General features: G+C 63.2%; 56 protein-coding genes and 1 tRNA gene (1 of these 57 only partly in view). 28 read left to right on the top strand and 29 right to left on the bottom strand.

Features of this window, described 5'->3' with window-relative positions; translation table 11 throughout:
- Positions 1–751, top strand: partial view of a recombinase family protein gene (locus NEZ08_RS20745; protein WP_367278442.1) — the end only. It extends 920 nt beyond the left edge of the window; 751 of the gene's 1,671 nt are visible here — the last part of the coding sequence; its start codon lies off the left edge, out of view; the stop codon is at positions 749–751.
- On the opposite strand, the gene NEZ08_RS20740 is transcribed toward NEZ08_RS20745, so the two are convergent.
- The 5 genes from NEZ08_RS20740 to NEZ08_RS20720 form a co-directional block, all read right to left on the bottom strand.
- Positions 708–784 (bottom strand) — tRNA-Met (locus tag NEZ08_RS20740). The genes NEZ08_RS20745 and NEZ08_RS20740 overlap by 44 nt on opposite strands.
- 120 nt (positions 785–904) lie before the next feature.
- Positions 905–1,261, bottom strand: coding sequence for a hypothetical protein (locus NEZ08_RS20735; protein WP_298111111.1), 357 nt, complete (start codon positions 1,259–1,261; stop codon positions 905–907).
- Between the two features lie 54 nt (positions 1,262–1,315).
- Positions 1,316–1,954: a class I SAM-dependent methyltransferase gene (locus NEZ08_RS20730; RefSeq protein ID WP_298111109.1), complete on the bottom strand. Its 639-nt coding sequence runs from the start codon at positions 1,952–1,954 to the stop codon at positions 1,316–1,318.
- A gap of 17 nt (positions 1,955–1,971) precedes the next feature.
- Entirely contained in the window at positions 1,972–3,171 is a 1,200-nt protein-coding gene (mnmA, locus tag NEZ08_RS20725; protein WP_298111106.1) for a tRNA 2-thiouridine(34) synthase MnmA, read from the bottom strand.
- 411 nt (positions 3,172–3,582) lie between these two features.
- Positions 3,583–4,317, bottom strand: a complete 735-nt coding sequence (locus tag NEZ08_RS20720) for a hypothetical protein (protein ID WP_298111104.1) — start codon at positions 4,315–4,317, stop codon at positions 3,583–3,585.
- A gap of 181 nt (positions 4,318–4,498) precedes the next feature.
- Between NEZ08_RS20720 and NEZ08_RS20715 the strand changes: the two genes are divergently transcribed.
- From NEZ08_RS20715 to NEZ08_RS20680, 8 genes are all read left to right on the top strand, one after another.
- Positions 4,499–5,164: a flagellar hook-length control protein FliK gene (locus NEZ08_RS20715; RefSeq protein ID WP_298111102.1), complete on the top strand. Its 666-nt coding sequence runs from the start codon at positions 4,499–4,501 to the stop codon at positions 5,162–5,164.
- A 20-nt stretch (positions 5,165–5,184) separates the two neighbouring features.
- Positions 5,185–5,892 (top strand): flagellar hook capping FlgD N-terminal domain-containing protein, encoded by a 708-nt coding sequence (locus NEZ08_RS20710; protein WP_298111100.1) that lies wholly within the window; start codon positions 5,185–5,187, stop codon positions 5,890–5,892.
- A 195-nt stretch (positions 5,893–6,087) separates the two neighbouring features.
- A complete protein-coding gene (locus NEZ08_RS20705) occupies positions 6,088–6,363 on the top strand; it encodes a DUF1153 domain-containing protein (protein ID WP_002714638.1) in 276 nt (91 codons plus the stop codon).
- A 177-nt stretch (positions 6,364–6,540) separates the two neighbouring features.
- A complete protein-coding gene (fliF, locus tag NEZ08_RS20700) occupies positions 6,541–8,172 on the top strand; it encodes a flagellar basal-body MS-ring/collar protein FliF (protein ID WP_298111098.1) in 1,632 nt (543 codons plus the stop codon).
- A gap of 7 nt (positions 8,173–8,179) precedes the next feature.
- Positions 8,180–9,262 carry a flagellar motor switch protein FliG gene (gene fliG, locus NEZ08_RS20695; protein ID WP_298111096.1) on the top strand — a complete coding sequence of 361 codons (1,083 nt, stop codon included), beginning with the start codon at positions 8,180–8,182 and terminating at the stop codon, positions 9,260–9,262.
- Positions 9,262–9,876: a FliH/SctL family protein gene (locus NEZ08_RS20690; protein WP_298111094.1), complete on the top strand. Its 615-nt coding sequence runs from the start codon at positions 9,262–9,264 to the stop codon at positions 9,874–9,876. The genes fliG and NEZ08_RS20690 overlap by 1 nt, the downstream gene beginning before the upstream one ends.
- Before the next feature lie 23 nt (positions 9,877–9,899).
- Positions 9,900–10,250, top strand: coding sequence for a flagellar motor switch protein FliN (fliN, locus tag NEZ08_RS20685; protein ID WP_298111091.1), 351 nt, complete (start codon positions 9,900–9,902; stop codon positions 10,248–10,250).
- Between the two features lie 56 nt (positions 10,251–10,306).
- On the top strand, positions 10,307–11,689 hold the full coding sequence (locus NEZ08_RS20680) for a sigma-54-dependent Fis family transcriptional regulator (RefSeq protein WP_298111089.1): 1,383 nt from the start codon (positions 10,307–10,309) through the stop codon (positions 11,687–11,689).
- 3 nt (positions 11,690–11,692) lie between these two features.
- Here the strand turns inward: NEZ08_RS20680 and NEZ08_RS20675 are convergent, their stop codons facing one another.
- Both NEZ08_RS20675 and NEZ08_RS20670 read right to left on the bottom strand, forming a co-directional pair.
- Positions 11,693–11,905, bottom strand: coding sequence for a hypothetical protein (locus NEZ08_RS20675; RefSeq protein WP_298111124.1), 213 nt, complete (start codon positions 11,903–11,905; stop codon positions 11,693–11,695).
- Between the two features lie 209 nt (positions 11,906–12,114).
- Positions 12,115–13,329 (bottom strand): LLM class flavin-dependent oxidoreductase, encoded by a 1,215-nt coding sequence (locus NEZ08_RS20670; protein ID WP_298111087.1) that lies wholly within the window; start codon positions 13,327–13,329, stop codon positions 12,115–12,117.
- Positions 13,330–13,489: 160 nt separating this feature from the next.
- Between NEZ08_RS20670 and NEZ08_RS20665 the strand changes: the two genes are divergently transcribed.
- From NEZ08_RS20665 to NEZ08_RS20645, 5 genes are all read left to right on the top strand, one after another.
- Positions 13,490–14,605 carry an ATP-dependent RecD-like DNA helicase gene (locus NEZ08_RS20665; protein ID WP_298111085.1) on the top strand — a complete coding sequence of 372 codons (1,116 nt, stop codon included), beginning with the start codon at positions 13,490–13,492 and terminating at the stop codon, positions 14,603–14,605.
- Between the two features lie 181 nt (positions 14,606–14,786).
- A complete protein-coding gene (gene msrA, locus NEZ08_RS20660; RefSeq protein ID WP_298111083.1) occupies positions 14,787–15,506 on the top strand; it encodes a peptide-methionine (S)-S-oxide reductase MsrA in 720 nt (239 codons plus the stop codon).
- Positions 15,507–15,532: 26 nt separating this feature from the next.
- Complete coding sequence (gene msrB / locus NEZ08_RS20655) at positions 15,533–15,943, top strand: peptide-methionine (R)-S-oxide reductase MsrB (protein WP_298111081.1); 411 nt, start codon at positions 15,533–15,535, stop codon at positions 15,941–15,943.
- A gap of 112 nt (positions 15,944–16,055) precedes the next feature.
- Entirely contained in the window at positions 16,056–16,220 is a 165-nt protein-coding gene (locus NEZ08_RS20650; protein ID WP_298111078.1) for a DUF3309 family protein, read from the top strand.
- A gap of 225 nt (positions 16,221–16,445) precedes the next feature.
- Positions 16,446–16,739, top strand: a complete 294-nt coding sequence (locus NEZ08_RS20645; RefSeq protein ID WP_298111075.1) for a hypothetical protein — start codon at positions 16,446–16,448, stop codon at positions 16,737–16,739.
- A 63-nt stretch (positions 16,740–16,802) separates the two neighbouring features.
- Here NEZ08_RS20645 and NEZ08_RS20640 read toward each other — a convergent pair whose 3' ends face one another.
- From NEZ08_RS20640 to NEZ08_RS20625, 4 genes are all read right to left on the bottom strand, one after another.
- Positions 16,803–17,336 (bottom strand): DUF4112 domain-containing protein, encoded by a 534-nt coding sequence (locus tag NEZ08_RS20640; RefSeq protein WP_298111071.1) that lies wholly within the window; start codon positions 17,334–17,336, stop codon positions 16,803–16,805.
- 64 nt (positions 17,337–17,400) lie between these two features.
- Complete coding sequence (locus NEZ08_RS20635; RefSeq protein WP_298111068.1) at positions 17,401–17,817, bottom strand: DUF5413 family protein; 417 nt, start codon at positions 17,815–17,817, stop codon at positions 17,401–17,403.
- Between the two features lie 166 nt (positions 17,818–17,983).
- A complete protein-coding gene (locus tag NEZ08_RS20630; RefSeq protein ID WP_298111065.1) occupies positions 17,984–19,564 on the bottom strand; it encodes a hypothetical protein in 1,581 nt (526 codons plus the stop codon).
- Between the two features lie 35 nt (positions 19,565–19,599).
- The gene (locus tag NEZ08_RS20625) at positions 19,600–20,895 is read right to left on the bottom strand and encodes an adenylosuccinate synthase (RefSeq protein ID WP_298111062.1); all 1,296 of its coding nucleotides are present in this window, start codon (positions 20,893–20,895) and stop codon (positions 19,600–19,602) included.
- 426 nt (positions 20,896–21,321) lie between these two features.
- Between NEZ08_RS20625 and NEZ08_RS20620 the strand changes: the two genes are divergently transcribed.
- Positions 21,322–22,260, top strand: a complete 939-nt coding sequence (locus tag NEZ08_RS20620; protein WP_298111059.1) for a DMT family transporter — start codon at positions 21,322–21,324, stop codon at positions 22,258–22,260.
- 106 nt (positions 22,261–22,366) lie between these two features.
- Here the strand turns inward: NEZ08_RS20620 and serA are convergent, their stop codons facing one another.
- The 8 genes from serA to NEZ08_RS20580 all read right to left on the bottom strand — a co-directional run bounded on the left by serA (position 22,367) and on the right by NEZ08_RS20580 (position 31,173).
- Positions 22,367–23,956, bottom strand: a complete 1,590-nt coding sequence (gene serA, locus NEZ08_RS20615; protein ID WP_298111057.1) for a phosphoglycerate dehydrogenase — start codon at positions 23,954–23,956, stop codon at positions 22,367–22,369.
- Between the two features lie 149 nt (positions 23,957–24,105).
- Positions 24,106–25,278: a phosphoserine transaminase gene (locus tag NEZ08_RS20610; protein ID WP_298111053.1), complete on the bottom strand. Its 1,173-nt coding sequence runs from the start codon at positions 25,276–25,278 to the stop codon at positions 24,106–24,108.
- Positions 25,279–25,357: 79 nt separating this feature from the next.
- Positions 25,358–25,549, bottom strand: a complete 192-nt coding sequence (locus NEZ08_RS20605) for a hypothetical protein (protein WP_298111051.1) — start codon at positions 25,547–25,549, stop codon at positions 25,358–25,360.
- A gap of 305 nt (positions 25,550–25,854) precedes the next feature.
- Positions 25,855–26,679 (bottom strand): outer membrane beta-barrel protein, encoded by an 825-nt coding sequence (locus tag NEZ08_RS20600; protein ID WP_298111048.1) that lies wholly within the window; start codon positions 26,677–26,679, stop codon positions 25,855–25,857.
- Between the two features lie 137 nt (positions 26,680–26,816).
- Positions 26,817–27,662, bottom strand: coding sequence for an outer membrane beta-barrel protein (locus NEZ08_RS20595; protein WP_298111046.1), 846 nt, complete (start codon positions 27,660–27,662; stop codon positions 26,817–26,819).
- Between the two features lie 257 nt (positions 27,663–27,919).
- Positions 27,920–29,173 carry an MFS transporter gene (locus NEZ08_RS20590; RefSeq protein ID WP_298111043.1) on the bottom strand — a complete coding sequence of 418 codons (1,254 nt, stop codon included), beginning with the start codon at positions 29,171–29,173 and terminating at the stop codon, positions 27,920–27,922.
- Positions 29,174–29,438: 265 nt separating this feature from the next.
- Positions 29,439–30,782, bottom strand: coding sequence for a phosphoglucosamine mutase (glmM, locus tag NEZ08_RS20585; protein WP_298111041.1), 1,344 nt, complete (start codon positions 30,780–30,782; stop codon positions 29,439–29,441).
- A 211-nt stretch (positions 30,783–30,993) separates the two neighbouring features.
- Positions 30,994–31,173, bottom strand: a complete 180-nt coding sequence (locus tag NEZ08_RS20580; protein WP_298111038.1) for a hypothetical protein — start codon at positions 31,171–31,173, stop codon at positions 30,994–30,996.
- A gap of 163 nt (positions 31,174–31,336) precedes the next feature.
- Here NEZ08_RS20580 and NEZ08_RS20575 point away from each other — a divergent pair, with 163 nt between their 5' ends.
- A complete protein-coding gene (locus NEZ08_RS20575) occupies positions 31,337–32,473 on the top strand; it encodes an alpha-hydroxy acid oxidase (RefSeq protein WP_298111036.1) in 1,137 nt (378 codons plus the stop codon).
- A 93-nt stretch (positions 32,474–32,566) separates the two neighbouring features.
- On the opposite strand, the gene NEZ08_RS20570 is transcribed toward NEZ08_RS20575, so the two are convergent.
- The 6 genes from NEZ08_RS20570 to NEZ08_RS20545 all read right to left on the bottom strand — a co-directional run bounded on the left by NEZ08_RS20570 (position 32,567) and on the right by NEZ08_RS20545 (position 39,186).
- Positions 32,567–33,199: a hypothetical protein gene (locus NEZ08_RS20570; RefSeq protein WP_298111033.1), complete on the bottom strand. Its 633-nt coding sequence runs from the start codon at positions 33,197–33,199 to the stop codon at positions 32,567–32,569.
- 126 nt (positions 33,200–33,325) lie between these two features.
- Positions 33,326–34,171 carry a shikimate dehydrogenase gene (locus NEZ08_RS20565; RefSeq protein ID WP_298111028.1) on the bottom strand — a complete coding sequence of 282 codons (846 nt, stop codon included), beginning with the start codon at positions 34,169–34,171 and terminating at the stop codon, positions 33,326–33,328.
- 99 nt (positions 34,172–34,270) lie between these two features.
- Complete coding sequence (locus NEZ08_RS20560) at positions 34,271–34,906, bottom strand: YoaK family protein (protein WP_298111025.1); 636 nt, start codon at positions 34,904–34,906, stop codon at positions 34,271–34,273.
- Between the two features lie 140 nt (positions 34,907–35,046).
- The gene (locus NEZ08_RS20555; RefSeq protein WP_298111022.1) at positions 35,047–37,095 is read right to left on the bottom strand and encodes an elongation factor G; all 2,049 of its coding nucleotides are present in this window, start codon (positions 37,093–37,095) and stop codon (positions 35,047–35,049) included.
- 154 nt (positions 37,096–37,249) lie between these two features.
- On the bottom strand, positions 37,250–37,732 hold the full coding sequence (locus tag NEZ08_RS20550) for a DUF992 domain-containing protein (protein WP_298111019.1): 483 nt from the start codon (positions 37,730–37,732) through the stop codon (positions 37,250–37,252).
- Between the two features lie 251 nt (positions 37,733–37,983).
- Positions 37,984–39,186 carry a pyridoxal phosphate-dependent aminotransferase gene (locus NEZ08_RS20545; RefSeq protein WP_298111017.1) on the bottom strand — a complete coding sequence of 401 codons (1,203 nt, stop codon included), beginning with the start codon at positions 39,184–39,186 and terminating at the stop codon, positions 37,984–37,986.
- Positions 39,187–39,369: 183 nt separating this feature from the next.
- On the opposite strand from NEZ08_RS20545, the gene NEZ08_RS20540 reads away from it, so the two are divergent.
- The 7 genes from NEZ08_RS20540 (at position 39,370) to NEZ08_RS20510 (ending at position 45,550) form a co-directional block, all read left to right on the top strand.
- Positions 39,370–40,596 (top strand): glycosyltransferase family 87 protein, encoded by a 1,227-nt coding sequence (locus NEZ08_RS20540; RefSeq protein ID WP_298111014.1) that lies wholly within the window; start codon positions 39,370–39,372, stop codon positions 40,594–40,596.
- Between the two features lie 142 nt (positions 40,597–40,738).
- Positions 40,739–41,275 carry a DapH/DapD/GlmU-related protein gene (locus NEZ08_RS20535; protein WP_298111012.1) on the top strand — a complete coding sequence of 179 codons (537 nt, stop codon included), beginning with the start codon at positions 40,739–40,741 and terminating at the stop codon, positions 41,273–41,275.
- Positions 41,276–41,490: 215 nt separating this feature from the next.
- Positions 41,491–42,147, top strand: a complete 657-nt coding sequence (locus tag NEZ08_RS20530) for a glutathione S-transferase family protein (RefSeq protein ID WP_298111009.1) — start codon at positions 41,491–41,493, stop codon at positions 42,145–42,147.
- 168 nt (positions 42,148–42,315) lie between these two features.
- Complete coding sequence (locus NEZ08_RS20525; protein WP_298111006.1) at positions 42,316–42,492, top strand: hypothetical protein; 177 nt, start codon at positions 42,316–42,318, stop codon at positions 42,490–42,492.
- Between the two features lie 401 nt (positions 42,493–42,893).
- On the top strand, positions 42,894–43,745 hold the full coding sequence (locus tag NEZ08_RS20520; protein WP_298111004.1) for a PAS-domain containing protein: 852 nt from the start codon (positions 42,894–42,896) through the stop codon (positions 43,743–43,745).
- Positions 43,746–43,825: 80 nt separating this feature from the next.
- Entirely contained in the window at positions 43,826–44,287 is a 462-nt protein-coding gene (locus tag NEZ08_RS20515; protein ID WP_298111001.1) for a GNAT family N-acetyltransferase, read from the top strand.
- Between the two features lie 324 nt (positions 44,288–44,611).
- Complete coding sequence (locus NEZ08_RS20510) at positions 44,612–45,550, top strand: aldo/keto reductase (protein ID WP_298110999.1); 939 nt, start codon at positions 44,612–44,614, stop codon at positions 45,548–45,550.
- On the opposite strand, the gene NEZ08_RS20505 is transcribed toward NEZ08_RS20510, so the two are convergent.
- Both NEZ08_RS20505 and NEZ08_RS20500 read right to left on the bottom strand, forming a co-directional pair.
- Positions 45,551–46,780 (bottom strand): DUF1501 domain-containing protein, encoded by a 1,230-nt coding sequence (locus NEZ08_RS20505; RefSeq protein ID WP_298110997.1) that lies wholly within the window; start codon positions 46,778–46,780, stop codon positions 45,551–45,553.
- A gap of 5 nt (positions 46,781–46,785) precedes the next feature.
- A complete protein-coding gene (locus tag NEZ08_RS20500) occupies positions 46,786–48,321 on the bottom strand; it encodes a DUF1800 domain-containing protein (protein WP_298110994.1) in 1,536 nt (511 codons plus the stop codon).
- Positions 48,322–48,716: 395 nt separating this feature from the next.
- On the opposite strand from NEZ08_RS20500, the gene NEZ08_RS20490 reads away from it, so the two are divergent.
- Positions 48,717–49,229, top strand: coding sequence for a hypothetical protein (locus NEZ08_RS20490; protein ID WP_298110989.1), 513 nt, complete (start codon positions 48,717–48,719; stop codon positions 49,227–49,229).
- A gap of 63 nt (positions 49,230–49,292) precedes the next feature.
- Complete coding sequence (locus tag NEZ08_RS20485) at positions 49,293–49,703, top strand: PAS domain S-box protein (RefSeq protein WP_298110986.1); 411 nt, start codon at positions 49,293–49,295, stop codon at positions 49,701–49,703.
- 165 nt (positions 49,704–49,868) lie between these two features.
- Here NEZ08_RS20485 and NEZ08_RS20480 read toward each other — a convergent pair whose 3' ends face one another.
- Positions 49,869–50,576: a glutathione S-transferase N-terminal domain-containing protein gene (locus NEZ08_RS20480; protein ID WP_298110983.1), complete on the bottom strand. Its 708-nt coding sequence runs from the start codon at positions 50,574–50,576 to the stop codon at positions 49,869–49,871.
- Positions 50,577–50,804: 228 nt separating this feature from the next.
- Between NEZ08_RS20480 and NEZ08_RS20475 the strand changes: the two genes are divergently transcribed.
- Together NEZ08_RS20475 and NEZ08_RS20470 are read left to right on the top strand one after the other, a co-directional pair.
- Complete coding sequence (locus tag NEZ08_RS20475; RefSeq protein ID WP_298110981.1) at positions 50,805–51,044, top strand: hypothetical protein; 240 nt, start codon at positions 50,805–50,807, stop codon at positions 51,042–51,044.
- Positions 51,037–51,225 carry a hypothetical protein gene (locus tag NEZ08_RS20470; RefSeq protein WP_298110978.1) on the top strand — a complete coding sequence of 63 codons (189 nt, stop codon included), beginning with the start codon at positions 51,037–51,039 and terminating at the stop codon, positions 51,223–51,225. Before NEZ08_RS20475 ends, NEZ08_RS20470 begins: the two co-directional genes overlap by 8 nt.
- An 8-nt stretch (positions 51,226–51,233) precedes the next feature.
- Here the strand turns inward: NEZ08_RS20470 and pgm are convergent, their stop codons facing one another.
- Complete coding sequence (pgm, locus tag NEZ08_RS20465) at positions 51,234–52,880, bottom strand: phosphoglucomutase (alpha-D-glucose-1,6-bisphosphate-dependent) (RefSeq protein WP_298110976.1); 1,647 nt, start codon at positions 52,878–52,880, stop codon at positions 51,234–51,236.
- A 353-nt stretch (positions 52,881–53,233) separates the two neighbouring features.
- On the opposite strand from pgm, the gene uvrB reads away from it, so the two are divergent.
- On the top strand, positions 53,234–56,185 hold the full coding sequence (uvrB, locus tag NEZ08_RS20460) for an excinuclease ABC subunit UvrB (RefSeq protein ID WP_298110973.1): 2,952 nt from the start codon (positions 53,234–53,236) through the stop codon (positions 56,183–56,185).
- Positions 56,186–56,259: the final 74 nt, after the last annotated feature.

Here is a 56,259-nt window from a genome sequence, read left to right as displayed (position 1 = left end):
GACACCGCATCTCCTGTCTGGTCTCCTTCGATGCGGTTGTTGCGGATCCGGGATGTCAGTTCACGACCGTGACAAGACCGGAAAGACGAGGATTCGTTGCTCGGCTGTACGCGAGAGCGGCAGTTGTTCGAATCGCAGGATCGTCTATTTGCGCGACGTCGAACGGCTTGTGCTTAGCGGGATGGTCGAGGAGTTGAAGGACCCGCGGCTGATCGAGACCTACGTGCGCAACTACAACCGTGAGCGAGAGCGGCTTGCGGGGAACGCGTCCGTGGAGCGCATGCGGCTAGAGGCTAAACGTGACCGATTCGAAGGCGAGCGTCAGCGCAATATTGATCTCGTGATCAAGTACGTGATCTCCGAGGAGGATGCCAAGCAACGGATCGCCGAGTTGAAGGAACAGCGGTTGCGCGTCGAGGCGGAGCTGGCTGCCCTCGAAGAGGCCCCTACCCCCATCTCACTGCATCCAGCAACGCTGGACCGCTACATCGAGACCGTCAATGCACTTGCCGACACGATAGCTGGCCACGCCAGCGCGGAGGACGACCGCGGCCCGTTGGTCGCGGACTTCAGGGCGCTTGTGCACAGTGTCATTGTTCACCCGAACGGCCCTTGGCAAGGCTTCGAGGTCGAAGTGAAGGGAAAGTTGGCCGCACTGGTCGGCGGCGGGTTCTTTCCGGAGGCCCGCTATAATAGTGGGTCACACGTGGTAGCGGGGGAGGGACTCGAACCCCCGACCCCAGGATTATGATTCCCGTGCTCTAACCAGCTGAGCTACCCCGCCACGGCGCATGCAAACGCGGGCTCGGTCATCCGCGCCTCGCGAACGCGCGGCATATAAGAAGCAGGCCTCGGGCGTGTCAAGCAAAGCCGGCGCGCTTGCCGAAACCCTGTAATCGTAAAGCTATTTCGGCTGCACGCTGGGATTGCCGCCCGGGCTGCCCGGTGGGGGAATTACCGGCGTGTTGCCGGAATCCGGCGGCGTCGGCGCGCGCATCTCCGGGTCCACCCCGGAAGGGGGACACAGCACGCCGTTCGATTTCGCCAGTTTATCGGCAAGCGGCTCACCGGCCTGCCCGGTCGTGGTCCCCGGTTCGGTGTTGAGCCGCGGATAGGCAGACTGTGCCGCAGGCGCGCAGTTGCTGGCCACAGCGGTCGCGGTCGGCGCCGGCGGCGTCGTTACGGTGGGCGGCGCCTGCGCGACGGCGCCCGACACCGGCAGGATCAATCCGAAGGCAAGGAAAAGCGCATGTTTTGTCATCCCAAGAAAACGGGGACCGGACGCGCTGGTTCCGTGTGCTCCCGGTAAGGATTTTCAGGCCTTCCGATAGCGGATCAGCGAGAAATGTCCCATCGGCGGCATCGGACGGCGCTCGGTCAGGCTCACGCCGCCGTGCCGGGCCGCCCAGTTCACCAGCCGCGCCCAGGGAAATTCTGGGCGCCACCCGAGCCGTCGGGCAAGCGGCGCAAAGGCGAGTTCGAAAGCACGCCGCAGGCCACCCTCGGCGCCGATGTGATTGACGAGAATGAGTTCGCCGCCCGGTTTCAACACACGGATAAAGTCGTCAAGCGTGGCCTCGGGATCCGGAACCGCGGTGATGACATATTGCGCGACCACGGCATCGAAGGAGGAATCCGCGAATGCGAGGTTCCTGGCATCCATCACCGCCAGCATCTCGACGTTGTTCAGCTCCAGCGCGCGAACCCTTTGTTGCGCCTTGCGCAGCATCGGCTCGGAGATATCGACGCCGCACACTTTCGTGGTCGCAGCATAATCCGACAGTGACAAGCCGGTGCCGACGCCGACATCGAGCACCCGTCCGCCGATCCGATCGGCCTCCGCAATCGTGGACCGGCGTCCCTGATCGAAGACTTTGCCGAAGACGAGATCATAGATCGGCGCCCAGCGCCCATAGGCCCTGGCGACCCTCTCGCGGTCGATATCTGTCGCCATGCCCCCGCCTTGGATCGCTATCCGCGCATAGCCTCGACAAGCGGTGGCGTCACGGCTCCCCTCGCCGCCTTGCCGGCCATTCCCTTTGAACTGGCGCTCTGGATAAAGCCGCCGCCGAGTACCCGCGCGCGGCCCGAGGGCGCGTCGTAGAATACGCAGGCCTGACCGGGTGAAACGCCCTCTTCACCGGCGACCAGATCCACCGCATAGCCCTCACCGGTTGCGCGCAGCCATGCCGGCTGCGGGGCGCGGGTCGAGCGGACGCGCACGAAAATCTCCAATCCGGCGCCGACCGCGCGGTCGAGCGGGCCATCACCGATCCAGTTCACATCGCGCAGTTCGACATGATCCATCCGCAGCGCATCGCGCGGACCTACCACGACGCGGCGCTGTGCGGCATCCAGCTTCACCACGTAGAGAGGCGCGCCGGAGGCGATGCCCAATCCACGGCGCTGCCCGACGGTGAAGTGAACGATCCCCTGGTGGGTACCGATGACTCGGCCATCGAGATCGACGATGTCGCCGGGTTCGATCGCATTCGGCCGCAGCCGGCCGATCACGTCGGTGTAGCGGCCGGTCGGCACGAAGCAAATGTCCTGGCTGTCGTGCTTGTCAGCGACTTCAAGGCCAAAACGGCGCGCCAACTCGCGCGCCTCGGGCTTGGTCATGTCGCCCAGCGGAAAGCGCAGATACTGAAGCTGCTCGCGCGTCGTCGCGAACAGGAAGTAGCTCTGGTCACGATCGGCATCCGCTGCGCAGACAAGCGCGCGCTGACCATCCGCCAAAGCACGCGAGGCGACATAATGCCCGGTCGCCAACACCGATGCGCCGAGTTCCCGTGCCGTTTCCATCAAATCGCGAAACTTGATCGAACGGTTGCATTCGATGCAGGGCACCGGGGTTTCGCCGGAGGCGTAGCTCTCGGCGAAATTGTCGATCACCGACTCGCGGAAGCGGCTCTCGTAATCCAGCACATAGTGCGGAATGCCGATACGCTCGGCGACTTTGCGCGCGTCGTGAATGTCCTGGCCCGCGCAGCAGGCCCCCTTGCGATGGGTCGCCGCGCCATGGTCGTAAAGCTGCAAGGTGATGCCGACAACGTCGTAGCCTTGCGACTTCAACAGCGCCGCCGTCACGGAGGAATCCACGCCGCCCGACATGGCAACAACCACGCGGGTGTCCTGGGGACGGCCTTCGAGATCGAGACTGTTACGCATGGTTTTCAAATCGCCGGTGTCACGCACTTTCCGGCCACAAGGGTCATCTTGCTGCGGTCTGGAGGGCTCAGGGCGTTTCTTTGACACCTAAACCCTCGCTCGGGACGGCCGGGAAGCTGCACTCTAATATAGGCCGTATTCGCACGAAGCAATCATCGGCCGGACGAGTTCTCAGCCGACGGCAAATCTTGCCGCCGGGCAGAAAAGACGGGGCTGATAACGGCGGGCAGGAAGCTGCTCAGGCAAATAAGATATTGCAAACGTTAGATATTTTCACGATCCGGAAGTGGCCCGGTCTTTGCTGATTGCTTTCGCGAGTTCCCTCGCCGGAGTCCGTCCTGTGCTCAGTGCTACCCAAGATGCTACAGCCAACGCCGCATTCCAGGCCGCGCCCTCCTGGCTGACTCGCAATCATTCGTCTCCGGCGAACGATCTTTTCGGCAACCTGGTCAGCCAGAATGCACCGAACGAGTCCCCGTCGGCGCCGCCTCCCCCGCCGCCGGTGCAGAACCAAGCGGATGCATCGCCGCCAGCCGACACTGCCGCGCCCGCAAACGACGCCAATAGCGGCGCAAGCGGTACCAACAGCAATCCACCTTCGGCTCCGGCGAACAGCCAGTCCGATGGTGCCGTCAATGACGGGCCGTCGTCCAATTCCAACTCCGACCCGTCTGCCTCTGCAAATGCCAGCAGCGATGGCGCGTCGGCCAACGGGACCAGCCAATCCACAACGGGCACGACGATCCCGGCAAACCCGGGCACATCGAAATCGGCTGGCGATAAATCCAAGAGCAAGGATGCCGGTGGCAAAGCGACCGCAGTGGACGCAACGATCCTCGTCCAGCAGGTCGGCAGTGCTCCGACCACGCCGACGCCGGTTGCGGCTGCGATTTCCGCATCGGCGCCGGCGGCCAATGTGCCGACGACCACGCCCGCCCCCAGTGGCCCCACCGCGCCGCTGGCGATTGCCGCGGCCGCGATTGCCGCCAGTTCGCAGCCGCTTTCACCGCCGCCCGGACCCTCCGTCCAGGGCAAGACTGATCCGGCAACAGCATCTGCGATCGCACCCCACCCAGCAAAAGCCGACATCTCTGCACCTGCCGTGACCGCGATTGCGACCGCGGGCACGCAGGTGCCGACAGACACTTCCGCTCTAACGTCGGCCGTCGCCGCCACCGCCCTCGTCACACCGAAGGCGGCACAAGGAAAAGCGCAAGCAGCGGCTGGGGCAAGCCAGGACTCCTCAACCGCCTCAACATCGACAGATGCGGCGACAACCGACGCTGCGGCGAACCCGGCTCAGAGTGCGGCAGCGGCGCAGGCGCCGATGACGGGCAAGCAGGAGACGTCGAACCCGGCTGTCCAGGGTATGATGGCGGATGCAGCCTCGGCAGGGCCCGCGCCCTCAAATCATGACCATGCTGCGCCAGCATCAGCGACGACCACGCATGCTGTAGCCGACCTGGCCGATCCGTCTGCGCAAGCGTTCGGGCCGGCTCAAGCGCAACTCAACTCGCCATCAAACCTCGCGTCCACCAGCAACCTGACGGCAACGGCCGCGACCAACGCCGCCGTACCCTTGGGCGGGGTCGCCGTGGAGATTGCCGCTAACGTGAAGAGCGGCAAGAGCAGCTTTGAAATCAGGCTCGATCCTGCCGATCTCGGGCGCATCGACGTTCGTGTCCAGATCGACCAGAACGGCCAGGTTACCTCGCACCTGACGGTCGAGAAGCCGGAGACGCTGTCGATGCTGCGGCAGGATGCGCCGCAATTGCAGCAGGCGCTCAACGATGCGGGCCTGAAGACCGACAGCGGCGGCCTGCAATTCAGCCTGCGCGACCAGTCGTCCTCCGGCCAGAACAGCGGCAACGGGAGCAACCCCCATGCCCATCGCCTGATCGTCAGCGATGAGGACGCCGTTCCCGCCGCGGTCGCCGGCCGCAGTTATGGTCGTTCGCTCGCATCGAGCGGCGGCGTCGATATCCGAGTGTGAAGAGTCAAGAGGAGAAGAACATGACGACGACATCAGGAGTAAACACCTCGAGCCCTGTCGTTTCGGGCACGACGCCCGCGTCGAGTTCATCGAACTCCAATTCCGCCGCTGCCGCCAATGCGCTGGCCAACCAGCAGATCGCGGGCAACTTCCAAAGCTTTCTGCAACTGCTGACCACGCAATTGCAGAACCAGAATCCGCTCAGCCCGCTAGACACCAACCAGTTCACTCAGCAGCTGGTCGAGTTCGCCGGCGTCCAGCAGCAGATCAATACCAACGATTCGCTGGCCTCTCTCGTCTCGCTCCAGCAGACCGCGCAATCGAGCCAGGCCTTGCAGTTCGTCGGCAAGACGGCCATCGTCAAGGGCAGCACCGCGGAAATGACGAACAGCCAGGCGACCTGGGAACTCAACATACCCAGCGCCTCAACGGTCAACGTCTCGATCGCCAACAGCTCGGGCCAGACCGTCTACAGCAGCAATTTTGCTGCCAGCGCCGGCAACAACCAGGTGTTCAACTGGAACGGCCTCGGCACCGACGGCACGCAGTACCCTGCCGGCAATTACACGCTCACGGCGACCGCCAAGGACGCCAGCGGCAACACGGTCGGTGTTTCGACCTCTGTCGCCGGCGTCGTCAATTCGGTCGATCTCACCCAGTCGCCGCCCCTTCTGTCGATCGGCGGCCAGACGTTCACGGTCAATCAGGTCGAAAGCATCGTCAATTAGTCATGCGACGCGGCCGCCATGCCGGCCAGGACTTAAGATCAGATTAAGAACGCGCGCCGTATCGCGGTGGCGGGCTGCACATGCGCGGTCATTTTCAAGGAGATTCGTATTGGACCATTGGGTTTAGGTAAATTTTAAGCCGCCGGGCGTAGTTTAATGGCGTCAGTTCAGTGGTTGAGAGTTTGTGAGTACGCCATGACAGAACCCCATCGCCCGAGGGTAAAATACGTCATCGGGCCCGATGGCAGTCCGCTGACCATCGCGGACCTGCCCGCACCCGGAACCAAGCGATGGGTCATCCGTCGCAAGGCGGAAGTCGTTGCCGCGGTTCGCGGTGGCCTGCTGTCCCTCGAAGAGGCTTGCAGCCGTTATACGCTGACCGTCGACGAATTCCTCTCCTGGCAGTTTTCCATTGATCAGCACGGTCTTGCAGGGCTTCGAACCACCCGAATCCAGCAATATCGTCAATAAATCCACCTACGATGGCAATTGAGGAAAATCGGCTTCGCCTCGCGAGGCCGATTTTTTCAATTTTGGCACTTTCACGCCAGGCCTTAACCATCGTTAACCATATCGAAACCATACCGTAGGCAATAATTGCCCAGTGGTCCGATCCCGGGTTGGGACCGAATCTAAGGGGCGGTTGGTTTGCAGGGTCTCGTAAGCTTTCTGAGGGGCTTGGGCGCTTCGCGGCTGATGGCGATGGTGGCGGTGACGGCCGCACTGATCGGCTTCTTCGCATTCGTCATCATGCGCGTCACCACGCCGCAGATGACTACCCTCTTCACCGATCTCAGCCTCGACGACTCTTCCGCCATCATCAAGGAGCTGGACCGTCAGGCCGTTCCTTATGAACTGCGCAACGACGGCGCCATCATCATGGTGCCGAAGGACAAGGTCACGCGGCTGCGCATGAAACTCGCCGAAAGCGCCCTGCCCAAGGGCGGCGGCGTCGGCTACGAGATTTTCGACAAATCCGACGCGCTCGGCACCACCAGTTTCGTCCAGAACATCAATCATTTGCGCGCGCTTGAAGGCGAACTGGCGCGCACGATTCGCGCTATCGATCGCATCCAGGCCGCCCGCGTCCATCTGGTTCTCCCCGAACGTCCGTTGTTTGCACGTGAGACCCCCGAACCGTCCGCCTCGATCGTCGTGCGGGTACGCGGCAGCCTTGAGCCGCAACAGATCCGGGCGATCCGCCATCTGGTTGCTTCCGCCGTCAACGGGTTGAAGCCGCAGCGGGTGTCGATCGTCGACGAAGCGGGCCAGTTGCTGGCCGACGGCGCGGCCGGGCCTAACGACAACAGCATCGGCGACGAGCGGCGGGTGGCGTTCGAGAAGCGGCTGCGCAGCGAGGTCGAGGCGATCGTGTCGTCGGTGGTCGGCGCCGGCCGCGCCCGCGTCCAGCTCTCGGCCGACTTCGACTACAACAAGATCACCGAGACTTCCGACAAGTTCGACCCCGAAGGCCGGGTACTGCGGTCAAGCCAGACCCGCGAGGAATCCAGCGCCACGTCCGAAAACAACGGACAGGTCTCCGTCGGCAACGAGTTGCCGGGCGCGCAGCAGACCAACAACACGCCGGTCGCTCGCGACCAGAGCAAGAAGACCGAAGAAACCAACAATTACGAGATCTCGCGCACGACCAAGACCGAGGTGACCGAGGCTGGACGGGTCAACCGCATCTCGGTCGCCGTGCTGGTCGACGGCATCTATACCAAGAACGACAAGGGCGAGATGGTCTATCAGGAGCGCAGCAAGGAACAGCTCGACCGGATTTCGGCCCTGGTGCGTTCGGCCATCGGCTTCGACCAGAAGCGCGGCGACCAGGTCGAGGTCGTCAATCTGCGATTTGCCGAAGCACCCGCGGTCGCACCGCTGGAGCCGCCGGCGGGGCTGCTCGGCATGCTGCAATTCACCAAGGATGACGTCATGTACGTCATCGAGCTCGGCGTCATGATGCTACTCGGCATCGTGGTGCTGTTCATGGTGGTCCGCCCGCTGGTCAAGCGCATCATTGCCGACGAGCCCGCAGCGCCGGCCGCTGAAGCAAAACTGCCGGCCATCGTCGATGGCAGCGGCGCGCAGGCCGCCGCCCCGGCCGGCGGTCCAAACCTCGCTCCCGGCGCCAACAACACCGCTACGCTCATCGACGTGGCCCAGGTCCAGGGACAGGTCCACGCCCAATCCGTCCATCGCGTCGGCGAGCTCGCCGAACGCAACCCCAACGAAACCGTAGCCATTATCCGTCAATGGCTCTCCGAACCCGCTGCGTGATTCCGACATGGCCCTGCCGCAAACCAACAACGCCAACGACATTGCCAGCGTGATTTCCTCGCTGGCAGCGCGCCAGGGCAACAAGGCCAAGGGGCCGCCAATCGCGGGACCCAAGCGCGCGGCCATTCTGATGCTGGCGCTCGGGGAGCAATATGGCGGAAAGGTCTGGTCGCTGCTCGACGACGACGAGGTGCGCGAACTGTCGGTGCACATGTCGACGCTCGGCACCGTGGAGGCCGATACGGTCGAGGACATGCTGCTTGAATTCGTATCGCGGATGTCGGCATCGGGCGCCTTGATGGGCAACTTCGACGCCACCGAACGCCTGTTGCAGCAGTATCTGCCGCCCGAGCGGGTCATCGGCATCATGGATGAAATTCGCGGACCTGCCGGGCGCAACATGTGGGAGAAGCTTTCCAACGTCCAGGAAGAGGTGCTCGCGAACTACCTCAAGAACGAGTACCCGCAGACGATTGCGGTCGTGCTCTCGAAGCTCAAGCCCGAGCATTCCGCGCGGGTGCTTGCGATCCTGCCTGAAGATATGGCGCTCGACGTCATTAACCGCATGCTGAAGATGGAAGCGGTTCAGAAAGAAGTCATCGAGCGCGTCGAGCAGACGCTGCGGGTCGAATTCATGTCGAACCTGTCGCAGACCAGGCGGCGCGATGCCCATGAGGTGATGGCTGAAATCTTCAACAATTTCGACCGTCAGACCGAAACGCGCTTCATCACCTCTCTGGAGGAGGAAAACCGCGAATCGGCCGAGCGCATCAAGGCACTGATGTTCACCTTCGACGACCTGATCAAGCTGGACTCGGGATCGGCGCAGACTCTGATGCGCAACGTCGACAAGGACAAGCTTGCCGTTGCGCTGAAGAGCGCCAACGAGGAGGTCCGCGCGTTCTTCCTCGGCAACATGTCGTCGCGCGCCGGCAAGATGCTGCTGGACGACATGGCGGCGATGGGCCCGGTGCGGCTGAGAGACGTCGACGAGGCGCAGGCGCTATTGGTGAATCTGGCCAAGGATCTCGCGGCAAAAGGCGAGATCACGCTCACCAAGAACCGCGCTGACGACGAGCTGGTGTACTGATGGCTTCCCCGGCGAAATTCCTGTTCGACACCGACTTTGCGGCTCCCGTCCGCGAGCGTTCCGCAACGCCGGCCGAGGTCGCCCAGAAGGTCGCCGAAGCCGAAGCCCGCGCCTATCGTAACGGCTACGATAGCGCGTTGCGCGAAGCCAAGGTGGAAAGCGATCGCCGTTCGGCAGCCGCGCTTCAGGAGATCGGCAACGCCATCAACGCCATTGCAGCCCGGTTCGCCGGTATCGAAAGCCGGATGGAGACCGAAGCGGTCGACGTCGCGGTTGCGGTCGCGCGCAAACTCGCCGACGAGCTGATTGCGCGAGAGCCGCTCGGCGAAGTCACGGCGCTGATCGCCGACTGTTTTGCCCAGCTCGTTTCGACACCGCATATCGTGATCAGAATAAACGAAACTCTTTACGAAGCGGCCCACTCCCACATCGAGGCGCTTGCGAAGCAGAGCGGCTTTGCCGGCCGGCTGATCATCCTGGCCGAGCCGAACATTGCGGCAGGCGATTGCCGGATCGAGTGGGCGGACGGCGGCGTCGTTCGGGAGCGCGCCGCGATCGAAGCCAAGATCAACGAACTTGTCGGGAGCTATATCGCATCCCGGAACCAGGTCTGAACGGACCTTGAGAGGAATGAGCCATGAGTGACACGGAGGGACAGGTACCGCTCCCGGATCTGAACGCGGCCGACGCGCCGGCGATGACCGATGTCGCCTACAGCGAGGACGAGAACGCGGCCCGCGTCGCCGCCGACCTCGAAGCGGTGTTCGACGTGCCGGTTCAGGTCTCGGCGGTTCTCGGCCGCTCCAAGATGGAAGTCGGCGACTTGCTCAAGCTGGGGCCCGGCACCGTTCTCGAACTCGATCGACGCGTCGGCGAGGCAATCGATATTTACGTCAACAACCGCCTTGTCGCGCGCGGCGAAGTGGTTCTGGTCGAGGACAAGCTCGGCGTGACGATGACGGAAATCATCAAGGCTGAACGCAACTAGGCTCATATCAATCAAGGCGCGCCGGAACGGCACGGACAGACCAACAGGAGATTACCATGCGGCTTCTTATCGTTGGCACCCTGAAGGGGCAGCTCACAACGGCGACCAAGATCGCGATGGACAACGGCGCTTCGGTCACGCACGCGGAGGACAACGAACAGGCGATGCGTGTGCTGCGCGGCGGCAAGGGCGCCGACCTGTTGCTGGTCGACGTATCGCTCGACATTCGCGATCTCGTCATGCGGCTTGAGGCCGAGCACATTCATGTGCCGATCGTCGCCTGCGGCATCTCCAACGACGCGCGGGCGGCGGTGGCAGCCATCCATGCCGGCGCCAAGGAATACATTCCGCTGCCGCCCGACCCGGAGCTGATCGCCGCCGTCCTCGCGGCTGTGGCCAACGACTCGCGCGAACTGGTCTACCGCGACGACGCCATGGCCAAGGTCATCAAGCTCGCCCAGCAGATTGCAGGCTCGGACGCCTCCGTCATGATCACGGGCGAGTCCGGCACCGGCAAGGAAGTGCTGGCGCGTTATGTCCACACCCGCTCCAACCGTGCCAAACGGCCGTTCATCTCGATCAATTGCGCGGCGATCCCCGAGCACCTGCTGGAATCCGAACTGTTCGGACACGAGAAGGGCGCCTTCACCGGCGCCGTTGCACGTCGCATCGGGAAGTTCGAGGAAGCCACCGGCGGCACGCTGTTGCTCGACGAAATTTCGGAAATGGACGTGCGGCTGCAGTCCAAGCTGCTTCGTGCGATCCAGGAGCGCGTAATCGATCGCGTCGGCGGCACGCGGCCGGTTCCGGTCGACATTCGCATCATCGCGACCTCCAACCGCAACCTCGCCGACGCGGTGCGCGAAGGCACCTTCCGCGAAGACCTGCTGTTCCGCCTCAACGTCGTCAACCTGAAGATTCCGCCGCTGCGCGAGCGGCCGGCGGACATCCTCGAGCTTGCGCAGCACTTCGCCAAGAAATACTCCGACGCCAACGGCGTTCCCTTAAGGCCGCTTTCGTCCGAGGCGCGCCGCGTGCTCACCGCCAACCGCTGGCCGGGCAACGTCCGCGAGCTCGAAAACACCATTCATCGCTCGGTGCTGATGGCGCAGGGCGACGAGATCGGCGTCGAGGCGATCATCACGCCGGACGGCGACCGCCTCGATACGCCCAAAATCGCTCCGGCGGTAGCGCATGCAACTTTCGCTGCCGAACAGGTGACCCGTGCGCTGGTCGGACGCACCGTGGCGGACGTCGAGCGCGACCTGATCCTGGAGACGCTGAAGCATTGCCTCGGCAATCGCACCCATGCCGCCAATATCCTCGGCATCTCGATCCGGACGCTGCGCAACAAGCTCAACGAATATGCCGACGGCGGACTCCCGATCACGCCGCCCAACACGAGCGGCGAATATCCCCGCATGCCGGCGATCGGATAAGACTCAGACAGACTGAGGCAAATGGCCGGCCATTTGCCTTGTGCGTGGGACCGGCTCAATACTGCCCAGCTCTGGGCTCCCGGGCTTGCGGAAGATATGGATGGGATCGCCGGGCACAAACGTGCGTCCGGTGAGCGTCACATAGGCGTAAAGCGCGAGGTAGGCCATGGCGAGCGCGCCGACCGCGTAGAACAGCCAGGTGGCGGCGCGCTTCATCGGCCGAGGCCGCCGACGGACCGGCCGGAGCGTACCAGCACGGCAGCCTCGCACCCTCGAATTTCGTCGGAACGAATTCGCGCACTCCCGGCTAGTGTTGCCTCTGCATTAACGTCTCTGGCCATGGCTTGTCCTGTTTGCACTTCGGACCGAAGAGAGGCCGAAGGTGATTTCTACCCCCGCGCGACCGAGATCGGCTGAAGATGCCGTTACCGCACGGCCATGGATATGCCTCTCACCGGGGCGACGTTCAACGCGAGCTTGCCATAGCGATCGGTGAACGCAGCCGTATCGATCTCCTCCAGCTGGATGGCACCGCTCATGACCCCCTCCTTCCAGGCGTCTTGTTCCGCGTCCTGCTGGAACTCCGGCATCACTTCGCGGCCGAACAGTTCGAGTGACTCGCAGATGTGCTCGTGGCTGTTCTTGCCGGCCTGGTTGAGCAGGATGACCTGATCGATGTGAGAGCTGCGGAAGCGCCGCAGCTTGTTGCGGATCGTTTCCGGCGATCCGATCAAGCCACTGCGCAAGGCCGCCTCCTGCGCTTGCGGATTCTCGCGCTTCCACTTGTTGTATTCGTCCCACATGTTGACCGCGCCGGGAGGCGGACGCTGGCGGTCCTGCGAGGCGCCGTAAAAGCGCAGCGCGAACTGGAAAAACGTGGCGCCGTCGGCCCGTAGCCGCGCCTCTTCATCCGTCTTCGCGCACATGAAGAACGACACCAGCGCCATGTTCGGATTGATCTCGTAATCGGCGAGTTTCTTCAAGCGTTTCGTGATCGCGTTGTAGTAGGCATGCACCCAGGCGTGCGCGGCATCCGCACTGACGAACTGAAAGCCGAGCGCACCGAAGCCGCATCGGCCGGCCCGTTCGATGGTCGGCAACTGCGAGCAGGCCATCCACAGCGGCGGGTGCGGCTTCTGCACCGGCTTCGGCACCACGTTGCGCAAGGGAATGTCGAAATACTTGCCGTGGTGCTCGCAGCCGCCATCGCGAAACATCGGGAAGATCGCTGCGACAGCCTCCTCGAACACCTCCTTCTTGGTCTCCATGTCACGCCCGAACGGTTCGAGCTCGGTGATCGAAGCGCTCTCGCCCATGCCGAATTCGCAGCGCCCGCGGCTCAAGAGATCCAGCACGGCAACGCGTTCGGCCACGCGCGCCGGGTGATTGGTGGTGAGCTGGAAAATGCCGTGGCCGAGCCGGATCTTGCGGGTGCGCTGGCTGGCGGCAGCCAGAAATGCTTCCGGCGCGGGCGAGTGCGAATATTCCTCGAGGAAATGATGCTCCACGACCCAGGCGTGATCGTAGCCGAGCCGGTCGGCGGTCTCGAGCTGGCTCAGCGCGTCCTGATAAAGCCTGAGTTCGTCGCCGTCCCGCCACGGGCGCGGCAATTGCAGCTCATAGAAAATGCCGAACTTCATGACGCCTCCCGCCGCAGTTTTGTCTTTTAACTCAGTGTAGTGCAGGCGGAATCTTAGTCCAGCCGAAGGACCCTCCCTGGCACCGAAGCTCCTTGCGTTGGGAGCATGAATGGTTAGCTTTGGGTCTGGCCCTTGAGTCGGCCCTCCCCAACGAGATCCAATGACCAACTTCACCCCGCATCAGGATGCCGCGCTCAATGCCGTGGCCGAATGGCTGAAAGCCAAGCCGGGCAGGAACGGCACGCCGCAGGTGTTCCGCCTGTTCGGCTATGCCGGCACCGGCAAGACCACGCTGGCCCGGCACGTCGCGGAAGGCGTCGATGGCGAGGTGAAATTCGCCGCCTTCACCGGCAAGGCGGCGCTGGTGATGCGCAACAAGGGTTGCGACAACGCTTCCACCATCCACTCACTGATCTACCGCGCCCGCGAATCCGGCGTCGAGCAGCCAAGCTTCGAATTGTGGGACGATGCACCGGCCTCCAAGGCAAAGCTGATCATCATCGACGAGTGCTCGATGGTGGATGCGGAGATGGGCCGCGATCTGATGTCTTTCGATTGTCCGCTGCTCGTGCTCGGCGATCCCGCACAGTTGCCGCCGATCCAGGGCGGCGGCTTTTTTACCGGCAGTGCGCCGGACGCAATGCTGACCGAAGTGCACCGCCAGGCGCAGGACGATCCCATCGTGCGAATGTCGATGGATATCCGCGAAGGGAGAGAGCTCGAGCCCGGACGTTACGGCGAAAGCGAAATCGTCTCGCGCGCCGACCTCGATCCGGAACGGGTAATGCGGGCCGACCAGGTGCTGGTGGGACGCAACAACACCCGCCGCGCCTATAATATGCGGATGCGGCAGAAGCAGAATATCGAGGATCCGCTGCCGGTTGCCGGCGACAAGCTCGTTTGCCTTCGCAACAACCGCAAGAAGGGCCTGTTCAACGGCGGACTGTGGCGCGTCAAGTCGCGCAACGCCTCACGATCCAAGTCGCGCATCACCTCCTTGCGGATCGCCCCGGACGAAGAGTTCAGCCACAAGGTGACGAAGGTGTCCGTGCGCTGCGACTGTTTCGAGGGCGGCATCGAGGCGATTCCCTGGGAACAGCGCAAGCCCTATGACGAATTCGATTTCGGCTACGTGCTCACGGTGCACAAATCGCAAGGTTCGCAATGGGATGACGTGGTGTTGTTCGACGAAAGCTTTGCCTTCCAGGATAGCCGCGCCCGCTGGCTCTATACCGGCGTGACCCGCGCGGCCAAGCGGCTTTCCGTGGTGGTGTGATCCCGGGTCATTTCCGACGGCTTGCCTGGAACGCCGGCTGTTTCACGGACTCGTGTGGTTTTCCCGGTAACGGAACGAGTTTTGCCCCGTATCTTAGCAAGACAAGGCAGAGGCTATTTGCGAGCAACCGCTGCCGCCCTAACATCCGCTGCAACGATATCGAAATCAGGAGCCAGCTCCCATGACCCGCCGCTCTCTCAACCGCCTTCCAGCGTATGCCGCCGCGATCGGTTTGCTGGCGATCTCCGCTGTCAGCGCCGTGCCTTCATTTGCTGCCGAAGATGCTGTCGTCATTCCGCCGCCGGCGATGGACGTTCAGCATGCAAGCGGCATCCAGACCGCGGTTCTGGCCGGCGGCTGCTTCTGGGGCGTGCAGGGTGTGTTCCAGCACACCAAAGGCGTTGTCAGCGCGGTGTCGGGTTACGCCGGCGGCAACAAGACAACCGCGGACTACCACATGGTGTCCACCGGCACGACCGGGCATGCGGAATCCGTCGAGATCAAGTTCGATCCCAACAAGATCAGTTATGGCAAGATCTTGCAGATCTTCTTTTCGGTGGTGCACGACCCGACGCAATTGAACCGGCAGGGACCGGACACCGGCACGCAGTATCGTTCGGCGATCTTCACCACCTCGGACGATCAGAAGAAGGTTGCGGATGCCTACATCGCGCAACTCAATACGGCCGGCGTCTACAGGAAGCCGATCGTGACCAAGGTCGGTCCGCTGCAAGGATTCTTTGCTGCGGAAGCCTATCATCAGGACTACCTGACGTTGCACCCGACGCAGCCCTATATTGCCTATAACGACATTCCCAAGGTCGAAAATCTGAAAAGGCTTTTCGCCGACAACTATATCGAGAAACCAACTTTGGTGAGCGATATCAAGGCCACCAACTAAAAGGCTGTAACTGCACAGGAGGTTTCATGTCCGAAGCCAAGACAATGCCAAAGGTCGAAAAGAGCGAGGCCGAGTGGCGGAAGGAACTAACGCCGATGCAGTACGCGGTGCTGCGCGAAAAGGCCACCGAGCGGCCCTTCTCCGGCGAGTATGAGCATGAGAAGCGGCCGGGCACCTATGTTTGCGCCGGCTGCGGCCAGACGCTGTTTGAATCCGATGCCAAGTTCGACTCCGGCTGCGGGTGGCCGAGTTTCACCCAGCCCTCGGCCGGAAATCATATCAATGAGGAACGCGACATCAGCCACGGCATGATCCGGACGGAGGTGCTGTGTTCGCGCTGCAACGGCCATCTCGGCCACGTCTTCGAGGACGGCCCGACCCCGACCGGACTGCGCTACTGCATCAATTCGGCGGCGCTAAAGCTTCAGCCGAAATAGTTGACTTCCGACTGCCAACAATTTGGTTCCGACAGCGGAACCGACCGACCGATGGGCCGTTGTCTCGAGGCTTGGCGGATTCCGTCCGCCAGGCCGTGTCGGGGCAAGCGCCATGTCGCTCGGAACGATCCTCATCATTATCGTGATCATTTATCTGATCGGCGGCTGGAGCGGCCGGATCGGCGGGTATGGTTACGGCTACGGCCACTCCGGAATGGGACTCGGCGCGGTGGTTTTGGTTGTATTGCTGGTCCTGCTTCTGGTCGGCAAGCTATAGTTCCCCTATAAATCGCTGAAAATAAACAGTTTTTCAAATGGTTGCGGGATGGGTGGCGGATTCATCATCCACTCCGACAGGATTCGCAATTCCTGCGGAGACGCCTATATTAGGGGCTGTCCACAAGGAAAGTGACGTGTACCGGCGCCGCCTGATTTTTGCGCCCGTGCGATCCGTTCGCGATGTTGATCGCGTTCTCACTAAAAAGAACAGAGGTCCCCGATCATGGCTTTCAGCTTCAACACTGCTGCCGAACTATTTCCTGCCGCCATCCGCAAGAAGAAGCGGGCGGGCTTCGCCTACCGGCGATTTGGCACTGCGGCTGAGGCGGTTCGTTTTGCGATCGAGGAATTGCCGGCGGATTCCCTGAACGGCGCTTATCTTCAGGTCGACGAGGCCCGCTTCGATCAGATGGGCATTCGCACGCTTTATGAAAGCAAGGATTTCCCGCTGCCGCGCCGCCCGCGCGCAGCCCAGACGGATGCTGCCGCCGCCAAGGCAGACGACAGGGCCGCCTGACTATTCCGCGTTGCGTTATCGCTGCGGACCATCCGCAGCCGCAATCGACCATGCCAGCCGTGATCAGCGCGGCTGCTTGTCGAGCCAGCGCCTGAGCAGGCGGACGTTGCGCATGTTGGCGCGAAACAGCACGTCAAATGCATCACCCGCAACCGGGACCATGCCGACGACACCATCGACGGCGACGTTGCCGAGCATTCGCGCGGTGACGTGCCACGGCGCGCCCAAGGCGCGTGCTTCGCGCACCAGCCAGAGCGAGAAGGCGGTCGCCAGAAGGTCGCCGACGACCGGGATCAATCTGATGATGCCATCGACCCCGTAACGAATGCTGGTGCCGGGCAAGATGAACGCGACGTCGAGCAGCTTTGCCAGCATTTCGAACCGCGCCAGCCGCTGATCGCGCGTGAGATCGGCGAACGGATTGGCGCTCGACTGACCGAAATCGAATTGAAATTGCCGAAAGCCGCCCAGCGAACTTTCCGGAATTTCCCGTCCCTGCTGATCGATCACCGGACCCTGCGGACGCGCGCGGAACGGCCCGCGCGAGGAACCCGCGAAACGCGTATCGCCGGGAGAGATGATTTCTTCGTTTGCCATTCCGCTCAGATGGGTGTGCCCGCCACCGGCGCAAGTGCCGTCATGTAGACTGCTGCGTCACGTTTTACGCGGCCACGGGACGAGTGGCGACGGAATTGACAACGCCGGACGACACTGCAGCGGGAACAAAGCCTACGAGGCCGTAGAGCACGAACTGCAGCATGCCGCTATCCTGTCCCCGCGAACCATACAGCAATTCTGATGCCGCAAAAGCAATCGCGCCAACGAGCAGCAGCCGCGCCAGCGGACCAACTTGTTTGACGTGAAACACGATGTCGTCCACCGCCCCGAGCATCAGCGCCGGCAGGAGGCCGAACAGGTAGGAATATTGCAAGGTCTTCAGGAAGACTGCCAACAACTTGCCGGCTTCCGATAAACTCGGCTGATGACTCCAGTAACCGGACATCACCGTGGTCGCCAGAAGAAGCAAAAAGCCGCCGAGCAGCGGCACCAGCGCGGCAAAAATCACATATCGCTTCATAACCGTGATCCCAACATTCGCATCCATTCGCGAGCCGGCGCTCGTCGCGAATGTTAAGGTCAACGGGCTCCCCGGCAAATTCAACTTTCCAGTGAAGTTCGAATTTGACATTCGCATCGCGCGCCGCCGCGAGCGGTGGCGATGTCAATACGGCCGCGCGAATTCGCTATTCGCCCCAGGCGGCGAAGGCATCGTTGAAAGCGCGCTCGCCGGGAGCACCCTTCTCGATGGCGATGATGGCGCGGCGCTGATTGGCGTAAACCAGCGGCACGTCGAACCAGGAACGCTCCTTCAACAGTTGCAGATTGCGCGAGCGGTCGGCGTCGACGTTCGACAGGCCAACCAGGAAGAAGCCGTCGGTGACCTTCACCGCAAGGCCGGCGAGCGGGGTTCCGCGGGCCTGCTCGTTGGACTTCATCAGGATGCCCGGCACGTTGCTGACGCCGCCGCCCGAAAAATCCGGCGGCAGGACGAAAGTCAGTTCGGCGGTATGACTCGCCGGCAGCGACGGATCGGTGTTGCGGCGGAACGACATCGTCATCTTGAACTTGCGATCGGGGATCTCGATGTCGGCGCGCACTGCAATATCGGCCTTCTGGTTACCCGACGCCTTGATCGGCTCGGTCCGCCAGATCACGGAGCCGACATACTGCTTGCCCTTGGGATCGGACGGGTCCTCGTCATAAAGAACGACCCGCTGTGCCACCGGGGCCACTTGATCGCTTGAAGATGGTTGCCCGACGCGATCGGGAATCTTCGGCTTCATGCCGGGCGCAGCGGAATCCTTCGGGGCTTCGACCACGGCGGTCGGAGAGGACTTGAACAATCCACTCACGGTGCTCACGACGGACTTGCCCCACAGGATCGCGGCGCCGACGAGGATCAGAACGATGCCGACGGCGATCGCACTCTTGAACGGAAAAACCGTGCCCCGCTTCAGCTCGCGGCCGTGTTCGGGCGCCGCGCGCGGACGCGGCGGCGCAGCGTAGCGCTCCGTTTCCGCGACCGATTCATCATAGGAATAGGGCGCCTCGCCATCGAAGCCGTGTTCTTCCATGCTCGGTTCGAGACGGTCGAACTCGGGTGACGGCGAAGGGACGTTGGCGTAGGTCTTGCGCGCGGCGCGGCTCGCTTGCGCGGCGGCGCGGCCAAGATCGTCGGCATCGGCCGTGATGTCGCGAAATCCGCGGATGCCGGGCGCCTCGGAGCCGTTGTTGTTCTCCGCTCCGCGACGGGCCGCGGCCCCCCGCTCGCGCCCCGGCGACATGTCCGCATCCTGCATCGGAATCGGCGGCTGACGCTCCTGCCGGGCGCCACGCGCCTCCTGGCGATCTTCCGGGCCAAGCGGTGGCCGATCGTTGCGCGGCAGGGGCGGCGGTCCGGGCTGCCGTGAGCGCGGCGCCTGCTGCGGCTGTGCGCCGGCCGCGCTCTCCGATGCCCGGGCGCCAGTGCGGGCATTGGCACGCAAGACGTTGGAAGGGCGCGAATTGTTGTTGCGCGTCGGATCGGCCGGGCGCGAGGCGTCGCGCGCGCGTTGGGCCGCTTCCGATTCCACCTTCCGCACCGCTTCTTCCAGCGACAAACGTTCGCGCGTGATTTCGGACTCGCTCAGTGGCGGCTCGACGCCGCGAAGCTGCGCGATCAATGCCGTGCGCGCCCGCTCATAAAGCGCACGACGGCTTTCGCCGGGAGCGTTGGGGTCCAGTCCGGCGATGGCGCGGGCGATCAGCGGGTAGTAATCAGCCATTTCCTACTCAACAATCCAGGCCCTGCGGTAACATCTCATAAAGCCTCGAACGGATTCTGTACCAGGATAGTATCCTCGCGTTCGGGACTTGTGGAAAGCAGGGCTATCGGACAACCCACCAGTTCCTCAACGCGGCGGACATATTTGATCGCCTGCGCCGGCAAGTCTGCCCAGGAGCGCGCGTTCGCAGTTGGTTGCTTCCAGCCCTCGATCGTCTCATACACCGGCTTAACCCGAGCCTGGGCACCCTCACCAGCCGGTAAATGGTCGATCTCCTTGCCGTCCAGCAGATAGCCCGTACAAACCTCGATAGTTTCAAAGCCGTCGAGGATATCAAGCTTGGTCAGCGCCAGACCATGAATGCCGCAGGTCCGCACCGTCTGGCGCACCAGCACGGCGTCGAACCAGCCGCAGCGGCGCTTGCGTCCCGTGTTGACGCCGAACTCCCTGCCGCGGCGACCGATCTCCTCGCCAATCTCGTTGTTCAGCTCGGTTGGGAAAGGACCCTGACCGACCCGCGTCGTATAGGCCTTGCAGATTCCAAGCACGTAGCCGACCGCGCCGGGACCAAGGCCTGCGCCAGTCGCAGCCTGCGCGGCGACAGTATTCGAAGAGGTAACGTAAGGATAGGTGCCGTGATCGACGTCGAGCAGCGCGCCCTGCGCGCCCTCAAACAGCATGCGCTTGCCCTCACGCCGCTTGATATCGAGCAGCCGCCACACGGTTTCGGCATAAGGCAACAGCTGCGGCGCGAGCGTCGCCAGCTCGCGCAGGATCTGCTTGCCGTCGATCTCCTCGAGATTGAGTCCGCGTCGCAGCGCGTTGTGATGCGCCAGCAGGCGGTCGATCTTGTGCGGCAAGGTGTCGAGATCGGCAAGGTCCATCAGGCGAATCGCGCGCCGCCCGACCTTATCCTCATAGGCCGGGCCGATGCCGCGCCGCGTGGTGCCGATCGCCGTGGCCGCGTTGGAAGATTCCCTCAGCGCATCGAGTTCGCGGTGCAGCGGCAGGATCAGCGTGACGTTTTCAGCCACACGCAGGTTTTCCGGGCCGACGGAAACGCCCTGCCCCTTCAGCTTGGTCACCTCGTCAAGAAACGCCTGCGGATCGAATACCACGCCGTTGCCGACCACCGAAAGCTTGGAGGGCCGGAGCACTCCGGAGGGCAGAAGCGCCAGCTTGTAGGTCTCACCATTGATGACAAGCGTGTGGCCGGCATTGTGGCCGCCCTGAAAACGCACGACAATATCGGCCTGCTCCGACAGCCAGTCGACGATCTTGCCCTTCCCTTCGTCGCCCCATTGGGCGCCGACGACGACGACATTCCCCATCCGCAGCTATTCCCTCTGCAACTCTCTAAAGTTCAGGCGTGATCTGTTCGAAAAACCGGTCTTGGCTCCTGCGGAGCGTTCCGGAGCCGGCCGCATGCGAGGCACACCACCGGATAAAGGATGCGGGCTACCGACGCAAGCAAGAAGGCACTCCGGAGCCGGCTGGAGGGCCCATCAACCCCTTGATATCCCCCAAAAATCCGACCCCGCCCGCTGGCGGCCACCATTCCGCCAGACGAGCGCCGCGAATGCGCCTCCAGCCCCGTGTTTTCCTTTGACCGGGCGCGCATGGAGGCGATGCGCCCGCCACCATTGAAGCGCGCCCAAAATCCGTGTCTGTGAAATAGCCGGGCTCCACCTCCGGCCGGACGCTTCGGTTCCGGCCGGGCCGCGGCACCGCGACCCGCCTGCCGAGGCCCAAACTGCATGTCCGCTTCCGACCGGATTACCGACGCAATACCCGCACGCGGCTGGCTTGCCAACCAGCCTTACGTTCTCCTGTCGATCACGGCTTTGTGCTGGGCCGGCAATGCCATTGTCGGCCGGCTCGCCGCAGGTCACATCCCGCCAGTGACGCTGGCGTTCCTGCGCTGGTGGCTCGCCTTCCTGATCATCCTGCCCATCGCATGGAAGCATCTGAAGCGGGACTGGACCGCGATCCGCGCCAATCTCGGCACGATGATCTTCATCTCGCTCACCGGCGTTTCCGCCTTCACCAGCCTGCAATACTGGTCGCTGGAGCACACCACCGCGCTCAATACCCTGCTTCTGCAATCGGCGGGGCCTCTCTTCGTGGCGGCCTGGTCACTGGTCCTGCTCGGGGTTCGGCTGACGCCAGCGCAGGCAATCGGCGTATTGGTATCGCTGACCGGCGTGCTGGTGATCCTGCTGCACGGCGACCTGACGGCGATCGCCGCGATCGATTTCAACGAGGGCGACCTCATCTTTACCGCAGCCCTCGTGATCTTCGGACTTTATACCGTGATGTCGTCGCGACGGCCGCCGATCCATGATCTGTCGTTCGTCGCGTTTACATTCGGATGCGGTTCGGCCGTTCTCGTCCCGGCGCTGATCGCCGAGTTGCTGTGGCGCCCGGTCATGGAACTGAACGCAAGCAACCTCCTGTCCGTGATGTATGTCGCTTTCTTTCCCTCGACCATCGCCTATCTCTGCTACAACAGAGGCGTGCACCTGATCGGCGCCAACCGCGCCGCGCCGTTCTTCCACGTCGTCCCGGTTTTCGGATCGGTCATGGCGATCGCCTTTCTCGGCGAGACGCCGCGGCCCTTCCATTTCATCGGCTTTGCGCTGGTACTGACCGGCGTTTTCGCGGCGTCGAGAAAAGCATCGGCACGACCAGGCTAGCCACCGCCGTCCGAACCCAGGATGGCTCTGTCTCCAATTTGGATCAGTTCGTGGAACCTGTCATCGGGCGCGCGTTGGCGCGCCGACGAACAACTGGCCAACCCTCCTAAAACGTCAGCGCCTTGGCCTGCTTCACCTGCGGCAGGGCCTGCACCTTCGCCAGCACGTCGTCCGGAATGGCGCCATCGACCTCCACCAGTGCGATCGCATCCCCGCCCGGCCGGGTGCGGCCGAGATGGAAGGTTGCGATGTTGAGGCTGGCGTCGCCGAGCAGGCCGGCAAAATGGCCGATGAAACCCGGCTTGTCCTCGTTGGTGATGTAAATCATCGACTTGCCGAATTCCGCATCGACGCGGATGCCCTTGATATCGACCAGGCGCGGCTTGCCGTCGGCATAGACGGTGCCCGACACCGAGCGCTCCTGCCGCTCGGTGATCACCGTGATCGTGATCAGGCTTTCGTAATCGCTCTGCGCGCTGCGGACGATTTCGTCGACCGCCATGCCGCGCTCCTTGGCGATGACGGGCGCCGAGACCACGTTGACGGTGCCGAGCATCGGCCGCAGCAGGCCGGCGAGCACCGCCGAAGTCAGCGCCTTGATCTTCATCTCGGCGACGTGTCCCTCATAGGTGATCTGTACCTTGGTGATGCCGGTCTCGGTGAGCTGGCCGGCGAACGAGCCGAGCTTTTCGGCAAGCTCGATGAACGGCCTGAGCCTGGGGGCTTCTTCCGCCGTGATCGACGGGAAATTGATCGCGTTGGATATGGCGCCGTGCAACAGATAGTCGGACATCTGCTCGGCAACCTGCAGCGCGACATTCTCCTGCGCTTCGGTCGTTGCGGCGCCGAGATGCGGGGTGCAGATCACGTTGGGATGGCCGAACAGCACGTTTGACGTCGCCGGCTCCTCGACGAAGACGTCGAATGCCGCACCAGCAACCTGCTTGGAGTTCAGCGCATCCACCAGCGCCTGCTCGTCGACGAGACCGCCGCGCGCGCAATTGATGATGCGCACGCCCTTCTTCGTCTTCGCCAGCGCCGCGGCATCGATGATGTTGCGCGTCTTGTCGGTCAAGGGCGTATGCAGGGTGATGAAATCGGCGCGCCTCAGCAACTCCTCGAGTTCGACCTTCTCGACGCCGATATCCCTGGCGCGCTCGGGCGACAGGAACGGATCGAAGGCAATCACCTTCATGCGAAGGCCCTGCGCGCGGTCGGCCACGATCGCGCCGATGTTGCCGCAGCCGATCACGCCCAGCGTCTTGCCGGTAATCTCGACGCCCATGAAACGGTTCTTCTCCCACTTGCCGGCCTGGGTTGAGGCATCGGCCTGCGGAATTTCGCGCGCGAGCGCCAGCATCAGCGTGATCGCGTGCTCGGCGGTCGTGATCGAATTGCCGAACGGCGTATTCATCACGATGATGCCCTTGGCGGTCGCGGCAGGTATCTCGACGTTGTCGACGCCGATGCCGGCGCGCCCGATCACCTTCAACCTGGACGCTTTCTCGATGATCTTTGCGGTTGCCTTGGTGGCCGAGCGAATGGCAAGGCCGTCATAATCGCCGATGATCGCGGCGAGCTTTTCCTTGTCCTTGCCGAGGCTGGGCTGGAAATCGACCTCGATACCGCGGTCCCTGAAGATCTGAACGGCGGCCGGCGAGAGCGCGTCGGAAATGAGCACTTTGGGTTTCGTCATGAGTGTGATCCGTGATGATCGGTGTATTTTGAACTTGTCACCCGCGGAAAAAAGGCGCGAATGCATCTTTGAGCAAAAGTTCTTGAGGGGGCGACCATTAGGGGTGGGCGGCCGGGTCAAGCCCGGCCACGACAATCGTGTCGAATGACTTACGCCGCCTTCGGCAGCTGCGCCTTGGTCTCGGCAAACGCCCAGTCGATCCACTGCGTGAGCAGCGCCACATCGCTCGCCTCGATCGTCGCGCCGCACCAGATACGCAAACCTGCCGGCGCGTCGCGGTGGCCGGCGAAGTCGTAACCGGCTCCTTCCTTCTCGACGAGACCGACCATCTTCTTGATGAAGTCGATCTGCGCATCCGACGTGAGCGAGGAAACCGCGGGATCCGTGATCTTCATGCACACGGATGTGTTGGAGCGGATGGAAGGCGTCCTGGCGAGAAAATCGATCCAGGGCGTCTTGGCCTGCCAGTCCGCCAGCACCTTGAGGTTGGCGTCGGCGCGCGCCATCAACGCTTTCAGGCCGCCGATCGATTTGGCCCAGTTCAGCGCATCGAGATAATCCTCGACGCACAGCATCGACGGCGTGTTGATCGTCTCGCCGACGAAGATGCCTTCGTTGAGCTTGCCGCCCTTGGTCATTCGGAAGATTTTCGGCAGCGGCCATGCCGGCTTGTAGCTCTCGAGCCGCTCGACTGCGCGCGGCGAAAGCACCAGCATTCCGTGACCGGCCTCGCCGCCCAGCGCCTTCTGCCACGAGAAGGTCACGACGTCGAGCTTGGGCCAATCGAGCGGCTGGGCATACGCCGCCGAGGTGGCGTCGCAGATCGCAAGGCCTTCGCGTTTGGCGCTGATCCAGTCGGCATTGGGCACGCGCACGCCCGAGGTCGTTCCGTTCCAGGTGAAGACGATGTCGGACGCTGGATCGACTTTCGAGAGATCGGGAATGTCGCCGTAGGGCGCGGCGAGCCTGGTCGCGTCCTTGAGCTTCAATTGATTGACGATGTCGCTGGTCCAGCCTTCGCCGAACGATTCCCACGACAGGGTCGTCACCGGCCGCGCGCCGAGCAGCGACCACAGCGCCATTTCGACCGCGCCGGTATCGGATGCCGGAACGATGCCGATGCGATAATCGGCGGGCACTTCAAGGACTTCGCGCGTCAGATCGATAGCGCGTTTCAGCTTTTCCTTGCCGATCTTCGCACGGTGCGAGCGGCCGAGGGCTGCGTCCTTGAGATTTTGCGGGGTCCAGCCGGGCCGCTTGGCGCAGGGTCCGGAAGAAAAATGCGGCACGTGAGGCCGCGAAGCGGGCTTCGCTACAGTCATGATCTACCCTTCCAGATAGCAAGCCTCCCGTTGGGGGGAGGTGTCCCGCCATCGTGAATAGGGCAATCATTCCGGACCGTCAAGGAACTTCATTTTGCTCGATGGCGGTAGTCTCGGCATCGCTCGCAGGCTGGCTCTGCGCGTTCAACAGCTCGGCCGCGTCGCTCACAAGCTGCGCCGCGCGTCGGCGGCTTGCGATCCTCAAGATGCTTTTCTCTTCCGCCTGCACGACATAGTCGTCGCCGACCCGGACGATGGAATAGCTCTTCATCTGACGTCCCCAAATTACGCGCGCCGGACAGACGCCAATTGCCACGGATCGTTCCTAAGCAAAATTCCTGATGACCCTGTTAGTTTATCGCGCGTTAAAGCAGACGAACGTCGAAACGCGTTCTGCAGCATTCGCAAGGCGCAGCTTCATGCTGCGGGCAAAACTGCGGCAATAACGGCGCGATTGCGGCGCTCGGAAGCACGACGTGTCGCCGCAAATCTTCATGTCCCGCAGCCAAGGTCGGGAAAACAGAGAATAGTCGCGACCGATAATGTCAGGAATGGCCGATCCGCAAGGGACGCCGATCAGAACTTGTAGCCGAGGCCGAGACGCAAGGTGTTGACGTTGGTATCGACTTGCTGAGTGAAACGGACATATTCCCACTCCGCGCGCATGAACAAGCCTGCGATCAATCTGACGTCGACGCCGAGGCCGCCGGTGTAGCCGTAGACCAGGTGGTTTTCACCGGTATGGGTTGCGGCCAGCGGCGGAGCCGCGATGAACGGACCGCCAGCGCTGGCGCTGTAGAAGTCATTGATTGTCGCCGACGTCGAGACGTTGGCGTAGCCGAGAGCAAATCCCCCGAAAGCATAGGGCAGGAAACAATCGTAGGCATAGCCGGCGCGGGCCCGAAATGTCGCGTAATCCGAAATCGCCATCGTCGATGTCGACGTCACGCTGCCGAGATGAAACAGCCCGTCGGACAACGCCCCGCCGCTGCTGTATTGCCGGGTCGCGCTGACGCTGCCTCCGAGGTTACCATGCAGGTAGGATGCCTCGATGCCGGCAACCACATCATCCCACTGCCAATTATATCCCCCAAAGGCTCCATATGCGACGGAGCCCTTCCCTGACGTGCCGAAGGGAACTGGCGCCCCGAAACCCCGGATCTCGCCCAGCCTGGTGATCGAGGTCAAATCGTTAATGGCGGTGTAATCCATCGTCGAACCGGAAAAGGTCTGACTCGACGAGGCCCAGGCGCCTTGCCCGCCGACATAAGCTCCGCGCCAGTTGACCGGCGGCGAATAATAATTGTCCGACAGCGAGCCACGAAGGTAATCGGGCATATCGGCGGCCTGTGCGCTCGCGGACATCGCGAACATCGCCGCCGCCAGCAGGACTCTACGCATCGATCACTCCCATCCACACTTGCGAACATGATGTGATCATCGCCCGTTAACCCTAATCATTCGTTATCGCGCGACGCTTCGACAAAACAAAACGGCGCGGGAAACATCCCGCGCCGTCAAGAAGCGTTAAGTCAGGTTCAGCCCTTGGTGATAAGCGGCGGCGCATAGGCCGGCGGGCTCCAGAAATTCCAGCGCACGCCGAGCATCACGTCCTGGGATGTGATGTTGTTGAACTGGAACACGTGACCACCAACCGAACCGTCGAACGCGCCGTCGATGCCGGTCGTGCCGTTACCGAGATTGACGTAACTGTAGCTGAGATCGATCGCCATGTTCGGAGTGACCTGGTAGGCGAGGCCCGCGTGGACCGCCCACGCGAAATTCCATTGCGAGCCTGTCGCAGCCGAGACCAGGCTTGGACCCGCGCCGGCACCGTTGTTAACCACGCCCGAGTCGGTGAAATTCGCGACCTGCACCCGGGCGGTGCCGATACCGGCGCCGATGTAGGGCGTGATGCACCACCAGGTACCGAGGTCAACATAGGCATTGGCGAGGAATAGCCACTCGGACTTGCTGGCGTTGTAGACGTCAGCTCCGTATCCGGTCACTCCGCCGCCAGCGGGGTAGCTGATCAGATCAAGTCCATGGAAATTCGCGGCGCCGCGATATTGGCCGGTCACGTCGACGCGAAACCAATGATTGAACTGGTAACCGGCACCGAGCTGATAAATGCCGCCGGTGTCGAAGCCGGTCGTCTCCTGGAACGAGTTCAGGTTGGAATAGAGCGCGGCATTGGTGTTGCGGATGCTGCCGACGCTTTGATTGCTGAATCCAACATCGCCGCGCAGATACCAGCCGCCGAAGTCGGCGACCGGAGGCGCATAGGGCATCGGTGGGGGTGCAATCGCCATATCGGCGGCGGACGCCATCGATGACAACAGGGATGCCGCTCCGGCAATAACGAAAAATTTCACACTACGCATAGGCTTCGTCCTTTTGGCCGGTGAGGCAGACGGCCCCACATCTAGAACTCACGGCCCGGACGATGGCACCAAATACTTAAACGCCGCTTAACCCTAATTTTTAAGGTTGATATTTTCCTGAAGCGGACGGGACGTCAGTCCACAATTGCGGTGGCAAACGTCACAGGAGCTAACGATGTATGAACGAGAAGTTGGCGAATGCTGAACGGCGAGGAGCGAATAGAGAGGACATCAATTTCTTCGCCGTTCGCTGCCCGCTAATGCGCCCCTTGCCGCATCTTCGGCAGAAATACCGCGAGCAATCCGATCGCCGGCAGGAACGAGCAGACCTGGTAGACGAAGGCGATGCTGGTGTGATCGGCGAGCTTGCCGAGCAGCGCTGCGCCAAGGCCGCCGATGCCGAAGGCCACGCCGAAGAACACGCCGGAGATCATGCCGAAGCGGTGCGGCACCAGTTCCTGCGCGAACACGATGATCGAGGACGTGGTTGAGGAAATGATCAGGCCGATGAAGACGGTCAGCACCGCACTCGCCGCCAGCCCCGCGTAAGGCAACGCCAGCGTGAACGGCAGCGCGCCGACGATCGAGAACCAGATCACGATCTTGCGGCCGAAGCGATCGCCAAGCGGGCCGCCGAAGAAGGCGCCGACCGCATTCGCAGCCAGGAAGACGAAAAGATAGAGTTGCGCAGCCTGGGTCGAAACGCCGAAGCGATCGATCAGATAGAAGATGTAGTAGCTCGACAGGCTCGAGACATAAAGCTGCTTCGAGAACAACAGCACCACCAGCACCGCCAGCGCGAGAAGAACCCGCCGCCGCGACGGCGCGTCCGGATGCGGCGCAAACGTCGTCGTATTTTTGGCCCTGATCTGAGGCTGGTACCACCGGCCGATCTTCCACAGCACGACGATTGCCAGAAACGCGATCGACGAAAACCAGGCGATTGAGGGCTGGCCAAACGGCACGACGATCAGCGCTGCCAGCACCGGTCCCATCGAGGTACCGAAGCTGCCGCCGAGCTGAAACACCGATTGCGCAAAACCATACCGGCCGCCGGAGGCCAGGCGCGCGATGCGCGCCGATTCCGGGTGGAAGACCGCGGAGCCGAGCCCGATCAGCGCGGCCGCGATCAGGATGACGAGATACTGATGGGCGACGCTGAGCAGTAGCAGGCCGAAGAAGGTCGACGACATGCCGATCGCCAGCGAAAACGGCTGCGCCTTCTTGTCGGTGAAATGACCGACGAGCGGCTGGAGCAGCGACGCCGTGAACTGGAACGCCAGCGTGATCAATCCGATCTGCGCGAAATCGAGCGCGTAGCTGTCCTTCAGGATCGGATATACCGACGCGATCAGCGACTGCATGGTGTCGTTGAGGAAATGCGAGAAGCTGATGCCGGCGAGCACGATATAGGCAGGCCCGGCGGCGCTCGCCTTCAGCGCAGGCGAAGCGTCGTCGACGATGACCGGCTCGTTCAGTGTTCCCTCGGAAACGACGACAGGCTTGTTCAAGAAATCATTCCCGGCGCGGTGAGTGCATGCAGCGCGCATTTCCTAAGCCGATTGGTTTCGCCCGACCACTACCAATACAAAATGGCTGCGATGCGAAGAATTGAGACAGTAGCGAGCGGCGATCGTGACCTCATCCTTCGAAACGCGCGCGCGCTCCTCAGGATGAGGAAAAAGCAGAGACCCTACTGGCGAGGAGACCGAAGCGCCGTCTCGAACCATAAGGGACCCGCTGCGCTGGAAAAGCCCGCCGGCTGTGCACGAAATCTCAGGCGGCGGCCTGACCGAGTGCCGAAACGATCTGGTCGACCACTTCCTCGATCAGCAGACGATCATCGCCCTCCCCCATCACGCGGATGACCGGCTCTGTTCCGGAGGAGCGCACCAGAAGCCGGCCATGCCCGTTGAGGCGCCTCTCGCCGTCATCGATCGCCGACTTCACGTCCGCATTGTCGAGCGGCTTGCCCGAGCGATAACGGACGTTCTTGAGGATCTGCGGCAGCGGATCGAAGCGCCGGCAGACCTCGGAGACGGGGCGGCGCAGCTTTTGCACGACCGCCAGCACCTGCAGCGCGGCGACGAAGCCGTCGCCCGTGGTGGCATAGTCCGACAGGATGATGTGGCCGGACGGCTCCCCGCCGAGATTGTAGCCGCCGGCCAGCATCCGCTCGAGCACGTAGCGATCGCCGACAGGCGTGCGAATGAGTTCGATGTCCTGGCTCTTGAGGAAGCGTTCGAGGCCGAGATTGGACATAACGGTTGCGACGATGCCCGGCTTGGCGAGGCGGCCATCTTCCTTCCAGCTCTGCGCGATCACGGCCAGAAGCTGGTCGCCGTCGACCAGATGGCCGCGCTCGTCGACCAGGATCACGCGATCGGCGTCGCCATCGAGCGCAATGCCAATATCGGCGCGCAGTTCACGCACCTTGCGGCTGAGCGCCTCCGGCGCCGTCGAGCCGCATTCCTTGTTGATGTTGAATCCGTCGGGTTCGACCCCGATCGAAATGACGTCGGCGCCCAGTTCCCACAGCGCTTCCGGCACGACCTTGTAGGCGGCGCCGTTGGCGCAATCGACCACCACGCGCAGGCCGTCAAGGCTGAGGTCGCGCGGCAGCGTACGCTTGGCGAATTCGATGTAGCGGTCGTGAACGCCATCGATACGGCGGGCGCGGCCCAGGCTCGCGCTCTGCGCCAGCCGACGGTCGAGCGATTCATCGAGCAACTGCTCGATCTGCTTTTCGACGTCGTCGGACAGTTTGAAGCCTTGCGGGCCGAACAGCTTGATGCCGTTGTCCTCGAACAGGTTGTGCGAGGCCGATATCATCACGCCAAGATCGGCGCGCATCGACTTGGTCAGCATCGCAACCGCGGGCGTCGGCATTGGTCCGACCAGCAGCACATCCATGCCGACCGACGTAAATCCCGCCACCATGGCGTATTCGATCATGTAGCCGGAAAGGCGGGTGTCCTTGCCGATGACGACGCGATGGCGATGCTCGCCGCGCTGAAACACCAGACCGGCCGCCTGCCCGACTTTCAGCGCGAGTTCCGGCGTGATCAGGCCATTGGCAAGGCCCCGAATCCCGTCCGTTCCGAAATATTTGCGGCTCATAAAACCCCCAGCACCGCCCGAACTCCTCGCGCCGGTGGCCGAGAAGCCGGGTTGTCAGCCCCAATGCTAACGTCGGACGGGGTTATAATGCCGCTGCGGCTAAAATGGCTTCAAAAAATATGATGAATCATTTCCGCGCCGGCACCCCGCCGAAGATAACCCATTGAAAATGGGAGAATTTTGTCCGGCCGCGCTGGCGGCATGGGGAACCTCAGCCCTTGCGTTTGACGTGGCCGTCTTCTTTGGACGGGGCCGGCTGGGTGACATTGACTGGATCGGACCCCGGAAACGTCTCCTCGAGCCCCTCCTCCAGGGCCTCTTCAAGAGCTTCGTCGCGCGGCTTCTGTGCCGGCTTGTTGGCGGAGGAGGTCTTCGAATGCGATCCAGCCATGGGATGTCCTGAGGCTTTATCCTGGCGCCCACTTTCTTCGAAGTTCGTGCCGCCGGTCGCGCAGAAACTTCAGATTGGCCGCGCCAGGGCGATGTTGCGCCGACGCCTGCCATGGTAGATGACACCCAAAGCTACAGTTGCAAGATGGGGCCGGAAAACGTCCATGAAACATATCACCTGCATCGAGGATCTGCGCGAGCGCCACCGCCGAAATGTGCCCAAGGCTTTTTTCGATTATTGCGACCGCGGTTCCTATGCCGAAGAAACGTTGCGCGCCAACCGCGAGGACCTTCAAGCAATCAAGTTGCGCCAGCGCATCCTGGTCGATGTCTCAAAGCGCGATCCCTCGACCACCATCTTGGGCGAACCGGCGTCGCTCCCGCTGATCCTGGCGCCCGTCGGCCTGACCGGTATGCAGTATGGCGACGGCGAAATTCATGCCTGCCGCGCCGCGCAGGCCGCGGGCATTCCCTACACGCTGAGCACGATGTCGATCTGCTCGATCGAGGACGTCGCCGCCAACGTCGACAAGCCGTTCTGGTTTCAGCTCTACGTCATGAAGGACCGCGGCTTCATCAAGGCGCTGATCGAACGCGCCATGGCGGCCAAGTGCAGCGCGCTGGTTCTGACCGTCGACCTGCAGGTGATCGGGCAGCGCCATGCCGACATCAAGAACGGCATGACCGTGCCGCCGGAATGGTCGCTGTCGAAACTGGTGGACTTCGCCAGCAAGCCCGCCTGGGTCACCGGCGTGCTGCGCGGCAAGCGCCGCACGTTTGGCAACCTCGTCGGTCATCTGAAAGGCACCGATGACATCACATCGCTCGGCACCTGGATCGGAACGCAGTTCGACACCACGCTGAACTGGAAGGATGTCGAGTGGGTCCGCAGCATCTGGCCGGGCAAGCTGGTTCTCAAGGGCATTCTCGATTCCGAGGACGCCAACGAGGCCGCCAAGACCGGCGCGCAGGCGCTTGTCGTCTCCAACCATGGCGGACGCCAGCTCGACGGCGCGCCGTCCTCGATCGCCGCCTTACCGGAAATCGTCGACGCGGTCGGCGACAAGATGGAAGTGATGTTCGACGGCGGCATTCGCTCGGGCCAGGACGTGATGCGTGCGCTCGCACAGGGCGCCAAGTCCTGCATGATCGGCCGCGCCTATGTGCACGGGCTGGGCGCCTATGGCGGTCCCGGCGTGACCAAGGCAATCGACATCATCCGCAACGAGCTTCTCACCACGATGGGTCTGTGCGGCGTCAACACCATCGCCGAAATCGACGACAACGTGCTGGCGGTTTGAAGGAACAGTACGCGGCCTCCCCTCTCCATGGGGAGAGGTGAGGCAGCCGTCCTTGGCGGCCGCTTCATACGCCCCGCGATGATTGCTTCGCGGTCACATCGGCGGGGTAATGCCGTCGAGACCGACGCCGATGCGGTTGGTTTCCAGCGAGCCGTCGTCGTTCTTCTTCGCCCCGAAGATGATGATCTTCGCGCCCGGCTTGATCTCGGATTTGTCGCCGCTGACGAAAGCGACGATCGGCGTACCCGGCGGCACCACCACCTTTTTCTCGCCGCCCTTGTACTTGACATCGATGGCCTGGCCGTCGACGCCGGCAACGGTCTCGGCGACCGTCGCGTTGGTCATTGTCGAGTTCGGACGCAGATCCCACGGCTTGAAGCCTTCCGACGCGCCGCGCATGGCTTCCGGGAAAATGTGGACCGCAAGCGCCTTCTGGCTGCCGTCGGGCTGCGGCATCGCCGAGACGCCGATGTAGCTGCCTTGCTTGATGTCCGAAAGCGAGGTCTTGGCAATGCCGATGACGCCGATATCGTCGGTCATGTTCACCTTCACGTCATTGCCTTCGCGGGTCTTGATGTTCAGCGTCTTGCCATCGATGCTTTCGATGGTGCCCCGGATGCGCGTCGGCGTCGGCGACTTTTGGGCCCAGGCGCTTGATGCGAGCACGGAGACGATGGCCAGCGAGGCGAACAGCGAACGTGGCAGCCAGGGAGAAATTTTCGGCATGATCTTTCCTTCAAGTTTCGGCGGCGAACGACAAAGGAGAATACCCCGGCAAAGCGGGGTTATTCCGGGCGAGTGGCTTGCCCCCTATGTACGCAGTGCGCTGCACTATCGTTACATCCGCGCCGGTCAAGCGCTCCTGAGATCGGCCTCCACCAAAGCGCGCAATTCGGCCGTCACCCGCGGCCGCTGCCCGAACCACAGTTCAAAGCCGCGTACGGCCTGATGCAGCAGCATGCCGAGGCCGTCGGCCACCTGCAGTCCGCGCGAACGTGAAGCCTTCAACAAGGCCGTTTCCAAAGGAACATAGACCAGGTCGGCAACGATCGCCTGCGGCGGAAGCAGACCGACGTCAAGCTCAAGCGCCGGCTGACCGTGCATGCCGAGCGATGTCGTGTTGACCAGAAGACCCGCGTGCGGCAGCGCCTGATCGATTTCGTTCCACGCAATCGGCCGTACCGCCGGACCGAACTGATCTGCCAGCGCCTGTGACCGCTCGACGGTCCGGTTTGCCAGATGGATGAGCCTGATGCCGCGCTCGAGCAGGCCGAATACAACCGCACGCGACGAGCCGCCGGCACCCAGCACCAGCGCCTCGCCGGCTGCATCCCAGCCTCGGGCGGCGGCGTCGAGGTTGCCGACGAAGCCTTCGATATCAGTATTGGTCGAGCGCAGCTCGCCTCCCTCGTACCACAACGTGTTCGCCGCACCGACCGCGCGCGCCCGCTCGTCGGGCCTCGTCAGCGCCAGCGCGCGTTCCTTGTGCGGGATGGTGACGTTGGCGCCGACAAAGCCGTGCGCGGACAGATGCTGGACGAATTCCGCAAAGCCCTCCGGCGGTATCGCCTCGACGCTGTAGCCGCCCTCGATTCCAAGTTGGCGCAGCCAGTAGTGATGAATCAGCGGCGAGCGCGAATGCGCCGCCGGCCAGCCGATCAGACACGCCGCTCGCGATTTGGTAAGGGAGGACATCATCGATCCCGTTGCGGCGCTCCGGCTGATCGGAGGCCTGTTGCAGTTCCCGTCGGGCAAGCCGACTTCTTAGTCAATGCTCGGCGGTTGCGGAAGGTGCCACTAGAGGTGAATCGTCACGGCAAGCGCCGCGCTCAACAGCAGCGCGACGGCCGCGGCAAACCAGATGGCGGCAAGGTTGATCCAGTGATAGGCCTCCGCGCCGCAGACCGATCCCGCAACCAACGCGGCCCATAGCAGCAGGTTGGGCACCCACCCCCAGCGGTCACCACCCTTCAACGCGGCGGCAAGAAACTGGCCGACCTTGATCAGCGCACCGGTCACGTAAGTGAGCCCAAGCCCTGCGCCGCCCTCGATCTGGAACACCGCATTCTCGAGACCCATCGCCAGCACGATCAGGCCAACCGCTGTATGCGGCCAACCGGAAAGATGGGATAGCGCGGCACCCCCAAGCAGCAATGCTTCGGCCAGCAGCAGCCAGGGCTGGCGATGCGCGCCGCGGCCGAGCACGATCAGGCTGCCGGCCGCCGCGCCGGCGACGAAGAGTACGATCAAGCCGAACGCCTCGGCCGCACTCGGCCAGTTCGCTTGCGCAAGGCTGACGCCCAATCGCGTCGAGTTGCCGCTCATGAAGGAAACGAACAGGCCGCCGAGATGGATGAAGCCGATGCCGTCGACATAGCCGGCGACCGCGCTCAACGCGCAGGCCAGCACAATATTGCGGGTTGAATCGAGCATTGTGGTGCGGGCGCATTTCCAGCGGTCGCGACAATGTCGATGAAAGCGGCCGGCTTGAAAAGATGTAAAGCGCGAAATTGCCCGTGGAAAATCCGCCGTCCCAACGGGGCGGCGGACCGATGCCGGTCCGAAAAGGGCGGTCAGGCCGCGACGCGGTGGGCGGCGATGATCTGGTCGGCGGCGCGCCCCGTCACCTCCGCCATGTGGTCGAACTGCCGCGTGAAGCTGCCGGCCCCCGCCGTCGCCGATCGCAGTTCGACGATCAACTCGCCGATTTCGGCCTCCGGCATCATCGCACGCACGCAATCCCATCCCACCCAGCCCCCACGGGTGTCAAAACCGAGAATCTGTCCGCGCCGGCCCGAAAGGATGGCGTTGATCTTCGCGGTTGCCTCCGTCGGGCAGACGATCTCGACGATATGGATCGGCTCCAGCAGCACCGGCTGGCACTGCGGCAGCGCTTCGCTGACCCCGACCCGCGCCGCGGTGCGGAACGCAAGGTCGGACGAGTCCACGCTGTGGTAGGAGCCGTCAGTGAGCGTCACCGCAATGTCGATAACGGGAAAACCGAGCGGCCCTCGCGACAAGCCGTCGACGACGCCTTCCTCGACCGCCGGAATGTAATTCCGCGGCACAGCACCGCCGACCACCTTCTCATGGAACTCGAAGCCGGTGCCGCGCGGAAGCGGCTTGATCTCGAGCACGACATCGCCGAACTGGCCATGGCCGCCGGATTGCTTCTTGTGCCGACCGCGCTGGGTAATCGGCTTGCGGATGGTTTCCTGATAGCCGATTGCGGGCGGATGCGATTTGACGTTGACGCCGAACCGGTCACGCAAGCGCTCCAGCGCGACGCGCAGATGCATCTCGCCCTGCCCCCACAAGACGCTGTCGTGGGTGCGCGGGTTCTGCACCATGGTCAGGGACGGGTCTTCCTCGTTGAGCCGCAGCAAGGCCTGGCCGAGCTTGACATCGTCCTTGCGGTCGGCGGCCGCGACCGCCATTGCCAGCACCGGAGCCAATGGTTCGACATGCACCAGCGCCTCCGGCGTGGTCTTGCCGCTCGACAGCGTATCGCCGGTCTTCACCATCTCAAGCTTGCCGAGCGCGACGGTTTCGCCGGCTTCAGCAAACGAGCGCTTGTTGTCCTGGCCGACGTGAAGCACCGAGACGCCGGACACGCGCCCCGCTTCACCCGACGAAGCATGCAGCGTGGCGCCGTCGTCGAGCCGTCCCGTGAGCACGCGCGCATAGGACAGCTTGCCGCCGTGTTGCAGATGCACGGTCTTGAAGACATAAGCGAGCATATCCTTCGACGAAGCCGCGCCAAGCCGCTTCGCGGTCTCGGCGACGCCGGGCGCCTCATGCCGCAACGCCTTCATCAGGCGGAGCACGCCGTTTTCGCGGGCGGCCGAGCCGAGCAACACCGGACAGATCTGTCCTTCGCGCAGTTCGCGGGCGAGATCGTCGAAGATGGCGTCACGCGGCGGCGCGATGTCTTCGAGCAGCTGCTCCATCAGCGCATCATCGTGATCGGCAAGCTTTTCCAGCATCGAGAAGCGGGCTTCCTTCTCGCGGTCGAGGTTGCCCCCATCGAGCGTGACGACCTGGGAGGCCTTGTGCTCACGATAGACGAAAGCGCGTTCGAGCGCGAGATCGACAAAACCTTCGATGAGATCGCCGTTCCAGATCGGTATCTGGCGCAGCACCAGCGGAATGCGCGATGCCGGCTGCAAGGTCGCGAGCGTTTCGCGAATGCGCTTGTTGGCTCGATCGATCTTGTTGAGAAACAGAAAGCGAGGGATGCCGAGGTCTTCCAGCTCGCGCAGGATGATCTGAAGCTGTGGCAGCTTCTTCTCGTCGGCTTCGCAGACCACGACCGCGGCGTCGACGGCGGGAAGGACCGAGCGCATGTCGTGCGCGAATTCAACCGAGCCGGGACAATCGATAAACGTGTAGCTGTCGCCCATGAAGGTGGTGGTGACCGCCGTCAAGGCGGTGCCCATCTTGTGATGACGGGCCTCGGGGCTGGAGTCGCCCACCGACGTGCCGGAATCGACGCTGCCGGCGCGCGAGATCGCGCCCGTTCGCGCCAGTATTGCCTCAAGAAGTGTGGTTTTACCGCTTTGGAAGGGGCCCACCAGTGCGATGCACCGTGGACCGCGGGGACTACTGACGTCCTGTCCCATTGCCGCCTCCTCATATGGAGCTCGGCCCGTGATTGGGTCGGCAACAGTGTATGCTCTTCCTCCGCCCGCGTTTTGGCAAGGAGGAAAATCGTCGCGGCGCATCGACAAAGGAATCGTTCCGCCGCCCGAGGCGGCGGATCAAGGAATCGTCAGCCTAACGACCTGGGCGCAGTTCCAGGCTTTCCAAACCGGCAGCGACGCTCAAGCCGACTTGACCTTGCAGGCTCAGCGGCTGGAGCGCGATCGAATTGTTTGAGCCGCCGACCAGCACGTTGCCGCCGGCGCCGACGCCGACAGCCGCGCTGCCTTGCGCGCCGGCATAGTTGCCGGAAAGATCGCCCGAACCGAGCCACCTCGTCGGCGCGAACACCCCCCAGGCAAGCGCGGTCTCCTGCGTAATGCCGAGATCGACGCCGACTTTTCGGATCGTCGCGACATAGAAGTCGTCAGGCCTGCCATTGACGCGAAGTACGCAGCCGAGGTTGGTGACGGATCCCACGATGAAACCGACGCTGGCCCCGCCCCGGCATTCCAGCACGCCGACCTGAACGCGCTCCGGCTGCTGGGCAAACGCAACGGCCGAGGTCGCGGCGAAGGCAGCGGCGGCAATGCCGGCAAGGATGATGAAACGGCGCATAAATATGTCTCCGACCGAAATGATTTGATGCAAGCAGGAATCGCTTTAAAGCCGCGCCCGAGCAGGACGCTGCCCTTCAATCTCTATGACATAAGTTCTTGCTTCGCTCCAGACGCGTTCCCCGGACGCCACGGCGCATGAAAGGATGCGCCGCTGATCCGGCGTCCAGATTAACCCCTTAACAAGGTGGATCCTGGCTTTGCGGTGCATCGCGGAGAAGCGCTGCACCGCGTCCGGGACGCGATGTCCGGTTAACGCAGGTTGCCGCAAAAGCGCTGGATGCGCTTGCAGGCGTCCTCGAGGTCCGAGGTCTTGGTCGCGTAGGATATGCGGAACGCCGGACCCAGTCCGAATGCCGAGCCCTGCACCACCGCGACACCCTCGCTTTCCAGAAGCTCGGTGACGAAGTCCTGATCGTTGGCAAGCACTTTGCCGGACGGCGCGGTCTTGCCGATGGTGCCGGCGCAGGACGGATAGACGTAGAAGGCACCCTCCGGCCGTGGACAATCGATGCCCTTGGCCTGGTTGAGCATCGACACCACGAGATCGCGCCGCTCCTTGAACACCTTGTTGTTCGCGGGAATGAAATCCTGCGGACCGTTGAGCGCCTCGACGGCCGCCCATTGCGCGATCGACGACGGGTTTGACGTCGACTGCGACTGGATCGTCGCCATCGCCTTGATCAGTTGCACCGGGCCGCCGGCATAGCCGATGCGCCAGCCGGTCATGCAATAGGCCTTGGAGACGCCGTTCACGGTCAGCGTGCGGTCGTACAACTTCGGTTCGATCTGCGCCGGCGTCGTGAAGACGAAGTCGTCGTAGACGAGATGCTCATACATGTCGTCGGTCATCACCCAGACGTGCGGGTGCTTCACCAGCACGTCGGTGATGGCTTTCAATTCCGCGCGCGTGTAGGCGGCGCCGGTCGGGTTCGACGGCGAGTTGAGGATGATCCACTTGGTCTTCGGCGTGATCGCCTTTTCCAGATCGGCGGGTTGCAGCTTGAAGCCGTGCTCTGCCGTACAGACGATGGAAACCGACTCGCCGCCGGCAAGCGCCACCATTTCCGGATAGCTGACCCAGTACGGCGCGGGAATGATCACCTCGTCGCCGGGGTTGATGGTGGCCATCAGCGCATTGTAGAGCACCTGCTTGCCGCCGGTGCCGACGATGATCTGGTTCGGCTTGTATGACAACCCGTTCTCGCGTTCGAATTTGGCAATGATCGCCTGCTTCAGTTCCGGAATGCCGTCGACAGCGGTGTACTTGGTTTTGCCCGCCTCGATCGCGTGAATAGCGGCGAGCTTGATGTTGGCAGGCGTGTCGAAGTCGGGCTCGCCGGCGCCAAGGCCGATGACATTGCGTCCCGCCGCTTTCAGCTCGCGTGCTTTATCCGTGACCGCGATGGTCGCGGACGGCTTCACACGGTCAAGCGCAGCGGACAGGAAGGGCATCATGATCTCCCGGCAAACGTCGTGTGCTCACAAGCAGCACGACTCGATTTGAATGGAATGCGCGCCACAGTAAGACCAGGTCCGCATCATCGCAAGAAGGTTGCGTGAAAAGGCGAAGCTTTAGGGATCGTTAAACGAGCACCATTAGCTTCTCACGCAACATTCATAAAATTCTGCAGCGAAATGGCTCATTTCTGGCAAGGCCTGCGATCCGGCGAATGGCTGACGCGCCCGCGCATGCGCAGCTACAGCCTGATCCTGCTCGCCCTCTATGTCATCGCGGCGGTGGTCTGGATCGGCCTGTCTGACGGCCTGATCGACCGCAACGGCAAGCCGATCGGAACCGATTTCTCCGATGTCTATGCGGCTGGCCGGTTGGTCTGGCAGGGGCACGCGCCGGACGCCTACGATCCGCCGCTCCAGCATGCGGCCGAGCAGGCTGTTTTCGGCCGCGACGTGCCGTTCTACGGATGGCACTATCCGCCATTCTTCCTTGCCATCGCCTTCCTCGTCGCCGCCCTGCCCTATGCGCTTGGGCTTGGCCTCTGGCTTCTCGGCAGCTTTGCGGCCTATCTTGCGGCCATTCGCGCGATCCTGCCGCGCCCGGAAAGCTGGCTGATCGCCAGCGCCTTTCCCGCCGTCTTCATCAATATCGGCCACGGCCAGAACGGCTTCCTCACGACCGCGCTGCTTGGCGGCGCGCTGCATTGGCTGAGGCGGCGGCCGTGGCTGGCCGGCGTCCTGATCGGGCTGCTTGCTTATAAGCCGCAATTCGGCGTTCTTATCCCGCTCGCTCTTGTCGCCGGCGGATACTGGCGCACGATCGGCAGTGCCGCGCTCACCGTCTTGGCGCTGGTTGTGCTGAGCTACCTCATCCTCGGCAGCAGCATCTGGCACGCCTTCGAAGCATCGACGACCTTCACCCAGACGGTGGTGCTGGAGGCCGGCGGTACGGGCTGGGAAAAGATCCAGTCGATCTTCTCGGCGGTGCGGATGTGGGGCGGCAGCGTGCCGCTGGCCTATTCGGCGCAGGCCGCGATCGCCATCACTCTTGCGGCCACGCTTGCCTGGCTTTGGCATAGCGATACCGCATTCGAGCGCAAGGCCGCGGCGCTGGCAGCGGCAAGCCTGCTCGCAACGCCCTATGTGCTCGACTATGACCTGGTGGTCGCCGGGCTTGCGATCGCCTATCTCGCGCGGCTTGGTGTGGCGCGCGGATTCCGCAGCTTCGAAATCAGCCTCCTGAGCGCTGCCTGGATCGTGCCGCTGCTTTCACGCGGCATCGCAAAGACCACGGGCATTCCCTTGGGCCTGCTGGTGCTGCTGTTGCTTTACGCGCTGATCCTGCATCATGCGATCGAGGATCGAAAGCCGGGCGTGCTCGGCGCGCCGTCGGCCGCACCAGCGTGATCGCCTGTTCTGATCACGTTTCGGCCTGAATTTCAGGATTGCGCGGATTCCGGCCCCTCCGCTTTGCGGTTACATTGACGAATGCAACGGCGCGCCGTGCGCCGAAACGCCGAGCCTGGCTGTGCCTTGGGGAAAAAACCCAATGTCGGACGCGGACGCCACCAGGATCATTCACAGGCGGACGCCGGAATCAGCGGCCATGCTGGCAAACGTCAAGCGTGCGATGGCGATCACCGCCGCGATCAACCGTTTGACGTTCGAGGATGAGGACGAAATTCGCGCGCTGTTCAGCCAATTGATCGGCAAAAAGGTAGACGACGGTTTCCAGCTGATCCCGCCGTTCTATACGGCCAGTGGTGACGAAATCCGCCTCGGGCGCAATGTTTTCGTCAATCAGAACTGCACCTTCTATGATCTTGGCGGGCTCGATATCGGCGACGACGTGATGATCGGTCCGAACGTCAGCCTCATCACGGCGGGCCATCCGCTCGAACCTTCGCAGCGCCGGACCGCTACCATCGGAAAACCTATCCTGATCGAACGCAATGTCTGGATCGCGGCCGGCGCAACTGTGATCGGCGGGGTGACTGTAGGGGAAAACTCGGTCGTCGCCGCGGGTTCAGTCGTCACGAGGAACGTGCTCCGAACACCCTGGTCGGCGGAAATCCGGCGCGCGTGATTCGTTCGATTCGCGACTGAAGGAACATGTGCTCGCGCGGCCAAATCGAGACACCGTCCGCACGCGATGGCATGGACTTCTTCATCGTTGCAGTGCGGTAGACGTTTTTGAGCTTTTCCAGCTTCAACCCTTGCGGCGCGATGGCATCGGCATCATTGTTTGGCCAAGTTGCAGGCGGAAAAGCTGCCCGCTCTCACCGGTCGAATTGTTGCTAAATGTACAATCTCTATTCCATGCAACGCTCCGGCAACAGCTACAAGGTTCGCCTTGCGCTCGCGCTGCTCAACGCCCCCTATCGCGCGATCGAGATCGACATTCTGCGCGGCGAAAGCCGCACGCCGGAATTTCTCGCGAAAAATCCAAGCGGACAGGTTCCGCTGCTCGAAGTCGCCGACGGGCGCTATCTCGCCGAGTCCAACGCGATCCTCTGGTATGTCGCCCGCGGCACGTCGCTGGCGCCGGAATCGCCGATCGAGCGCGCCGAAGCGCTGCAATGGATGTTCTTCGAACAGCATGCGCTGGAACCGAACATCGGCGCGGCATATTTCTGGCTCGCGCTGGTCAGAGGCGGCCGCGACCTGCAAACACATGCGCTGGAAGACTGGATGGAACGCGGCTATGCCGCGCTTCAGGTGATGGAGAATCATCTCAAGACCCGCGAATATTTCGCCGCGGGGCAGTTCACGATCGCCGACATCGCGCTTTATGGCTACACCCATGTCGCCGACCAGTGCGACTACGACTTATCGACCTTTCCGGCGATCCGCGACTGGCTGAAGCGGGTCGAACAGGTCCCCGGATTTGTGCCCATGGACTGGCGGCCGGCTGGTGGCATGTTGGAGCCGGACCATCAGGCGCCTGCGGAGGCTTAACAGCCTGTAAAAAGCGGGGACGAATTGCGAGGATTACGGGTATAGCGCCCGTCCTGACGTAATTTGGCCATTTTGGTGACCGCCGCCGCCGCAATCTTGCCGGTGAAAATTGTCACAAAGTGCATCGCGCGAAGTGATTCGCTCGCTCGTACAAGGATTTATTCGACCATGAGCCGGCCTTTAGCGCCGGCCGGCTTCACCGGGCCGGCAGTGGCTATCGCATCAACGCGGCTGAGAGGCACGGTGGCGGCTTCGCTCGCCATCGCATCGCTCTCGCTTTGCCTGATGGTCACCTTGACCGTGCTGTCGGGCAAGCTCGGCGCGGGAATGCCCATTCCGGCTTGATCCATTCATTTGGTCTTTCGGTTTTCGTCGGCTCACGCGATGATCCGCATCGCGATCGGACAATGATGAGGTCTCCGACTGCATTGGTCACGGCAACGCTGTTGGCAGCCATCCTGGTGGCGGCCTCATTGCTGATTGCGACAAGCACGCGCGGCAACGAGACGCCTCGCCATACAACCGCGAGCCTGCGGCCGTTCGCGAAAGATGAAGCCGGACTCGGCGCAAGCGGCGCGGATCGGACTATGGATGCCGGCAGACAGGCACCATTCAAGATAAAATAGCCGGAGTTTTGCCCTGGAGGCGGCAACGCATTTTTAAGGTTAGAGCGCGAAACGTCGCTGACAATCCACAACTTTCCATCAAACTGCCCGTCTCTTTCTCGTGAGCGAACGAGATTAGCCATGCAGTTCGACTGGCGTGCTCTCTTCGGACCGGCCCTCACCGCAGCGACGGCGTTGACCGCCCTTGCTGCCGAGCGCCTTCTGTTCGTCGTTCCCAAGGCGGCGCCGATCTTTGTCTGCACCGTGGCGCTCGCCGGCTCGCTGTCGGGCCTTCGCTCCAGCCTCGCCAGCGCGGCACTGGCCGTCGTTTCCTGCGCGCTGATCCTGTCCTTCCGCGGCGCGCATCCGGGCGATTCATCGGCCCATTCCCTCGGTCACTTCTTTGGGTACTCGACGGCGGACCTTACCCGTATTTCGATACTTGCGATCGCCGTGATTTGCACCGCGGTGCTGACCGGCCTCTTGCGGAAAAGACTGGTCGATACGCTCGCCTGGGAACGCCGCCACCACGTCACGGCGGAGCGGCTTTCAGCGGCGCTTGACCAGGTCGACATCGCCATCGTGCTGCTCGATTGCGACACCCGCGCCGAATTCATCAACCGCGCGTTTCGCGATTACTTCGCGCTCTCCGACGAGAAGGCCGACAGCAAGCCGCCCTTCATCGCGCTGATGTATCATGGCCGCGACACCGGCGCTTACGAAATGCCCGAAGAGGAGTTGAGCGCCTTCATCGCGGAGCGCACCGAAAAAATGCGAACAGGAGATTCGGCCCCGATCAACATCAATCTGCGCGATGGTCAGGTGCTTCGCTTCAGTTGCACGGCCCTGCCCGATGGCGGGCGGATGCTGAGCTATACGCCGGTGACCGAACTGGTGCGCCGTACCGACGATCCAGCCTGCGCCGACTATTATCGCTCGATGCGCAAGAACGGGTTACGCAATCCCGCGGGGCATCTGCGCGCGGCCGAATAGGGCGTCGAGATAAGCTGCATTGATTGATGCGGCAGCGCCACTTAAACCGGCAGAACAGATCCATTTCGCCGGATAAGCCCATGCCCGATGAAATCCTCGTCCGCCGGCTCGCGCGTTCCGATTACGAACAATGGTTGCCGCTGTGGGATGGTTATAACGCCTTCTACGGCCGCACCGGTCCGACCGCGCTTTCGCCCGAAACGACCCGAATGACTTGGTTGCGCTTCTTCGACGCCTACGAGCCGATGCAGGCGCTCGTCGCCGAAAGCGGCGGCCGGCTTGTCGGGCTCGCGCATTATCTGTTTCACCGCTCGACCACCGCGATCGAACCGGTCTGCTACTTGCAGGATCTCTTCACCGATGCGTCCGTACGCGGACAGGGAATCGGAGGGGCCCTGATCAGCGAAGTTTACGCGCAGGCAAGGCTGGCCGGCGCGCCGCGCCTCTACTGGCAAACGCATGAGACCAATCACGCCGCGCAAGCGCTCTACGACAAACTCGCCGAGCGCTCCGGCTTCATCGTCTACCGCAAGGTGTTGTGACGGGAATGCCCCTGGTTTGCGCCACTCGGAGCCGTCGGCCGGTATCCGCAGGATTGAACATCGGCTGTGGACAAATCCCCATGTCACGACTCCGTTACAATGCAGGGCTAGCCTTCGCCTGCGTTTGATCAGCCCCCGTCGACGATCATCCGCGCCCCCAGCGGTCCCCGTCAGTCGCCGTGCCTGACCGGGGCCGCACTTTTTTGCATTGTTGTTCCCGCAATGTCTCCGTTTTCGCATGGCATGCCTCGCGCCCCGGCTTGCGCGCGGACCGGACACGGCCAGAATGGCGTATCTTTCGCTATCGAAGCACGGGATCGATCCATGGAAATCCGTAACCTCGGCTGCTCAGGCCTGCGTGTCTCGGCAGTCGGCCTCGGCTGCAACAATTTCGGCCAGCGCACCGACCTCGAAACGTCGCGCAAGGTGATCCACAGGGCGATCGACCTTGGCATTACGCTGTTCGATACCGCCGACATCTATGCCGACATGGGCGGCTCAGAGACCGTCCTCGGCGAGGTGCTCGGAGATCGGCGCAAGGACATCGTGCTGGCGACGAAATTCTCGAAGCCGATGAGCACCGACGGCACCAAGCAGGGCGCCTCGCGCCGCTACATCATGTCGGCGGTCGAAGCGAGCCTGAAGCGGCTGAAGACCGATTACATCGACCTCTACCAGCAGCACGACTACGACGCGCTGACACCGATCGAGGAGACCTTGCGGGCGCTCGACGATCTGATCCGGCAAGGCAAGGTGCGCTACATCGGCAATTCGAATTTTCCGGCGTGGAGGGTTGCGGAAGCCGAGCATGTCGCGCGCGCGATGAATGTAAGCCGGTTCGTGTCATGCCAGGACGAATACAGTCTTGTCGTGCGCGACATCGAAAGAGACCTGTTGCCCTGCGCACAGGAATACGAGCTCGGCCTGCTGCCGTTCTTTCCGCTCGCCAGCGGTCTGCTCACCGGCAAATACAAGCGCGGCCAGGCCGCGCCTGACGACACGCGCTTTTCCAAAGTGCCGCGGCTGCGCGACCGCTATGCCACGCCGCGCAACGAGGAGATCGTCGAGAAACTGCAAGCCTTCGCGCAGGCGCGCGGTCACTCGATGCTCGACCTCGCCTTCTCCTGGCTCGCGGCGCGGCCGCAGGTGGCCAGCGTGATCGCGGGCGCCACACGCGTCGAACAGGTCGAGCAGAACGCCAGGGCGATCAGCTGGCGCCTCACGTCGGAAGACATGTCGGAGATCGATCGGATGACGAAGTAATCACCCGACCAGCCCCTGCATCGGCTTCACCGCCGCGCTGGCAGGAAACACGTTCTTCGCCAGAACGGCTTCGCCTAGGCCGAGATGATCGCGCAGGATGCCCTTCAGCGCGGCGCGCAGATCTGCGGTCGGCGCCAGATCGCGGCCTTCATAGAGATTGGCCGGCTTCAGTCCCGGCCAGTCCGCGATCACACGCCCGCCCTTCACCGCGCCGCCGGCGAGAAGGGCGACGGTGCCGGTACCGTGGTCGGTGCCTTCGGTGCCGTTGATGCGCGCGGTGCGGCCGAATTCGGTGGCGACCACCACTACGCTATCGCGCCAGCGCTCGCCGAGCCCGCTCTGGAACTCGCCGAGCGCACCGTCGAGACCCGACAGCAATTGCGAAAGGCGTCCGACCGGGCCGCCTTCGTTAGCGTGGGTATCCCAACCATCGAAAGCGAGCGCGGCAATGCGCGGACCGTCGTCGGCTGCCATCACCTTGGCGGCGCCGCGCGCCACCAGCCGCATGGCGGCGATGTTGTTGCCGCCGGGCCTCGCCTTCATGTCCTCGCCAAGCGCGGTCTTCTCCAGTTGCAGACCTTGTCTCAGCGCTGACGCCAGCGCCGGATCGCGATGTTGATAGAGATCGAGCAGGCGCATGGCGGTATCGTCGGCGGCCGGCGGGAGGTTTGCCGGCGCCCAGCCGACGGTCGGCGCCGCACCGCGCAGCACCAGCGGCGTGGTGGCGCCGACCGCAAGTCCGTTCGAGACATGTTCGCCCTTTGGCAGAGATTCGAGCGCGCGATTGAGCCAGCCGGACTGTACGCGTCCGGGACCGGCAAACCCGCTCTCCAGCACATCCTGGCCATCGAAATGCGAGCGGTCGCGATAAGGCGTCGCAACGGCATGGATCACTGCGGCCTGCTTGCCGCGATACATCCGCGCGAATTCCGGCATCGCGGGATGCAGCGCGAAGAACGAGTCCAGCATGGTTGCGGCGTGTGGACCGTCTGACGTGAGCGCGATCGGACCGTGCAGCGCGGCGTAATCCGGATCGCCGACCGGTGCGACAGTGGCGAGGCCGTCGAGCGCGCCGCGCAAGATGACGACGATCAGGCGCGGGTCACGCCCGTCGGCGGCGCGGGCGAATTTCGGCAGGTAAGCCCAGGCGGCGAACGAGGCCCCGCCGAGCAGGAAGCCACGGCGTGACGTGACCAGGCGATTTTCGCAGCAATCCACGTTGCTTTCCACTGCCGTCATCTCCTCTGGAATTCCGGCGACATCAATAACAGCGCCAGCGCCTGCTGGCGCGATTCCGCCCGCTGGATGGTCTGACGAGTCTCCTGCGACGCGGCATCGGCAGCCACCAGTTCGAGCAGATCGCGCGGGTCGACGTTGTCGCCGATGCGCGAGGCGACTTCTGCCGCGATGTCGAGTCGCAGCTTCATGCCCTCGGGCGCGGCCCAGGCTGCGTTGGTGTCGGGGAATCCGTTCGGCCCTGACGGCGACCACAAGGGCTGGCCGAGCATATTGAGCCCCCCGAGATAGCGGCCGGGCTCCTCCGGCATATGGTCCAGTAGACGCCCGGTCGCGATCAGATATTCGTAAGGGCTGCGCATCTTGGTCAGCGGCGCCTGCCAGGCCTCGTCGGAATCGACGAGCGTGGTGGCGAGCGCCTTGAGATCGCCGTCGGTCCGGCGAAACACATCTTGCAGCCGCGCGACCAATGCCGGCGGGGGATCGTCGGCGACGAAATGGCGGGCGAATTTGGTGGCGATGAATTTTGCCGTCGCCGGATGGCGCGCGATGTCAGCGAGCGCCGCCTCGCCTTGCGCGAGGCCAGTATCGGCGTAGGTCTTGCCGAGCAGGGTTTGCGGTCCCGGCTCATGCGCATTGGCGTTGAACACGAAGGTGCCGGGCGGCCCGAGCTTTCCTTGGCGGCCGACGAAGGTCCAGCCGGTGATGATGCGCGCGAGCGACGTCACGTCTGCTTGGGTGTAGCCGCTGCCGACCCCGAGCGTGTGCAATTCCATGATCTCGCGCGCGAGGTTTTCATTGAGACCACGCTTGCGGTTTTGCCCGGCGCGCGAATCCGGGCCCAGCGATTGCTGGTTATCGAGAAAGAACAGCATTGCCGGGTGCTGCTCCACCGCCATCAGCATCTCGCTGAAGCGACCGAACACGTGGGGACGGATCGCCTCGCGCTCGAACGAGCCGGCCCACATTCGCCCCAACTGCCCCTTGGCCGCCGAGATGCAGAAATGATTGGACCAGAAGGTCACGAGGCGCTCGCCGAATCCGCAATCGACCTGCAGCGCGCGCTGCAGGCGCGCAAGCGCCTCGGCGCGAAATGTCTTCTGGATCACATTGAGGGGCTTCGGCGCCTTGGCAGCATCGTTCGCCTGCACCTGCGCGTCGGCATTGTCCTTCGCCGGCATGTCCATCGACGCCATCTTGTTCGACACGCCCGCGGAAGCCGGTTTCGAATTCGACGGCTGCGCGGGCGGCGCCGGTTTGCCGTCAGCAACGCCTGCCGCGGCCTTCGCATTGGCCTTTGCCGCCTCGCGGGCCTGCTTGACCTCGGCCTGATAGGCAAAGGCAACCTCGGCCAGGGCCGGCGTCGGCTGCAAGGTCGGCATTTCCAGCCGCACCGCGGCGGGCCGCTGAAGGTCGGCCCTGACGAAGCCGCGCGGGTCGGAGGCCGCGTTGACCAGATCGCCTGACGCGCCGCCGCGCGCACCAAAGCCGAAACGATTGAGCGCCATCAAGGCAGCTTGCGGATCGCGGGACATGTTAAGGTTCCTGCAGACTTTCCTTCAATCGGCGGCACGTATATTACGCCTCGATCAAGCACCATCAGCGATGAACCGGACATGAAAAACGCGGCGAAGGTTCGGTCTCATTCATGACAAATCGTTTAGAATCGGAGTCGGTTCGACAGGTCGTTTGTTCCCGATGCGGAGCGGCATTTTCATGCGCGCAATCGCAGACGTGCTGGTGCGCGGAGGAGACCGCGCGGCTGCCGATGCCGCGCGAGGGTGAGGATTGCCTGTGCCGGGAATGCCTGCTCAAGGCGGCGGCCCGAACCAGGGACGTTCCGCAGGCCTGACATGGGACAGTCTGACATGTTGACGAAGGCGCCGAACGCCGTTAGCAGCGCGCTAGCTTTTTCGATGGGGAGCCAGTGATGTCCGACCGTCCCAGGGTGATCTTGCTGCTGGTGTTTGGCCTGCTATCCGCCTTGCTGGTCTCGCCGCGCCTGGCCTGCGCACAAGCCAACCGCGCAGACACCACGCGCGCAGACACCACCTGGGCCGCGCTCGACGTGATCGCCGCGATCAATAATGCCATCGGCGAAAGCAACGAAAGCGGCGCCCTGCGCGAAAAGGTGGTGCAGCGCATTTCCGAATGCTCGCTGATGTATGGCGGCCTTTCAACGCTGACGTCCAATCCTGATTCCAAGAAGAGCTACGTTCGCGCCCAGGAAGCGACCATGGAAGTCGAAGCGAACATCGCCAAGCCGCTGCAAACGCCAAAACGGCTGGAACTTGAAGAGGCCGCGCGACGGTCGGTGGCCCTGATGCTGCGCGGCATCAAGAAGGAAGGCGAAAAGGAAGTGGGTCCGCTTCTGAAGAGCTGCAAGGCGCTCAACGATGTGAGCGAGATCAAGACTGCCGTGCAGGAGCTTGCGCGCAGGTAAAGGGGGGCGACAGGAGACCGTCGAAACGGGGGCGCCGTTGCGACCGATCAAACAGGTACACCGATGAACGAGCATCCCCGCCTTGCGGAACTCATTTTCGACCAGACGGCCGATGCGACCATCTACACCGACCGCGCCGGCGACATTGCGCGCTGGAATTCCGCAGCCTCTGCGCTATTCGGCTTTTCGGCCGACGAGGCGCTTGGTCAAAACCTCGATGTGATTATTCCGGAGCATTTGCGCGCCGCCCACTGGCGCGGCTTCAATGCCGCGATGACCAGCGGCACCATGAAGCTCCAAGGCCGCCCGACGCTGACCCGCGCCCTGCACAAGAGCGGGCGCAAACTCTATGTCGAGATGACTTTCGCGATCGTGAAGGACAAGGCGACCGGCGAAGCGCTCGGCGCGGTCGCAGTGGCGCGAGACGTAACCGAGCGCGTCGAACGGGAGCGCGCCGCGTCCCGCGGCGCCTGAGGACGGTCGAAAATCGGTGGTTGAGGCCGGGAATTCCGATCCGGCCAACCGGTGACGCAACAGGCAGAAGCGGCCAAGCCCGCCGCAGATCCATACTGGACCCGCAGCGAGCTTGTCATCGACAGCAAACATAAAGTTGCGCGTCTGCGTTGAGCGACAAGAAAGCTATTTCACCACCGCTGCCGTCTGGCCGAACAGAAGCTTGCGCTCTTCGTCGGTGCGGATCGCTGGCTGGCCGAAATTCGGATTGACCTCCTTGGCGAGCGCGTAGGCGCGCACCGTGGCGGGACGTTCGCGGATCGTCTCCAGCCAGCGCTTGAGGTTCGGGAACTGCTCGATGTCCTGCCCCTGGTTCTTGTATCCCGCGACCCAGGGATAGCTCGCCATGTCGGCGATCGAATACGCTCCGGCGATGAATTCGCGATCCTGCAGCCGCTTGTTGAGGACGCCGTAAAGCCGGTTGGTCTCGTTCACGTAGCGGTCGATCGCGTAGGGAATCTTTTCCTGGGCATAATTGCGGAAGTGATGGTTCTGTCCGGCCATCGGCCCGAGACCGCCCATCTGCCAGAACGTCCACTGGATGACGTCGTAGCGGCCGTAGATGTCCGCCGGGATGAACTGGCCTGTCTTCTCGGCGAGGTAGAGCAGCATCGCACCGGACTCGAAGATCGAGATCGGCCTGCCGCCGCCCTTCGGCTCGTGATCGACCAGCGCCGGGATGCGGTTGTTCGGCGCAATCGCCAGAAACTCCGGCTTGAACTGGTCGCCCTTGCCGATGTTGACCGGGAAAATCTTGTACTTCAGCCCGGTCTCCTCGAGAAACATCGTGATCTTGTGGCCGTTCGGCGTCGTCCAGTAATGGAGATCGATCATAAGGGCGGTCCTTGTCGTTGCCGGCGCGGCGCACCGGAAAGTGGATGCGAATGCATGAATTTCGCCCCGGCGGCCGGCCGAGTCAACGGCACCTGCCGCCGCCTGCCGCGAAAGTGATGGCTGCAATGTGCCGCGCGCGCGGCAACTGTCGCAAAACTGTGAACCACTTCACACGCGCCGGGGCCAGGTCGTGATCTCCTTCATCCGCGGATTCGGTGGAGACGTGACATGACCTATGGCGGCTTTCAGATCGAGGCTTTTGAAGCCGGCAGGGGGCTCTGGCACGCCCGGATCAGGCGAGAGGACCATCAGCCCGTCGTCATCGACGGCGTGTCGTTCCCCGAGCTTGAGGTCGGCTTCGCCTGGTCCGATGCGGAAGCGGCGATCGCCGACGCAAAGACCCGCGTCGACTACCTCAACCGGCGATTCCTGACGACAGAGAAAACGCGGAAGACCGCCCATGTATGAATCCAACACCAGCTCATCCGCCGCCATACGATCCAACTGCCCGGACTGCGACGGCACGCTTCGGGTGCTGCGCGTGATCGGCGGGCGCGCGGGCGCCGAATACTGGACGATGCGATGCATCCGCTGCGGCGGGATTCACCTCGATATCGTCAACGGTCCCTCGCCGTCGCCCGCCGCATAACGCGCAACTCAACCGGCGAACGTCCGCGCGATCGCGCTGCGCGCCTCGTCCTGGATTTGCTTCAGGTGCGCCTCGCTGCGGAAACTCTCCGCATAGATCTTGTAGACGTCTTCGGTGCCTGAGGGGCGCGCCGCGAACCAGCCGTTGTCGGCGACGACCTTGATGCCGCCGAACGGCTGGTTGTTGCCCGGCGCGGCGGACAGCACCGCCGTGACCTTCTCGCCGCCCAGTTCCTTGATCCCGAGCTTTTCGCCCGTCAGCGTCTTGAACACGCTCTTCTGCTGCGCCGTCGCCGGGGCATCGACGCGGGCATAGAACGGCTTGCCGAGTTCGGCCGTCAGCGTATCGAACAGCTGGCCCGGATCGCGGCCGGTCCGCGCCGTGATCTCGGCCGCGAGCAGTCCCATGATCAGCCCGTCCTTGTCGGTGGTCCACACCGAGCCGTCCTTGCGCAGGAAGGAGGCGCCCGCGCTTTCCTCGCCGGCAAAGCCGAAGCCGCCGCTGATCAATCCGTCGACGAACCATTTGAACCCGACCGGCGTCTCCACCACCTTGCGGCCGATCCTGCCGGCGACGCGGTCGATGATCGCGCTGGAGACGATCGTCTTGCCGATCGTGCTGTCCTTGCGCCACTGCGGCCGATGCTCGAACAAAAACGCAATCGACGCCGCCAGAAAATGGTTCGGATTCATCAGGCCCGACGAACGGGTGACGATGCCGTGGCGGTCGGCGTCGGTGTCGTTGGCAAAGGCGACATCGAACCTGTCGCGCATGTCGATGAGCTGCGCCATCGCGAACGGCGAGGAACAGTCCATCCTGATCTTGCCGTCCCAGTCCAGCGTCATGAAGCGGAAGGTCGGATCGACCTCGTCGCGGATCAGCGTCGCGTTCAGCCGGTAGCGCTCGATGATCGGCTGCCAGTAGCGCACCGCCGCGCCGCCGAGCGGATCAATGCCGATCCTGACGCCGCTGGCGCCGATCGCCTCCATGTCGAGGATATTGGCGAGATCGGCGACATAGGGCGTGATGTAGTCATGGCGATGCACGCATGGCGCTTTCCGCGCGCGCGCGTAGGATATGCGCTTGACGCCATCCAGGTCGTTTTCGAGATAGCGGTTGGCGGCGCGCTCGATGGCGCCGGTGATGTCGGTGTCGGCCGGGCCGCCGTTCGGCGGGTTGTATTTGAAGCCGCCATCTTCCGGCGGATTGTGCGACGGCGTCACCACCACGCCGTCGGCAAGCCCGCTCTCGCGGCCCTTGTTGTAGGTGAGGATCGCATGTGAGACCGCCGGCGTCGGCGTATAGCCGTCGTTGGCGTCGATCATCACCTCGACGGCGTTGGCCGCGAACACTTCCAGCGCGCTCGCCAGCGCCGGCTCGGCCAGCGCATGCGTGTCGATCCCGATGAACAGCGGGCCGGTGAGATTTTTCGCAAGCCGGTAGTCGCAGACGGCCTGGCTGACCGCAAGAATATGCGATTCGTTGAAAGCGAGGTTGAGTGAGGAGCCGCGATGGCCCGAGGTGCCGAACGCGACCCGCTGCGCCGCGATCGCAGGGTCCGGCTTGCCCGTGAAATAGGCCGTCACCAGCCGCGGGATATTCGGCAGCTGGGACGCCGGAACGGGCTTGCCTGCGAGCGGGTGATTGTCGGGCATGGGGATCCTTGACGAAATTGAACCAGACAGACGTTTTCCATCATGACGAGCCTAGGCGAAGCAAACCGGTCTTGTCATTCCGGGATGCGCCGCCGCGACAAAATAGCGAGGCTATTTTGCGCGGAAGGCGCAGGCGGCGAGTCAATTCCTCCAGGCATTCCTGCGGTTCGATCGATTCTCAGGTGCGCAATTGCGCACCATGGCCCGCTCGTTGCACTCGCGCCCCGGAATGACAGGATGAGTGACCCGCCCCATACTGACAGATGCTGACATCGCAAACGGGCCGCGGCGCAACCGGTTCCTTGAGACCTCCGGCCCTTTTCTCCGTCACGGACTCGTCCCATATTCGCCTCATGGCGAAGACTCCCAATTCCCCCAAAAAGCCCGGCAAAACTCCGAAATCCAAGGCTCCTAAGTCCAAGGCACACCGTCCTGAGGTGCAGCCGATCGGGCCTGCGCTCGCCGATCTGCTCAATCCCGCGATCAACCGCGGCGAAAGCGGCGTCGGCTCCTCCACCGGCCTGCGGCCGCCGCCGAATAATTCCTGGGATCGCCGCGCCGGCGGCGAGGCCGCCGCCCATCGCGCCCGCGCCTCGACCAGGGGTTTTGAGGAGGCGCCGCAGCGCGAATTCGCGGCCGCCAATTATGGCACCTCCGCGACGATCCCGACGCTCGATCCGGAGCTGGCGCGGCAGCTTGGACTGCCGACCGCCGAGGACGACGAGGAGGCCCTGGCGCGCCCGCCGAAGAGCAAGATGGAAGCGCTCGGCGTCAAGGCGACCGCCGAGGCGCTGGAAAGCCTGATCCGCGACGGCCGGCCCGAGTTTCGCGGCCAGGACGGCAGCCTGAAGGTGTGGACGCCGCACCGTCCGCCGCGCCCGGAAAAATCCGAAGGCGGCGTGCGCTTCGAGATCAAGTCGGACTACCAGCCCAAGGGCGACCAGCCGACCGCGATCGCCGAACTGGTCGAAGGCATCCAGCGCAACGACCGCACGCAGGTGCTGCTCGGCGTCACCGGAAGCGGCAAGACCTACACCATGGCGAAGGTGATCAAGGCGACGCAGCGCCCGGCGCTGATCCTCGCGCCGAACAAGACGCTGGCCGCGCAGCTCTACGGCGAGTTCAGGAACTTCTTCCCCGACAACGCGGTGGAATATTTCGTCTCCTATTACGACTACTACCAGCCGGAGGCCTACGTCCCGCGCACCGACACCTATATCGAGAAGGATTCCTCGATCAACGAGCAGATCGACCGCATGCGCCACGCCGCGACGCGCGCGCTGCTCGAACGCGACGACGTCATCATCGTCGCGTCAGTCTCCTGCATCTACGGTATCGGCTCGGTCGAGACCTATACCGCGATGACCTTTGCGCTGAAGAAGGGCGAGCGCATCGACCAGCGGCAATTGATCGCCGACCTGGTCGCGCTGCAATACAAGCGCACCTCGGCGGATTTTTCCCGCGGCACCTTCCGCGTGCGCGGCGACGTCATCGACATCTTCCCGGCGCACTATGAGGACCGCGCCTGGCGCGTCAACCTGTTCGGCGACACCGTGGAAAACATCGAGGAGTTCGATCCCCTCACCGGCCACAAGCAGGACGAGCTCGAATTCATCAAGGTCTACGCCAATTCGCACTATGTGACGCCGCGCCCGACGCTGGTGCAGGCGATCAAGGCGATCAAGGGCGAGTTGAAGCTGCGTCTCGACCAGCTCAACGGCCAGGGGCGCCTCTTGGAAGCGCAGCGGCTGGAGCAGCGCACCACCTTCGACCTGGAAATGATGGAAGCGACCGGCAGCTGCGCCGGCATCGAGAACTATTCGCGCTATCTCACCGGACGCCGCCCCGGCGAGCCGCCGCCGACGCTGTTCGAATATGTGCCGGACAACGCGCTGGTGTTCGCCGATGAAAGCCACGTCACCATTCCGCAGATCGGCGGCATGTTTCGCGGCGACTTCCGCCGCAAGGCGACACTCGCCGAATACGGCTTCCGCCTGCCCTCCTGCATGGACAACCGCCCGCTGCGCTTCGAGGAATGGGACATGATGCGGCCGCAGACGGTCGCGGTGTCGGCGACGCCCGGCGGCTGGGAGCTGAACGAGTCCGGCGGTGTGTTCGTCGAGCAGGTGATCCGCCCGACCGGACTGATCGATCCGCCGGTCGACATCCGCCCGGCGCGCACGCAGGTCGACGATCTCGTCGGCGAGGTTCGCGCCACGGCCCAGAAGGGCTATCGCAGCCTGATCACGGTGCTGACCAAGCGGATGGCCGAAGACCTTACCGAATATCTGCACGAGCAGGGCATCCGCGTGCGCTACATGCACTCGGACATCGACACCATCGAGCGCATCGAGATCATCCGCGACCTGCGGCTCGGCGCGTTCGACGCGCTGGTCGGCATCAACCTGTTGCGCGAGGGCCTCGACATTCCCGAATGCGCGCTGGTCGCGATCCTCGACGCCGACAAGGAAGGTTTCCTGCGCAGCGAGACCTCGCTGATCCAGACCATCGGCCGCGCCGCGCGCAATGTCGACGGCAAGGTGATCCTCTACGCCGACCAGATGACCGGATCGATGGAGCGCGCGATTGCGGAAACCAACCGCCGCCGCGAAAAGCAGGTCGAGTACAACAAGGCCAACGGCATCACGCCGGAGAGCGTGAAGAAATCGATCGGCGACATTCTCAACTCGGCCTACGAGCGCGACCACGTGCTGGTCGAGGTCGGCGACGGCGGCATGGGGTCCGGATGGTCCGACGACGTGATCTCGATCGGGCACAATTTCGAGGCGGTGCTGGCCGACCTGGAAACGCGGATGCGCGAGGCCGCCGCCGACCTCAATTTCGAGGAAGCCGCGCGGCTGCGCGACGAGGTCAAGCGGCTGCGCGCCACCGAAATGGCCGTGGTCGATGACCCCACCATCAAGCAGCGCGGCGTTGCGAGCAGGGCCGGCGCCTATGCGGGGCAGAAGAAATATGGCGAGGCCGCGAACCTGCCGGTCAGTGCCATGAAGAAGAAGGGCGTTTCGGCCTCGCTGTCGGCGAGCAAATCCCGGCGCGACCCGCTGCTGCCTTCGGCCGACGAGATGCGCGGCGGCTCAAAGGTCCACAAGCCGCATCTCGACGAGATGCACGGACCGGAATCGCTGCCCTATCGCGAGGGCCGTGCGCTTCCCGCAAAACCGTTCGGCGACAAAAGCCGGATTTTCCAGCCGACCGACTCGCAGCAGTCCGGCCCCGAGTTCGGCCCCGCCCCGCGATCGAGCGGCGGCGCACCGGGAAAACGCGGCGGGTGGAAGCGGAGGTAGACAACTCGCGCTAGTAATCCGTGCCAGTCCGTTTAGGCTGGCGTCATGAAACTCGGCTTCGAAGAACCTCAATC

It is taken from the genome of Bradyrhizobium sp. (assembly GCF_027451485.1).
In the GTDB taxonomy this organism is placed as follows: domain Bacteria; phylum Pseudomonadota; class Alphaproteobacteria; order Rhizobiales; family Xanthobacteraceae; genus Bradyrhizobium.
The sequence above is the reverse complement of the archived record's forward strand: the minus strand, read 5'-3'. Positions and strand labels throughout refer to the sequence as shown.

Bases quoted from the DNA above. Each gene is read 5' to 3' on its own strand.
- NEZ08_RS20480 (WP_298110983.1), bottom strand. From the start codon at position 50,576: ATGATCGATCTCCATTACTGGACGACGCCGAACGGCCACAAGATCACG.
- NEZ08_RS20645 (WP_298111075.1), top strand. From the start codon at position 16,446: ATGGCTTTCAGCTTCAACACTGCTGCCGAACTATTTCCTGCCGCCATC.
- NEZ08_RS20680 (WP_298111089.1), top strand. From the start codon at position 10,307: ATGCGGCTTCTTATCGTTGGCACCCTGAAGGGGCAGCTCACAACGGCG.
- NEZ08_RS20635 (WP_298111068.1), bottom strand. From the start codon at position 17,817: ATGAAGCGATATGTGATTTTTGCCGCGCTGGTGCCGCTGCTCGGCGGC.
- NEZ08_RS20705 (WP_002714638.1), top strand. From the start codon at position 6,088: ATGACAGAACCCCATCGCCCGAGGGTAAAATACGTCATCGGGCCCGAT.
- NEZ08_RS20545 (WP_298111017.1), bottom strand. From the start codon at position 39,186: ATGCCCTTCCTGTCCGCTGCGCTTGACCGTGTGAAGCCGTCCGCGACC.
- NEZ08_RS20570 (WP_298111033.1), bottom strand. From the start codon at position 33,199: ATGCCGAAAATTTCTCCCTGGCTGCCACGTTCGCTGTTCGCCTCGCTG.
- NEZ08_RS20550 (WP_298111019.1), bottom strand. From the start codon at position 37,732: ATGCGCCGTTTCATCATCCTTGCCGGCATTGCCGCCGCTGCCTTCGCC.
- serA (WP_298111057.1), bottom strand. From the start codon at position 23,956: ATGACGAAACCCAAAGTGCTCATTTCCGACGCGCTCTCGCCGGCCGCC.
- NEZ08_RS20710 (WP_298111100.1), top strand. From the start codon at position 5,185: ATGACGACGACATCAGGAGTAAACACCTCGAGCCCTGTCGTTTCGGGC.
- NEZ08_RS20555 (WP_298111022.1), bottom strand. From the start codon at position 37,095: ATGGGACAGGACGTCAGTAGTCCCCGCGGTCCACGGTGCATCGCACTG.
- NEZ08_RS20665 (WP_298111085.1), top strand. From the start codon at position 13,490: ATGACCAACTTCACCCCGCATCAGGATGCCGCGCTCAATGCCGTGGCC.
- NEZ08_RS20535 (WP_298111012.1), top strand. From the start codon at position 40,739: ATGTCGGACGCGGACGCCACCAGGATCATTCACAGGCGGACGCCGGAA.
- NEZ08_RS20520 (WP_298111004.1), top strand. From the start codon at position 42,894: ATGCAGTTCGACTGGCGTGCTCTCTTCGGACCGGCCCTCACCGCAGCG.
- NEZ08_RS20620 (WP_298111059.1), top strand. From the start codon at position 21,322: ATGTCCGCTTCCGACCGGATTACCGACGCAATACCCGCACGCGGCTGG.
- mnmA (WP_298111106.1), bottom strand. From the start codon at position 3,171: ATGCGTAACAGTCTCGATCTCGAAGGCCGTCCCCAGGACACCCGCGTG.
- NEZ08_RS20630 (WP_298111065.1), bottom strand. From the start codon at position 19,564: ATGGCTGATTACTACCCGCTGATCGCCCGCGCCATCGCCGGACTGGAC.
- NEZ08_RS20625 (WP_298111062.1), bottom strand. From the start codon at position 20,895: ATGGGGAATGTCGTCGTCGTCGGCGCCCAATGGGGCGACGAAGGGAAG.
- pgm (WP_298110976.1), bottom strand. From the start codon at position 52,880: ATGCCCGACAATCACCCGCTCGCAGGCAAGCCCGTTCCGGCGTCCCAG.
- NEZ08_RS20595 (WP_298111046.1), bottom strand. From the start codon at position 27,662: ATGCGTAGTGTGAAATTTTTCGTTATTGCCGGAGCGGCATCCCTGTTG.
- NEZ08_RS20530 (WP_298111009.1), top strand. From the start codon at position 41,491: ATGTACAATCTCTATTCCATGCAACGCTCCGGCAACAGCTACAAGGTT.
- NEZ08_RS20730 (WP_298111109.1), bottom strand. From the start codon at position 1,954: ATGGCGACAGATATCGACCGCGAGAGGGTCGCCAGGGCCTATGGGCGC.
- fliG (WP_298111096.1), top strand. From the start codon at position 8,180: ATGGCCCTGCCGCAAACCAACAACGCCAACGACATTGCCAGCGTGATT.
- NEZ08_RS20675 (WP_298111124.1), bottom strand. From the start codon at position 11,905: ATGAAGCGCGCCGCCACCTGGCTGTTCTACGCGGTCGGCGCGCTCGCC.
- NEZ08_RS20575 (WP_298111036.1), top strand. From the start codon at position 31,337: ATGAAACATATCACCTGCATCGAGGATCTGCGCGAGCGCCACCGCCGA.
- NEZ08_RS20715 (WP_298111102.1), top strand. From the start codon at position 4,499: ATGACGGGCAAGCAGGAGACGTCGAACCCGGCTGTCCAGGGTATGATG.
- NEZ08_RS20690 (WP_298111094.1), top strand. From the start codon at position 9,262: ATGGCTTCCCCGGCGAAATTCCTGTTCGACACCGACTTTGCGGCTCCC.
- NEZ08_RS20565 (WP_298111028.1), bottom strand. From the start codon at position 34,171: ATGATGTCCTCCCTTACCAAATCGCGAGCGGCGTGTCTGATCGGCTGG.
- NEZ08_RS20605 (WP_298111051.1), bottom strand. From the start codon at position 25,549: ATGAAGAGCTATTCCATCGTCCGGGTCGGCGACGACTATGTCGTGCAG.
- NEZ08_RS20560 (WP_298111025.1), bottom strand. From the start codon at position 34,906: ATGCTCGATTCAACCCGCAATATTGTGCTGGCCTGCGCGTTGAGCGCG.
- uvrB (WP_298110973.1), top strand. From the start codon at position 53,234: ATGGCGAAGACTCCCAATTCCCCCAAAAAGCCCGGCAAAACTCCGAAA.
- NEZ08_RS20470 (WP_298110978.1), top strand. From the start codon at position 51,037: ATGTATGAATCCAACACCAGCTCATCCGCCGCCATACGATCCAACTGC.
- NEZ08_RS20650 (WP_298111078.1), top strand. From the start codon at position 16,056: ATGTCGCTCGGAACGATCCTCATCATTATCGTGATCATTTATCTGATC.
- NEZ08_RS20515 (WP_298111001.1), top strand. From the start codon at position 43,826: ATGCCCGATGAAATCCTCGTCCGCCGGCTCGCGCGTTCCGATTACGAA.
- msrB (WP_298111081.1), top strand. From the start codon at position 15,533: ATGTCCGAAGCCAAGACAATGCCAAAGGTCGAAAAGAGCGAGGCCGAG.
- NEZ08_RS20600 (WP_298111048.1), bottom strand. From the start codon at position 26,679: ATGCGTAGAGTCCTGCTGGCGGCGGCGATGTTCGCGATGTCCGCGAGC.
- NEZ08_RS20525 (WP_298111006.1), top strand. From the start codon at position 42,316: ATGAGCCGGCCTTTAGCGCCGGCCGGCTTCACCGGGCCGGCAGTGGCT.
- glmM (WP_298111041.1), bottom strand. From the start codon at position 30,782: ATGAGCCGCAAATATTTCGGAACGGACGGGATTCGGGGCCTTGCCAAT.
- fliN (WP_298111091.1), top strand. From the start codon at position 9,900: ATGAGTGACACGGAGGGACAGGTACCGCTCCCGGATCTGAACGCGGCC.
- NEZ08_RS20640 (WP_298111071.1), bottom strand. From the start codon at position 17,336: ATGGCAAACGAAGAAATCATCTCTCCCGGCGATACGCGTTTCGCGGGT.
- NEZ08_RS20735 (WP_298111111.1), bottom strand. From the start codon at position 1,261: ATGACAAAACATGCGCTTTTCCTTGCCTTCGGATTGATCCTGCCGGTG.
- NEZ08_RS20510 (WP_298110999.1), top strand. From the start codon at position 44,612: ATGGAAATCCGTAACCTCGGCTGCTCAGGCCTGCGTGTCTCGGCAGTC.
- NEZ08_RS20475 (WP_298110981.1), top strand. From the start codon at position 50,805: ATGACCTATGGCGGCTTTCAGATCGAGGCTTTTGAAGCCGGCAGGGGG.
- NEZ08_RS20540 (WP_298111014.1), top strand. From the start codon at position 39,370: ATGGCTCATTTCTGGCAAGGCCTGCGATCCGGCGAATGGCTGACGCGC.
- NEZ08_RS20485 (WP_298110986.1), top strand. From the start codon at position 49,293: ATGAACGAGCATCCCCGCCTTGCGGAACTCATTTTCGACCAGACGGCC.
- NEZ08_RS20610 (WP_298111053.1), bottom strand. From the start codon at position 25,278: ATGACTGTAGCGAAGCCCGCTTCGCGGCCTCACGTGCCGCATTTTTCT.
- NEZ08_RS20490 (WP_298110989.1), top strand. From the start codon at position 48,717: ATGTCCGACCGTCCCAGGGTGATCTTGCTGCTGGTGTTTGGCCTGCTA.
- NEZ08_RS20580 (WP_298111038.1), bottom strand. From the start codon at position 31,173: ATGGCTGGATCGCATTCGAAGACCTCCTCCGCCAACAAGCCGGCACAG.
- NEZ08_RS20670 (WP_298111087.1), bottom strand. From the start codon at position 13,329: ATGAAGTTCGGCATTTTCTATGAGCTGCAATTGCCGCGCCCGTGGCGG.
- NEZ08_RS20500 (WP_298110994.1), bottom strand. From the start codon at position 48,321: ATGTCCCGCGATCCGCAAGCTGCCTTGATGGCGCTCAATCGTTTCGGC.
- msrA (WP_298111083.1), top strand. From the start codon at position 14,787: ATGACCCGCCGCTCTCTCAACCGCCTTCCAGCGTATGCCGCCGCGATC.